Source organism: Rhizobium sp. BK316, assembly GCF_014193695.1.
Lineage (GTDB): Bacteria > Pseudomonadota > Alphaproteobacteria > Rhizobiales > Rhizobiaceae > Rhizobium.
The window spans coordinates 335751-391934 of the sequence record NZ_JACHZR010000004.1; the positions used below are offsets into that span (position 1 = coordinate 335751).

A 56184-nucleotide genomic window follows, 5' to 3' on the forward strand; every position below is an offset into this window, starting at 1 on the left:
GCTCATCGGCCTTGCAGGCTTTCAGATAGTCGGTGAAGCTGGTGGCGAGGTCGCGGGCCACCATTTCATCGGCGGAAGCGGTGATGTCAGTCGCTTTCGCCAGCGTCAGCCAGGCGCTCGACAGCTCGGCGCGGATGCCGGTGGCGGCAAGCGCGATGGTTTCCTCGCAGAAGGTTCGGAAATCCTTGCCGAGCAGCGGCAGGTCGAGCAGCCATTCGCCGGGATAATCGACGATATCGATCGACAGGCGACCGGGCGAGAACATGCGCGCCCAGGAACTGGCGCTCTGATAATCGAGCGTGATGCGCAGTTCGGAGATCGCGCGGGTGGAATCCGGCCAGCTGCGCTCCTTCACCAGCGCGCGGATATGATCCTCATATTGGAAGCGCGGCACGGCATCGTCCGGCTGCGGCTCAAGGCGCACGGCCGACACGCGGCCGGACTGCACCGCTTCGAACAGCGGCAGGCGGCCGCCATGCAGGAGATTATGGACGAGCGAGGAAATGAAGACGGTCTTGCCGGAGCGGGAAAGGCCGGTGACGCCGAGCCGGATGGTCGGATTGACCAGACCGCTGGCGCGGTCTGCAAGATTATCCAGCGCGATCAGCGCATCGTCGGCAAAGGATGTCAGGCGTGGCGGCAAATCGGAATCCCTGATGGCACTGCCTGCAATATAGGAAAGGGCCGCTGCCCGAAAAAGAAGCGGCGCGAAAAGCTCAGTCGGTGACGAAATCGACGAGACGCCATGCCGCAGTCGTCGTGACGTAGTCGATGACAGCGAGACCGCCTGTCGGGAAGCCCTTCGGCAAAGAGGCAGCCATCGCCTTGTGGCCGATCAGCGCCGATAGGGCCTGTTCCATGGTCGGGTTATGGCCGACGAGCATGACGCTCCCCACATCCTGTGTGTCGAGGATTTCGAGATAGGTATCGACCGAGGCATTATAGAGCGTGTCGACGAAACGCATGTCGAGCGTTTCGCCCATGGCGCGATGCACGGCCTCCGCGGTGTCGCGGCAGCGGAGCGCCGTCGAACTGATCAGGATATCCGGCCGGTAGCCCTTGTCGGCAGCACGGTCGGCGACGATCTCGGCATCCCCAAAACCTTTCTCGCTCAGCGGGCGGTCGAAATCGCGCTGTCCGGGCTCGGCCTGGGCAGCTTGGGCATGACGGAGGAGGTAGATCCGGTGCGGTGGAGGCAGGAGGGCGACCATGGGCAAATCCAGCTTCGAGCGGAGCCTTTTAAGTAGCGGCTGCGGTCCGACGACGTCAACTGTCGAAAGGCTTTCATGAGCGCAAAAGGACGGTCGCAACACGGCATTTTGAATGCGAGGTGAGAATCACCGCTCGGAATAATGGTGAGAAAATAGACTGTTAGCTCAAATTTATGACAGATTTAAAAATCTGTTTACGTGTCTTATTTGGCTTGAATCGCTGATAGCGCTTGGGATATACAGCCCGCCAGATGAGATGTTCTTCAGGAGAATCGCGTTGAGTGAGAAGATCGATCTTAGCAATTATGTACCCTCGGAAGACGAGGAGTTCATGAATACGAACCAGCGCGCTTATTTCAGAGCCAAGCTGGTTGCCTGGAAAAACGATATCCTTAGAGAAGCGCGCGAAACACTCGACCATCTGGCTGAGGAAAGCGCGAACCACCCTGATCTGGCAGATCGTGCATCCTCCGAAACCGATCGGGCGATCGAACTTCGCGCCCGTGACCGTCAGAGAAAGCTGATCTCCAAGATCGACGCAGCCCTGCAGCGCATCGAAGATGGCACTTACGGCTACTGCGAGGAAACCGGCGAACCGATCGGCCTCAAGCGTCTCGACGCCCGCCCGATCGCTACGCTGTCGATCGAAGCGCAGGAACGCCACGAGCGGCGCGAAAAGGTTTACCGGGACGAATAATCAGTTCCGGACCGACAATGAAAAAAGGCACCGCGAGACGATCGCGGTGCCTTTTTGTTTTGTGCCCCTTTGCCCTGGGGGCATATGGCCCCGGCTTTTATCTGGCGCTCCCGCTCACTTGTCGCGGTTGACGCTCATTTCGCCGAAGATGCGGGCGACTTCCTTCTGAAGTGCTGCATCCGCACCTGTGATCGGCGCCATTTCGGGGTCGCGGCGCGGCATTGATCCAGACTGAGGGGATCCAGGCTGAGGGGAGCCGGGCTGCGAGGCAGGGCGCGCCTGCTGCGCGTTGGGCGTGGGAACCACGCGGTCTGCGGCGACATTGCCAGTTATTTCCTCATCGAGGATGCGCTGGAAATCCCGGCGGATGGCAGCCGATTGCACGCCGCCATCTTCCGTCGCCACCGGTGCGCCGCGTGAAACGGTGGGGATGCTCTGGGCCGGCGGCGTGGAAACTTCCGGTTCGATGCGCTGCTGCGGCAACACCCGCTGGCGGGCTGCATCGAGGATATCGGCGGCGTTGGCCGTATCGGGCACCGGCTGCGGAGCCGGGCGTTCGGGCTGGCGCGGCTGAACCTGCAGCGGGCGCTGCAGGCCGTCACGCTCAGCTGTAAGCGGAGCCGACATCTGCGGAGCGGAACGTTCCGGCTGGCTCGGCATTTGCTGAGCAGACATTTGCTGAGCAGACATGGGTGGGGCCACGGCCGGAGCGACCGGGGGTTCGGGACGCTGGCGGATGGGATCGGCAGGCGGGGCGATGACGGGGGCGGGTGTCGGCGTCGGGATATAGGTTTCGAAATCAGGTTCGGAGCTTGCCGTTACGGACGGTGCAACGGGAGCGGCAGCCGGCCGCGGCTGCGGGGCCGGCGGCGGCTCGCGGCGCGGCTGGACGAGAGAAGGTTCCTGGACGACTGGGCGCTCCTCGACCGGCTGCGGGCGGAACTCAGCGGCCGTTTCGACTTCCGATTCCGGCAGGATGCGGCTTTCGATGACGATGTCTGTTGGTCCGCCGATCATGACGAGATGTTCGACATTGTCACGCCGCACGAGCACCAGGCGGCGGCGGGCATCGACCGCGGCAGCATCAAGCACCTGCAGGCGCGGCTGGCGGTTGCGGCCACCGCGGACGAAGGGCGAGGGCGCGCGGTTGCGCAGAAACCACATGATGGCGATGAGCAGAATGAGGGCAATGCCGACGCCGCCGGCGGCAAGCAGGAAGCGGTCGCCGTAAGCTCCTACAACATCATCGAACATAGGCACTCACTCCATTTCGCATTATGGCACAACAGACGACTTTTCCGCTCCTTAGGCAAGAGCCGGCAGGTCTGTCCAGTCACCGGCGAACGCGATTTCGTGTTGTGCAACTATTTGGCCCGGCGCTCGCTGTGGCACCGGCGGGATTATGGGCAAATTGGCGCGTTTGCCTGTGAATTCAAGCAGTCTGACGAAACCTGCTGTTTTTGCCGGCGCAGCAAGTTGATAAGAAGGAAAAGACTGCCTGATTCCTGCTTCGTAGCGGTGTTACGAGCGCGGCAGGAAGGGCTTATGCGAGGAATAGATGACGAAATCGCGTCAGGTCGACGACTATAGCGCGCCGCTTGTGGATCGTGGGGGGCGTTCTGGCACGGCAATACGCATCATCCTGCTGGCAATCGTGCTGATTGCGGCGGCGGCTGCCTTCGTCTTCTTCAAGGATTCGCTCGGCAACGAGCTGGTGCTTGGCTGTCTCGGCGTTCTCGCCATGGTCGGCATTTTCTTCCTGGTATCCTCGGTCATCGGCTTCATTGAGGTGATGCCGCAGCGCCAGTCCGACGGTCTGGCGCGCGCTTTCCTGAACAGCCATCCGGACGGAACGCTGATTACGGACGACAAGGGCCGCATCGTCTATGCCAATGCCGCCTATGGGGCGCTGACGGGCGCACGCAAGGCGACCGAGGTACAGACGCTGGAAACGCTGCTGTCGCGCCACCGCGAATCGAACGAGGCGCTCTACCGGCTGGTAAACGGCCTGCGCGAGGGCCGGGAAGGCCGCGAGGAATTCCGCCTGCTGCGCGCAGTCGGACCGGGGAGCAGCGCAGGCGCCCATTGGTACCGCCTGAAAGCCCGGCAGCTGAAGCCGGAAGAGGGCGGCGGCAAGCCGCTGCAGATCTGGCAGATCACCGATATCACCGCCGAGCGCGAGGACCAGGAGCGGTTTTTCAAGGAGCTGCAGAACGCGATCGACTATCTCGACCACGCTCCATCAGGCTTCTTCTCAGCCGGGCGCAAGGGCGAAATCTTCTATCTGAACGCGACGCTTGCCGAGTGGCTGGGTCTCGACCTCACCAAATTCATGCCGGGCTCGATGAATATCGGCGATCTGGTGGCGGGCGAGGGGCTGGCGCTGATCCAATCCGTGCAGGCCGAGCCGGGTCTGAAAAAGACCGTGACGCTCGACCTCGACCTGCGTAAATCCAACGGCCAGAGCCTGCCGGTGCAGATCATCCACCGCGTCACCTCCATGCGGGACGGGGCGCCGGGCGAAAGCCGGACGATCGTGCTGACACGCGACAAGGACGGCGAGAACGGCCAGTCGGCCTCGGCTGCCGCCATGCGCTTCACGCGCTTCTTCAACAATACGCCGATGGCGATCGCCTCCGTCGATGGCAACGGCAAGATCCTGCGCACCAATGCGCCTTTCCTGAAACTCTTCTCCAATATCGTCTCGCGTGACGATCTGGAGCGCGGCGCGCTTCTGGAAACGATCGTGCAGGACAGCGACCGGCCGCAGCTTGCCGCGGCACTTGCCGCCGCCAAGGACCGGCAAGGCGATATCGCGCCGATCGATTCCCGCACGCCGACGGACGATGCGCGTTTCTTCCGCTTCTATGTGAATGCCGTCATCGACCAGAGCGACGAGGCGCCCGAGGAGGCGGCCATCGTCTACGCGGTCGAAGTGACCGAGCAGAAGGCGCTGGAAGCGCAGATGGCGCAAACGCAGAAGATGAATGCGGTCGGCACGCTTGCCGGCGGCATCGCACACGATTTCAACAACGTGCTGACGGCAATCCTGCTCTCCTCCGACCACCTGCTGTTGCAGGCGCGGCCTGCCGATGCGAGCTTCGCCGATCTGATCGAGATCAAGCGCAACGCCAACCGCGCTGCGGTGCTCGTGCGCCAGCTTCTCGCCTTCTCGCGCAAGCAGACGATGCGGCCGACGGTGCTGAACCTCACTGATGTGGTCGGCGACCTGCGCATGCTGGTCGACCGGCTGATTTCAGGCACCAACGTCAAGCTCGACGTGGAATATGGCCGCGATCTCTGGCCGGTCAAAACCGATCTTTCGCAATTCGAGCAGGTGCTGATCAATCTCTGCGTCAATGCGCGCGACGCCATGCCGGATGGCGGCACGCTGACGTTGCGCACCCGCAATCTGCCGGCAGCGGAAGTTGCGGCCTTCAACTATTCCTACATGCCGCATGAAGACATGGTGCTGGTCGAGGTGACCGATACCGGCACCGGCATTGCGCCCGAGATCATGGACAAGATCTTCGAGCCCTTCTTCACGACCAAGGATGTGGGCAAGGGTACCGGTCTCGGCCTTGCCATGGTCTACGGCATCGTCAAGCAATCCGGCGGTTATATCCAGCCGGAATCGGAAGTCGGCAAGGGCACGACCTTCCGCATCTTCCTGCCGCGCCATATCGTCGAGCCCGCAGTTGCCGCTGAGGCCGAAGCCGCCGATCATGCCGTTGCGGCCGGCGGCGCGCAGGTTCTGGAACTGGTCCAGCCGCAGCAGCCGGAAGACCTGACCGGCTCGGCCGTCATCCTCTTGGTGGAGGACGAAGAGGCCGTGCGGCGCGGTGGCAAGCGCATGCTGGAGACGCGCGGCTATACGGTCCATGAGGCGGGGTCCGGCGTCGAAGCGCTCGAGATCATGGAAGAGCTGGAAGGCAAGGTGGACATCGTCGTCTCCGACGTGGTGATGCCGGAGATGGACGGACCTTCGCTGTTGCGCGAATTGCGCAAGAACTATCCGGACCTGAAGTTCATTTTCGTGTCAGGCTATGCCGAGGATGCATTCGCCCGCAACCTGCCGCCGGAAGCCAAGTTCGGCTTCCTGCCGAAGCCGTTTTCGCTGAAGCAGCTGGCCGTGGTGGTGAAAGAGACGCTGGATAGCTGAAGATCACCGTCTGGCGGTTACCGGAGAGGCCCTGCCGTGCGGTACCCCCTATCGGCAGGCATTGGCCAAACGCACAGCCCAAAAACAGGGCGGGACCAGCCCGCCCCATCAAAAATCACTCGCCAAGCGCCACGGCGATCTCCGCCGCCAACCGTGCATTATTCTCCACCAGCGCAATGTTCGTCTTCAGGCTCTGACCATCCGTCAGGTCGAAGATCGTGCTCAAGAGGTAAGGCGTTACCGCCTTGCCGGTGATTTCGTCGCGCTCGGCACTATCAAGCGCACGCTCGATGTAGATTTCCATCTCCTCTCGGGCGATTTCGTCGGCTTCTTGAACCGGATTGGCAATCAGCATGCCGCCTTCGATGCCGAGCTGTTCGCGGGTCGTCTGGAAGTTGGCGATCGCGGCCGGGCTGTTCAGGGTTAGCGGGCTGCGGATGCCGGACGAGCGCGACCAGAAGGCCGGGAATTCATCGCTTTCATAGGTGACGACGGGCACGCCGCGGGTTTCCAGCACTTCCAGCGTCTTGGGAATATCGAGGATCGCCTTGGCGCCGGCGCAAACGACGATGACGCCGGTGCGGGCGAGCTCTTCGAGGTCGGCGGAGATGTCGAAAGTCTCTTCAGCGCCGCGATGCACGCCGCCGATGCCGCCGGTGGCGAAGACCTTGATGCCGGCCCGTGCCGCTGCAATCATCGTCGCGGCAACGGTGGTCGCACCGGTGCGGCGTTCGGCGATTGCGAAGGCGATATCGGCGCGCGAGACCTTCATCACGTCCTTGGCCTGGGCGAGTTGCTCCAGTTCGGCAGCTTCGAGGCCGATATGCAGCGTGCCGTGGATGACGGCGATGGTCGCGGGAACGGCACCCTGATCGCGGATGATCGCTTCGACGCTGCGCGCCATTTCGATATTGCCGGGGTAGGGCATGCCATGGGTGATGATGGTCGATTCGAGCGCCACGATCGGCGCGCCGCGCTGTTTGGCGGCTGCCACTTCCTTCGAGTAGGAGATCGGCAGCAGGGGCGAGAAGGGTTTGGTCATGATCCGTATCCGTTTATCGATTTAGCGGCTTCAATGCAGAATTCTCGCCGCCGGGACAAGCGAGAGCATGTCGCGGAGCAGTTCCGGCGAAAGATTTTCGTTGACGGCATGCGATGACTGGACGGTCAACGCTGCCGCCGCCGCGCCATGACGGACCGCTTCTTCGAGCGGCAGGCCACGCATGAGCGCAGAGAGCGTGCCGGCTGCCAGCGAATCTCCCGCGCCGGTGACATCGGCGACAATGTCCGAAATGGGCGGCTGAAGGACAAACGCACGTCCATCCTTGAAGGCGACGAGTTCGCGCTGGCCGCGGGTGACGACCGCACCGCTAATGCCGATGTCACCGAGCAGGGACGGCCAGGCGGTCGCGTCTTCCGGACGGTCGCCGACAAGGGCCGCGGCCTCGGCCTCATTGAGGAAGAGATAGTCGATGCCATCGAGGCAGGGCAGGAGGCGCACGACCTTGGCCGGCGAAATGGCGATTGCCGCGACCGGCTTGCCGAGTGCCTTTGCCTTTGCGACGATCGCCACTGCCGTTTCCTCCGGCAGGTTGGCATCGAAGAGGATGAAATCGGTGGCAGCAAAGGCATCACGCACCCAGCGGATCGAGAGCCGCCGCGGCGCGAAGAAGCGGTAGAGCTCCATATCCGCCAGCGCGATGACGAGATTGCCGTCCTTCTCGATGATCGCCGTATAGCTCGGCGTCTTGCGGTCGAGAAAGACGAAGGGGCGGTCGTCTATCCCCGCGAAGTCGGCCGCCTCGCTCACCATCTCGCCGATCGGGTCACCGCCGCGTGGCGAAATCATCGTCACATCGAAGCCGAGCCGGGCGAGATTACGCGCTGCATTGAAACCGCCGCCGCCCGGTTCCTCGAACCATGTTCCGGGGTTGCTGGCACCGGGCGCCGTCTCTCCGGCAATGCGGCCGCGGCGATCGATATGGGCGCCACCGAGAACGAGAATCTTGCGGCTCATTTCTGCACTCCGGAAGCGAATCGAATGGTGGGCAAAGTGGCCACATTCGCGGGCCGACGCGCACTAAGCCGTTGCTTTGCATCGATAAAACAAAAATAGAACACAGGCCGTTTTACCTTTTTCTTTCAATTATTTGCAACCCCATTGCGAAATAAGAACAAATAGGGTACAAACTTCCCATCAGCGGCGACATTGCTTGAGCAGCGTCAATAACCTAAAGGTGGATCGAATGTCTCAGAATTCATTGCGGCTCGTAGAGGACAAATCGGTGGACAAAAGCAAGGCGCTCGAAGCGGCACTCTCACAGATCGAGCGGTCGTTCGGCAAGGGCTCGATCATGAAACTCGGCTCGAACGAGAACATCGTCGAGATCGAAACGGTTTCCACGGGTTCTCTCAGCCTCGATATCGCTCTCGGCATCGGCGGTCTGCCGAAGGGTCGTATCATCGAGATCTATGGTCCGGAAAGCTCGGGTAAGACGACGCTCGCCCTGCAGACCATTGCCGAAGCCCAGAAGAAGGGCGGTATCTGCGCCTTCGTTGACGCCGAACACGCTCTCGATCCGGTCTATGCCCGCAAGCTCGGCGTCGACCTGCAGAACCTTTTGATCTCCCAGCCCGACACCGGCGAACAGGCGCTTGAAATCACCGATACGCTGGTGCGCTCCGGCGCCATCGACGTCCTCGTCGTCGACTCGGTTGCAGCGCTGACGCCGCGCGCCGAAATCGAAGGTGAAATGGGCGACAACCTGCCGGGCATGCAGGCCCGTCTGATGAGCCAGGCGCTTCGCAAGCTGACGGCTTCGATCTCCAAGTCGAATACGATGGTGATCTTCATCAACCAGATCCGCATGAAGATCGGCGTCATGTTCGGTTCGCCGGAAACGACGACGGGCGGTAACGCGCTCAAGTTCTATGCTTCCGTCCGCCTCGACATCCGCCGCATCGGCCAGGTCAAGGAACGCGAAGAGGTGATCGGCAACCAGACGCGCGTCAAGGTCGTCAAGAACAAGATGGCACCTCCCTTCAAGCAGGTCGAATTCGACATTATGTATGGCGAAGGCGTCTCCAAGACCGGCGAACTCATCGACCTCGGCGTCAAGGCCGGTATCGTCGAGAAATCCGGCGCCTGGTTCTCCTATAACAGCCAGCGCCTGGGCCAGGGCCGCGAGAACGCCAAGATCTTCCTGCGCGACAATCCGGATCTCGCCCGCGAGATCGAAACCGCGCTGCGCCAGAATGCCGGTCTGATCGCCGATCGCTTCCTGCAGAACGGCGGCCCTGACGCCGGTGACGATGCGGGTGATGGCGATATGTAATTTTCGCCTCTACCGTTGAAGCAGATTTCCTGCCGGCCGCATTCCCCAACGAGAATGCGGCCGGTTTTGTTTGTTTGCTGGACAGTGGCTAGGTCGAACGATAAAAGCCGATGGATTTAATTTTACCTGCCTGCAGGCAGCATCGAAGGGCATGAAATGAGCGGTGTAAACGATATCCGGTCGACCTTCCTCGACTACTTCAAGAAGAACGGCCACGAGATCGTTCCATCGAGCCCGCTCGTGCCGCGCAATGATCCGACGCTGATGTTCACCAATGCCGGCATGGTGCAGTTCAAGAACGTCTTCACCGGCCTCGAAAAGCGTCCCTATTCGACCGCAACCACCTCGCAGAAATGCGTGCGCGCCGGCGGCAAGCACAACGACCTCGACAATGTCGGCTATACTGCGCGTCACCTGACCTTCTTCGAAATGCTCGGCAACTTCTCCTTCGGCGACTATTTCAAGGAGAATGCGATCGAGCTTGCCTGGAAACTCGTCACCGAAGGTTTCGACCTGCCGAAGAGCCGGCTGCTGGTCACGGTCTATTCCGAAGACGAGGAAGCAGCGTCGCTCTGGAAGAAGATCGCCGGTTTCTCGGACGACAAGATCATCCGCATCCCGACCTCTGACAATTTCTGGCAGATGGGCGATACCGGTCCTTGCGGCCCGTGCTCGGAAATCTTCATCGACCAGGGTGAGAATGTCTGGGGCGGCCCTCCCGGTTCGCCGGAAGAAGATGGCGACCGGTTCCTGGAATTCTGGAACCTCGTCTTCATGCAGTTCGAGCAGACCGAACCCGGCGTGCGCAACCCGCTGCCGCGCCCGTCGATCGATACCGGCATGGGTCTGGAGCGCATGGCCGCCGTTCTGCAGGGCGTCCAGAGCGTCTTCGACACGGACCTGTTCCGCACGCTGATCGGCGCCATCGAAGACACGATGGGCGTCAAGGCCGAGGGTTCCGCAAGCCACCGCGTCATCGCCGACCACCTTCGCTCGTCTGCCTTCCTGATCGCCGATGGCGTACTGCCGTCGAATGAAGGCCGCGGCTACGTGCTGCGCCGTATCATGCGCCGCGCCATGCGCCACGCCCAGCTTCTCGGCGCCAAGGAACCGCTGATGTACAAGCTGCTGCCGACGCTGGTGCAGCAGATGGGCCGCGCCTATCCGGAACTCGTGCGCGCCGAGGCGCTGATCTCCGAGACGCTGAAGCTCGAGGAAAACCGCTTCCGCAAGACGCTGGAGCGCGGCCTGTCGCTGCTGTCGGATGCGACGACGGACCTCGGCAAGGGCGACATGCTGGACGGCGAGACCGCCTTCAAGCTCTACGACACCTACGGCTTCCCACTCGATCTGACGCAGGATGCGCTGCGCGCCCGCGAGATCGGCGTCGATATTTCCGGCTTCACCGATGCGATGCAGCGCCAAAAGGCTGAAGCCCGCTCGCACTGGGCCGGCTCCGGCGAGAAGGCAACCGAAACCGTCTGGTTCGAGCTCAAGGAAAAGCACGGCGCGACCGAATTCCTGGGTTACGACACGGAAACGGCCGAAGGCGTGGTGCAGGCAATCGTCAAGGATGGCAAGGTTTCGACTGGGGCCAAGGCCGGCGACAAGGTGCAGGTCGTCGTCAACCAGACGCCGTTCTACGGTGAGTCCGGCGGCCAGATGGGCGATACCGGCGTGATCTCGTCCGACCACGGCAAGATCGAGATTTCGGATACGCAGAAGAGGGGCGAGGGCCTGTTCGTGCATCTGGGTACTGTCATCGAAGGCACGTTCAAGGACGGCGATGCGGTCGTGCTGACGGTCGATCATGCCCGCCGTTCGCGCCTGCGCGCCAACCACTCGGCAACCCATCTGCTGCATGAGGCGCTGCGCGAAGTGCTCGGCACGCATGTCGCCCAGAAGGGTTCTTTGGTCGCGCCCGAGCGCCTGCGCTTCGACGTGTCGCATCCGAAGCCGATGACGGCAGAAGAGCTCAAGGTCGTCGAAGAGATGGCAAACGAGATCGTGCTGCAGAACGCGCCGGTCACGACCCGCCTGATGAGCGTCGACGACGCGATCGAGGAAGGCGCAATGGCGCTCTTCGGCGAAAAGTACGGTGACGAAGTGCGCGTCGTCTCGATGGGCACGGGTCTGCACGGCGCGAAGGCCAACAGGCCCTATTCGGTCGAGCTCTGTGGCGGCACGCATGTGTCGGCGACCGGCCAGATCGGCCTTGTGCGTATCCTCGGCGAAAGCGCCGTCGGTGCCGGCGTTCGCCGTATCGAAGCGGTAACCGGTGAATCGGCACGCGAATATCTCGCCGAACAGGACGATCGCGTGAAGACGCTCGCTGCCTCGCTGAAGGTGCAGCCATCGGAAGTGCTTGGCCGTGTCGAGGCGCTGATGGACGAGCGCCGCAAACTCGAAAAGGAATTGGCGGATGCCAAGCGCAAGCTCGCCATGAGCGGCGGGCAGGGCGGTTCTGCCGATGCCGTGCGCGAGGTCGCCGGCGTCAAGTTCCTCGGCAAGGCCGTGACCGGCGTCGACCCGAAGGATCTCAAAGGTCTCGCCGATGACGGCAAGTCCAGCATCGGCTCCGGCATCGTGACGCTGATCGGCGTTTCCGAGGATGGCAAGGCAAGTGCTGTCGTTGCCGTCACGCCCGATCTCGTGGATCGTTTCAGCGCCGTCGATCTGGTGCGCGTTGCCTCCGCAGCGCTCGGCGGCAAGGGCGGCGGCGGTCGTCCTGACATGGCGCAGGCGGGCGGTCCTGACGGAGCCAAGGCCGACCAGGCGCTCGAGGCTGTTGCAGCGGCACTCGCAGGCTGAGCTTCCGGCATAGGTTGATTGCAAGGCGGGACCTGTTCCCGCCTTTTGTTTTTGGGCGAACGCCGCTTTTTGCTCGATGATGGCGAAAGAGCAGGCCTCTTGCGTTTCGTGGCAAGTCAGCAGGATTTGTCAAATCGGGCTATGCTTTGGTGGGCCGATCGATTTGCAAAGGGTTTGACATGGTGGGTGAAACGGCATGGGCGCTTTATGAAACCCGTCTGAGACGGGTTTCGGCCTATATCCACGATCATCTCGACGAGGATCTGGATATGGAGCGGCTTGCCGACATCGCCTGCCTGTCGAGTTACCACTGGCACCGGATCTATCGGGCGATTTACGGCGAGACGTTGGCGGCAACCGTCAAGCGGCTGCGGCTGCATCGCGCGGCGGGCGATATCGTCCGCACGGATCTTGATGTCGGCGAGATTGCGAAGCGATCAGGCTATCCCAATCTCCAATCCTTCAACCGCATCTTCAAATCGGTCTTTGGCATGCCGCCGGCACGCTACCGGAAAGAGGGAAGCCACACGCAGTTCGAACCCTCAACCTCCGGAAAGGCGACAGCCATGTTTGATGTCACCCTGAAAACCATCCCGCCGCTCGAATTGGTCGGCGTTCCCCATACCGGCTCCTATATGGAGATCGGCAAGGCCTTCGAGACGCTGTTCGGCACGCTCTATGCCCGCGGGCTCGCAAAACCCGAGATGCGGATGATCGGCGTCTATCTCGATGATCCCGATCTCGTGCAGCCCGAAAATCTGCGCTCTGTCGCCTGTGTCGCGGCCGGCGAAGAGACGACCGCCAACGCACCGCTGGAGCGGCGCATCGTGGAGGGCGGCGACTATGCCGTGCTGCACCACAAGGGGCCTTACGCCGATATGTACAAGGCCTATCAGTGGCTCTACGCCCAGTGGCTGCCTGCCTCCGGCCGGCAGATCCGGGATCGCGTCATGTTCGAGGAATATCTCAACAATCCGCGCGAAGTCGCGCCGACCGAATTGCGGACGGATATCTACATGCCGCTGGCATAAACGAAACGCTCAGGCAGCCTGCATGGCCTTTGCCGCCTCATCATCGAGCGCGGTTGCCCGCTTATAGGCATCGCGTTCGGCAAGGCGGCCGAAATAATCGACAAAGGCCTGGCGCTTTTCGATACTGCCGAAGGCGAGACCCCAGCCGACATGCGAGCCGACGTAGACGTCGGCAGCCGTGAAACGTTTGCCGGCGATATAGGGAGAGGCGGCCAAAATAGCCTTTTCCAGCGTGCCCATGACATCGCCGAAAGAGCCGCAGCCTGCCATGCGGAGTCGCTCCTGCGGGATTTCGAAGCCGAGCGCCTTCAGCGTGACGGACGCTTCCAGCGGCCCGGCGGCGAAAAACATCCAGCGGTAATAATCGGCGCGTTCATCGGGCTGCGGGCCGAGCCTTGCCTGCGGAAAAGTGTCCGCAAGATACGCACAGATCGCCGCGCATTCCGTCACGATCGTCTTCCCATGACGGATCGCCGGCACCTTGCCCATCGGGTTGACGGACAGATAGCCCGGCTCCTTCATCGTTCCGCCGAAGGTCAGGATTTCGGTATGATATGGGACGCCGGTTTCTTCCAGCATCCACCGTGCTATCCGGCCGCGCGACATCGGGTTGGTGTAGAAGGTGATTTCGTCGGTCATCGTGCTCTCCTCTCTCCCATGCTCTTTTCGTAGCACTGGCACGGGAGATTTCAACCTTTGGCGCCGGCGGCGCCTTCACGGCTGCGCGGGGAATGATTTCGGTCGAGGGGAGCGCGTCTGCAGTCGCGGCCGGACCGGCAGGCGAGCGAAAACGCTGATTATAGTGCTGGGTCTGGGTCTCGAGTAACGCGAGATCGAGATAGAAGACAATCATATCCTGACCCTCGCGACGCGCGAGCAGCCTTACAAGTTGCAGGAATTCGGGGACAAAACTCTTCTTGGCCATCAGAACCTCCATGCCTAGGCGAGTTTCTGAATAGGCCTTGCAACTTACGCGAGGCTTACTTTTTAAAGTAATTGCTAATTTAGGAGCGGAAGCCAATTTCGCCGGATAACAAAAAACCCGGCGCGAAGGCCGGGTTTTCCGATTGTCTATCCGAGCAGGGCTCAGGCCATTGCGGCCTGTAGGTTCTGGTCGATCTTGTCGAGGAAAGCCGTCGTGGAGAGCCACGGCTGATCCGGGCCGATGAGAAGCGCCAGGTCCTTGGTCATGAATCCGGATTCGACGGTATCGACGCAGACCTTTTCCAGTGTGGAAGCAAAGCGGGCGAGCTCGGCATTGTCGTCGAGCTTGGCGCGGTGCGCGAGGCCACGGGTCCAGGCGAAGATGGAAGCGATCGAGTTCGTCGAGGTTTCCTGGCCCTTCTGGTGCTGGCGATAGTGGCGGGTGACCGTGCCGTGAGCGGCTTCGGCTTCAACCGTCTTGCCATCGGGCGTCAGGAGAACCGAGGTCATCAGGCCGAGCGAGCCGAAGCCCTGGGCAACCGTGTCGGACTGGACGTCGCCGTCATAGTTCTTGCAGGCCCAGACATAGCCGCCGGACCACTTGAGAGCGGAGGCGACCATGTCGTCGATCAGGCGGTGTTCGTAGGTGATGCCGGCTTCCTTGAACTGATCCTTGAATTCGGTCTCGTAGACTTCTTCGAAGATGTCCTTGAAGCGGCCGTCATAAGCCTTGAGGATAGTGTTCTTGGTCGACAGGTAGACCGGCCACTTGCGCATCAGGCCGTACATCATCGAGGCGCGGGCGAATTCGCGGATCGACTCGTCGAGGTTGTACATGGCCATGGCAACGCCGGCGCCCGGTGCGTTGAAGACTTCCTTCTCAATGACGGTGCCGTCTTCGCCGACGAACTTGATCGTCAGCTTGCCCTTGCCGGGGAACTTGAAATCGGTTGCGCGATACTGGTCACCGAAAGCGTGACGGCCGACGACGATCGGCTGCGTCCAGCCGGGAACGAGGCGGGGAACGTTGCGGCAGATAATCGGCTCGCGGAAGATGACGCCGCCGAGGATGTTGCGAATCGTGCCGTTCGGGCTCTTCCACATTTCCTTGAGGTTGAATTCCTTCACACGGGCTTCGTCCGGCGTGATGGTCGCGCACTTGATGCCGACGCCGTACTTCTTGATGGCGTTGGCGGCATCGACGGTAACCTGGTCGTTGGTGGCGTCGCGGTTTTCGACCGAGAGGTCATAATAGTCGATATCGAGGTCGAGATACGGATGGATCAGCTTGTCCTTGATGAGCTGCCAAATGATGCGAGTCATTTCATCGCCGTCGAGATCGGCGACGGGATTGGCGACCTTGATCTTCTTCATGTATCTGCCTCGTAAGCTTAAGAAAGGGACAGCTGCCCCGGGTGGGTGATGTGGGTCCGGAGCGCTATAGCATTGTGAGCAGGGAACGCAAAGCCGAACGGGCGGGACCGTGACGTTTTTGCCGCCATTGCCAAGTGCTGGAAAACGGCTAGTCTCGCCGGCATAAGCCCCCGAGTCCCGGACATTTTGCCATGAAGAAGATCGCCGTTCTGTTTGCCGGCCTCATTGCCGCACTGTCTGTCGCCCCTGGCCTTTCGCTTGCGGCCGATGCCACTGCGCCGGTCAAGGAAATCATTGATGATACGAAGAAGAACTGGGCGAGCGACGCCAGCGACTGGATCGATATTTTCGAAGAGAGCAGGCTCGTCCGTCTCTACAGCAAGGACTTCGGCGACAAATACAGAGCAGCCGCCAAGAATCCGGCCGCCGACGAGGATGGCATTTCACCCTTCGACTATGATGTGATCGTCAACGGCCAGGATGCCTGCCCGCTGCAGGACCTCTCCATCGGAAGCGGCCAGCCGGTCAACGGCACGACAGAGGTGACGGCGAAATTCAAGGCGGCGACCTGCATGGAAGGCACCCCCAACAGCGATGCCTTCACGACCGTTCGTTTCGAAGTGATCGAGGAGAACGAAAAGGCCGTCATCGACGATATCATGGTCCAGGGCGAAGAGGGCCAGGGACCGATCTCGCTCAAGGAAGCCATGGTGCAGATCGCCAACGGCGAGTGATGCCAGGGGCCACCGACCGGTGACACCAGGGCGATTTGATTTTTACCGAGGCGGCGGTATCTCGCTCTCGGGTTTGCCGCATCCGGCGAGCATGAGGACTGGCAAGGGTGATTTCCGGCTTTGAGTTCCGAGACTGGCTGCTTGCCAATGATCCGGCGCTGTCGCGCCTGCGCATGGGCACGCGGGTTACGCTGTCGATCCTGCTCTCCTTCGCGATCCTGCTTTTGATCCACATGCTCATCGTGCCGCTACCGACCGCGTCCTATGGTCTCGGCATCGTGCTGTCGATCGAAGGCGGAGTCGCGGTGCGCGACAAGGGCTCGACGCGCCAGCTCATCACCAGGCTGCTCGGCTGTCTTGCAAGCCTTGTCGTCGTCGGTATTGCGGCGGCCTTGGAGTCGCAACGCGTTCTCTCGGATTTCGTCTTCCTCGTGGTGATCTTCCTCGCCTCATCCGCGCGCGTCTACGGCCCGCGCGGCTTTGCGATCGGCATGTTCGCTTTCACCTCCTATTTCCTGGGCGCCTACTTCCACCCGACGATCAGGGAATTGCCTGTCGTCCTGATCGGCCCTGTTGTCTCGGCGCTGGTCAGCCACTGGGTGAGGGCGGTGCTTCTGCCCGACAATTGGCGGCGCGACCTGCTGCGTTCACTGGAGAGCGTGCGGGGCCGCATCAACCAGATCCTCTTCAAGCTTGCTGCCCTTGCAGCGGATGGAAAGGTCGAGGAGGCCGACCGGCAGGAGCTGCGCCAGCTGGAAGACCGGTTGAAGGAAGTGGTGCTGATGGCCGAGAGCTTCATTCCGCGCCCGCCGGGCGGCGTTTTCGATGGCGCTTCAGCACCGGCTGCGGAACTGGCGATCCGGCTGTTCGACGCGCATCTGGCGACCGAAAGCGCCATCGTGCTGAGCTATCAAAGTGCGCCATCCTTTGTGCTCGTCCATGCCGTCATCGAGGATGACAAAGCCGTGCTATCTGCGCAGGAAAAGGCAGTCGCCGATATGGAAGGCCAGCCGCGGGGCGAGACGGCGCGGGCGCTGCTCTGGCTCGGAGCGGCACGCCGGCAGCTCGTCGAAACGATCGATACCGGGCGCAGGACGAATTTTGCCGAGATCGCCTCTATCGAGGAAGTCAGCACGCCCACGGCAGTCGACTTCTCACTGAAGAACCCGGTGATGCGTTCTGCCCTGCAGATCACGCTGGCGGCGGCGATTGCCATGACGCTCGGGCTGGCGCTGTCGCGCGAGCGCTGGTTCTGGGCGGTGCTGGCATCCTTCCTCGTCTTCAGCAATACCAATTCGCGCGGGGACACGGCCATCAAGGCGCTGCAGCGCTCGATCGGCACGCTGTTCGGCATCGCCTTCGGCCTGTTGCTGGCCTCATTGCTTTCCCACCAGATGGGTATTGCCATTGCCGTTTCGTTCGTCTGCGTCTTCCTCGCCTTCTACTTCCTGCAGATTTCCTATGCGACGATGACCTTCTTCATCTCGATCGTGCTCTGCCTGGTCTATGGCATGATGGGGGTCCTGACTTTCGATCTCCTGAAGCTGCGACTGGAGGAAACGCTGATCGGCGCGGTCGCTGGAACGCTGGTGGCCTTCCTCGTCCTGCCGGCACGCACGCGCGGGACACTCGATGCGGCGCTCGCCAAATGGTTCGAGACCCTGAAGGAGTTGCTATCGGCAGTATCGGACAAGAAGAGCCAGCCGGAACTGATCGTCATCTCGCAGAAGGTCGATGCCTGCTACCGCGACATTACGCTTGCCGCACGCCCGCTCGGCTCCACATGGTCCATTGTCACCCGGCCGGGACGGATCCGCCAGACACTGGCAATCTTCCTGTCGGTCACCTACTGGTCGCGTGTTCTGGCACGAAACCACCATGCCGATGCCGTCGATGACGATCTGAAACGCAGGATCGCTGCCGATATCGGCATGCTGGATACGGCGGCACCCCGCGGCTCGGACTGTTTCCTGATCACCCGAAAGCAGATTCGACCGACCGGCCAGCACCTGCCGCTCTGGCACGAGGGCGCCCGGCTGGCAGTGGAGATGATCGGCTCCACGCTGGCGCGGCTCTACCCGACGGAGACGCAGGACTTGCCGTTTGCGGCCGGCAAAGCTATTGCGCCCGTAAATCAGGAATAGGAAGCACATGGCGGGTACGAACAGCGAGCGTCAACTTCTGGCCGAAGGGCCTGTCATCATTCTGGTCGAGCCGCAGATGGGCGAGAATATCGGCATGGTGGCGCGCGCCATGGCGAATTTCGGCCTGGCCGATCTGCGCCTCGTCAATCCGCGTGACGGCTGGCCGAACGAGAAGGCGCAGGCCGCAGCCTCCAAGGCCGATCACGTGATCGAGGGCACGCAGGTCTTCGCCACGCTGGAAGAGGCGATTGCCGATCTCAATTTCGTCTATGCGACGACGGCGCGCAGCCGCGACAATTACAAACCGGTGCGCTCGCCGGTCTTTGCCGCACAAACGCTGCGCAGCCGATTTCGGGCAGGCGAGGCGACCGGCATCCTGTTCGGCCGCGAGCGCTGGGGGCTGACCAACGAGGAAGTGGCGCTTGCCGACGAGATCGTCACTTTCCCGGTCAATCCGGCTTTTGCCTCACTCAACATCGCCCAGGCCGTGCTGCTCATGTCCTATGAATGGATGAAATCGAGCATGGAGGATCTGCAAGCCGTGCCATTCCAGGCGCTCGAGCAGCGCCCGTCCACCAAGGAGCAGCTTTTCGGCCTGTTCGACCAGCTGGAAGAGGCGCTGGATTCGCGCAACTATTTCCACCCGCCCTCGAAAAAGCCGAAAATGGTCGACAATCTGCGTGCAGTCCTCTCCCGCCGGGCCTTCACGGAACAGGAAATCAGCGTGTTGCGCGGCGTCATCTCCTCCCTCGACCGCTTCTCGCGCAACAGTCCGCGCAAAGGCGGTTTCACCAGATCCGGCAAGGGTGCCCCGACTGATGACAGCGCCGACAAATGAGCTGAAACCCGTCCTCGTTTTCGATTCAGGCATCGGCGGGCTGACCGTGCTGCGCGAAGCGCGCGTGCTGATGCCGGAACGCGGCTTCATCTATATTGCCGACGATGCCGGCTTTCCCTATGGCGGCTGGGAAGAGCAGGCGCTGAAGGAGCGGATCATCGGCCTCTTCGCCAAGCTGCTCGAAGACTACGATCCGGAAGTCTGCATCATCGCCTGCAACACCGCCTTTACGCTTGTGGGTGCGGATCTGCGCGCCGCCTTTCCGCAGATGACCTTCGTCGGCACGGTGCCCGCCATCAAGCCTGCCGCCGAGCGCACGCGCTCCGGCCTCGTCTCGGTGCTTGCCACGCCCGGCACGGTCAAGCGCGCCTATACGCGCGATCTCATCCAGTCCTTCGCCCAGCAATGCCATGTGCGGCTGGTCGGCTCGGAAAACCTGGCGCGCATGGCGGAGGCCTATATTCGCGGCGACGCCGTTTCCGACGATGCAGTGCTCACCGAGATCGACCAATGCTTCGTCGAGAAGGATGGTCGCAAGACCGATATCGTCGTGCTGGCCTGCACGCATTATCCCTTCATGGCCAACCTATTCCGCAGGCTGGCGCCCTGGCCAGTGGACTGGCTGGATCCGGCGGAAGCCATTGCGCGGCGCGCACGGACGCTGGTGCCGCAGGTGGCAGACGCCGTTCATCCCGACAATTTCGACTTTGCCATCTTCACGTCGGGCAATCCGGATTTCGCTACCCGGCGGCTGATGCAGGGTTTCGGGCTAAACGCCTGACAGGGGGCGGCACAATCCCTGTGGGTTGCCTCAATCAGCCCCTGATATCGGCTGCATTCTTTGATAGACGGAAGCCCGCCATTTCTGGAAGGATGGCACGTCGCTGATTTGAGTCTCTCGAGAGGTTTCGCATTGCAGGTTGGCATCGATATGGGACTGGCGTCCGGCGCTCCGGCGACGCTCGATATCGAGGAGCTGCTGGCAACGCGTCTGCTCGTGCAGGGCAATTCCGGATCCGGCAAATCGCATCTCTTGCGCCGCCTGCTGGAGCAGTCCGCTCAATGGGTGCAGCAGGTCATCATCGATCCCGAAGGTGACTTCGTCACGCTGTCCGACCGGTTCGGGCATATCGTCGTGGACGGCGAACGGACGGAGGCCGAGCTTGCCGGCATTGCCAACCGCATTCGCCAGCACCGCGTTTCCTGCGTGCTGACTCTGGAAGGGCTCGATATCGAGCAGCAGATGAGGGCTGCCGCCGCCTTCCTCAACGGCATGTTCGATGCCGATCGCGAATATTGGTATCCGGTTCTGGTCGTGGTCGACGAAGCGCAGATGTTTGCGCCGTCGGTCGGCGGCGATGTTTCGGAAGATGCGCGCAAGGCCTCGCTCGGGGCCATGACCAACCTGATGTGCCGCGGACGAAAGCGCGGGCTCGCCGGTGTCATCGCCACGCAGCGCCTGGCAAAGCTTGCCAAGAATGTCGCGGCTGAGGCCTCCAACTTCCTGATGGGCCGTACCTTCCTCGATATCGACATGGCGCGCGCTGCCGACCTGCTCGGCATGGATCGCCGCCAGGCGGAAATGTTCCGCGACCTGAAGCGCGGCAATTTCGTCGCCCTCGGCCCGGCTCTGTCACGCCGACCGCTGCCGATCCAGATCGGCAATGTCGAGACCTCTGCGCGTTCCTCCAGCCCGAAGTTGATGCCGCTGCCGGATGCGCCTCAGGATGTGGAAGACCTGATCTTCACGCCCGATCCGGAAGAATTCCAGCGACCCATCGTGCGGCGTGCGCCGCCGGCCCCGCGCCCGACGACCGATATTCTCGCCGAGCTTTCACGCTCGACGCCGGCCGCGAGCCCGATGCAGGCTGCCGAGCCGCGGGTACCGCAGCCGGAACTGTCAGCCGAAGAGCGTGAGGAGCGGCTAGCCGGCGTGCTCGCCGAAATCCTCGACGATCCAGGCTCCGGCTTCCGCACGGATGCCGTTCTCTATCAGGATTTCCTGGTAAGATTGCGTATGCGCCGCGTTCCCGGACCGCCGATGTCCCTGCCGGACTTCCGGCGGCGCGTGGCGGTCTCCCGGTCGGGCGTCGATCCTGACATGGCCGCGAGCGAGGCATGGTCGACAGCGCTTTCGCTTTCCAACGGTGTCACCGATGATCTGCAGGGCGTTTTCCTGATGATGGCGAAAGCCGCAATCGGTGGCGAGGCCTGCCCCTCCGACGCGCGCATCGCCCGTGCTTACGGCACGCATTCGGCCCGACGCGCACGCCGTCTGCTCGGCTATTTCGAAGAGCAGGGTCTCATCGTCGTCCACACGGATTTCAGCGGCAAGCGCATTGTTGCCTTTCCGGATCTGCAGGCCGAAACCGCACCGGGTTCGGCCGATGCGCCCGACAGCGACGCCCTGAAGAGCGCTGCCGAATAGGCCTTTCAGACCCAGTTCTGGATGATTTCTGGGCTCGCGTGGATGCAGGTGAGCTCCAGCCGCGTCGTCCCCACATTCTTGAAGCAATGCGGCGTCTCGGCATTGACGATGACGATGTCGCCGGGATTGGGCTCCACCGTCTCCTTGCCGACGGTAAAGCGCGCCTTGCCGGAGCGCACGATCCACATTTCCGTATAGGGGTGAATATGTAGGTCCGGCCCCTGGCCAGGCTCGTTGTCGATCAGGAAGATCGAGACCGGCGCGCCGTAATCGCCGCCCTCAAAACGAATGGTTCGGTTGGCGAATTGCTGCTGGCTTTCGCGGGGTATGACATGGAACATGATTTCCTCCTTGGATCACGCTGCAGACTTTGCTATGAATTTATCTTCACGAGAAGATACTCCGATAGATTTATCTTCTCGTCAAGATAGTTTGGAGTCCCCATGGAAACGGAAGATCACGTCGACCGGCTGCGTGCGCTCTGGGCTCAGGAATTGCCTGATCTCGATACGACACCGATGAGTATTCTCGGGCGCATCTGCCGGCTCTCCAATCTGGTGCGCCCGTCCATCGAGGCGACATTCGCCGAATTCGATCTCGACCGCGGCGAATTCGATGTGATTGCGACGATCCGCAGGGCAGGGCCGCCCTACAGAATGACCCCGACTGAGCTCTACGGCCTTCTGCTGATCTCCTCGGGCGGCTTGACGCACCGGCTCGACAGACTGGAGAAATCAGGGCTCATACGGCGGGAACGCTCGGCACAGGATAAGCGCAGCTTCGAGGTGGCGCTGACGGACGAGGGCATCAAACGCGCCGAGGCGGCCTTCCGCGAAGACATGAAGCGGGAACTCGACCATCTCGATCATCTCGACGAGGGCGAGCGTCGCGCGCTTGCCGGCCTCCTGCGCAAACTTGCCGGTTCGCTGGAGCAGGCAGGCGAGAACGGCCCTGCGGCGGCAGATTCTATTTGACAATCCTGTGACTTATCCCTAAAGACCGCGCCAGCACCGGGCAGCAATGTCCGGTGTTTCATTTGACATGTCCCGTGGATCTTGTCCGTTCGCGAATGGAAAGATCCTGTCGGGTCCTGGAAACGGGATCAAAGGAGGGCGTGTTTCCTTCGCGCGGTTTGGCAACAAACCGTCATAACACTTTGAAAGGAAATACGATGAGCAAGCGCGAATCGTCCAAGTACAAGATCGACCGCCGTATGGGCGAAAACATCTGGGGCCGTCCGAAGTCCCCGGTGAACCGCCGCGAATACGGCCCGGGCCAGCACGGCCAGCGCCGCAAGGGCAAGCTTTCCGACTTCGGTGTGCAGCTGCGCGCTAAGCAGAAGCTGAAAGGTTACTACGGTGACCTGCGCGAGAAGCAGTTCCGCGCCATCTTCGCTGAAGCTGACCGCCGCAAGGGCGACACCTCGGAAAACCTGATTGGTCTCCTGGAATCCCGCCTCGACGCGATCGTCTACCGCGCCAAGTTCGTTCCGACGGTCTTTGCTGCCCGTCAGTTCGTCAACCATGGCCACGTTACGGTCAACGGTGTGCGCGTCAACATCGGTTCTTACCGTTGCAAGGCCGGCGACGTCATCGAAGTTCGCGAAAAGTCCAAGCAGCTCGTTACGGTTCTGGAATCGGTTTCGCTCGCAGAGCGCGACGTTCCTGACTACGTCGAAGTCGACCACCACAAGATGGTTGCCACTTTCGCACGCGTTCCTACGCTTGCCGACGTTCCGTACCCGGTCGTCATGGAACCGCATCTGGTCGTCGAATTCTATTCGCGTTAATCCGCGAGGCGTTTTCGCATACAGAAAAGCCGCCCTCCAAGGCGGCTTTTTTGTTCTCTGGAGAGAAGCCATCATGGATTTGCAGGCAGTCCTCGACAGCATTCACAAAGAGATCCAGCCGCGCATCGGCGAAGGCAAGGTGGCGGATTATATTCCCGAGCTTGCCAAGGTCGATCCGCAGCAGTTCGGCATGTCGATCATCACCGTCGACGGCAAGGTCTACAGCGTCGGCCATGCCGATGTCGCCTTCTCCATCCAGAGCATTTCCAAGGTCTTCATGCTGACGCTGGCGCTCGGCAAGGTGGGCGAGGGGCTGTGGAAGCGGGTCGGCCGCGAGCCCTCGGGCTCGGCTTTCAATTCCATCGTCCAGCTCGAGCATGAGCACGGCATCCCGCGCAATCCCTTCATCAATGCCGGCGCGATCGCCGTCAGCGATGTCGTCATGGCCGGCCATGCGCCGCGCGAGGCGATCGGCGAGTTGCTGCGCTTCGTGCGCTACCTCGCAGACGATGAATCCATCACCATCGACGACAAGGTGGCGCGTTCGGAGACGGCGACGGGCTATCGCAATTTCGCGCTTGCCAATTTCATGCGCTCCTACCGCAATCTCGATCATCCCGTCGATCATGTGCTTGGCGTCTATTTCCACCAGTGCGCGCTGTCCATGACCTGCGAGCAGTTGGCTCGCGCCGGCCTGTTCCTGGCCGCGCGGGGCAGCAATCCGCTGACCGGTCATTCGGTCGTATCGCCGAAGCGGGCGCGGCGCATCAATGCGCTGATGTTGACCTGTGGCCATTACGACGGTTCCGGCGATTTCGCCTATCATGTCGGCCTGCCGGGCAAGAGCGGCGTTGGTGGTGGTATCTTTGCGGTGGCGCCGGGCATTGCCTCGATCGCTGTCTGGTCGCCGGGACTGAACAAGGTCGGCAATTCGCAGCTCGGCGCGGTGGCGCTGGAGATGCTGGCGGCGCGCACCGGCTGGTCCGTTTTCGGCGATTGAGACTGGGTTGGGCGGTGGCTTTCTGCTAAGCAAGGCACGCACATCAGACTGGACGAGAAGATGAATATCGCAGCCAATATTGCCGACGACCTGGAAACGGCTGAAACCGGCATCGGCCATACGCTGTTCGCCGATGCGCCGCATTCGGTCTCCTTTAACAAGCTGCGCAAACGTCTCTTACGACAAGTGCGACAGGCCTTCGACGATTTCGATATGTTGAATGGCCAGAAGCGCTGGCTGATCGGCATTTCCGGCGGCAAGGATTCCTATGGCCTGCTGGCGCTGCTGCTCGACCTGCAATGGCGCGGCCTGCTGCCGGTGGAGCTGATTGCCTGCAATCTCGATCAGGGCCAGCCGAATTTCCCGAAGCATGTGCTGCCGGAATATCTCGCCAGGATCGGCGTCAAACATCGCATCGAATATCGCGATACTTATTCGATCGTGAAGGAAAAGGTGCCTGAAGGGGCGACGTACTGTTCGCTCTGCTCGCGTCTGCGCCGCGGCAATCTCTATCGGATCGCCCGCGAAGAAGGCTGCGATGCGCTGGTGCTCGGCCATCACCGCGAGGATATTCTTGAGACCTTCTTCATGAACTTCTTCCATGGCGGGCGGCTTGCCGCCATGCCGGCGAAGCTGCTGAACGATGAAAGCAACCTGATGGTGCTGCGGCCGCTCGCCTATTGCGCCGAGGACGACATGGCTAGGTTTGCGGCCGCCATGCAGTTTCCAATCATTCCGTGCGATCTCTGCGGCTCGCAGGACGGGCTGCAGCGCAATGCGATGAAGGACATGCTCGCCGATATCGAGCGCCGCATGCCTGGCCGCAAAGACACGATGCTGCGCGCGCTCGCGCATGTGAACCCGTCGCACCTGCTCGATCCGAAACTTTTCGACTTTTCTGCGCTGACCGTCACCCAAACGTCATAATGGACTTGCTATGAGCCTCTGCAGATCCATGCAACGAGTCCAAAATGAATTTCTCAGACAATGACATAGAGTTTCTCGGCGACTGCCTCCGGCACGTCGCCGAAGAAGAGATCATGCCGCGCTTCCGCAATGCGGCCGCGGCCAGTGTTTCCGAAAAGACATCTTCCGTCGATCTCGTCACGCAGGCCGACCTGCGCTCCGAGGCCTATCTGACGGCCGCCATCCGCGAGCGTTTTCCTGCAGCACTCGTCGTCGGCGAAGAGGCCTACGAGGCAGATCGTTCCGTCGTGCCGGCGCTTGCCGATGCCGACCTTGCCTTCATCATCGATCCCGTCGACGGCACCTTCAATTTCGCAGCCGGCCTGCCGGTCTTCGGCACGATCCTCGCCGTGACGATCAAGGGCGAGACGGTTGCCGGCCTCATTCACGATCCCGCACTCGGCGATACCGTCGTTTCCATCAAGGGCGCCGGCGCTTTCCAGCACAAGCGCAATTGCGAGCCTGTCCGTTTGAAGGTGGCAGAGCCAATCGAGCTTGGCCGCATGGTCGGCGCCATGTCCTTCAGTCATATGGACGAGCCTGACCGTTCGCGCATTGCCGGCAATATGGCCAAGACCCGCATGACTTTCGCTTTCAATTGCTCGGCCTACGAATATTGGATGGTTTCCTCGGGCAAGCTGCATTTCATCGGCCATGAAAAGCTGATGCCTTGGGATCATCTTGCCGGTGTTCTGACGCATCAGGAGGCCGGCGGCCATACTGCGAAATTCGACGGAACGCCTTACAGGCCGGGCGAGATTTCCGGCGGCATCATCTCTGCTCCCGACAAGGAAAGCTGGCAGATGATCCGCAACGAGATCGTCGGCTACCGATAAACCGAGGGGAGACCGCCATGACGACTGCCATAGATACGATGAAGCTTGCCAATCTCTTGCGGCAGGCAGCGAAAGCCGAGATCCTGCCGCGCTTTCGCCGGCTGGGCAGCAGTGATGTGCGCGCCAAGACGGAAGCGACCGACCTCGTGACCGAGGCGGACGAGCAGGCCGAAAGAATGATGAAGGCGGAGGCCGCGCGCTTCTGGCCGGAAGCGCTCTTCATCGGCGAAGAATCGGTCGCCTCCGATGCAGCCCTTCTCAACAAGATCGAAGGCGCGGATCTCGCCATCATCGTCGATCCCGTCGACGGCACCTTCAACTTTGCCGCCGGCATTCCGGCCTTCGGCGTCATGGCCTCGGTTGTTTCCAAAGGCGAGACGGTTGCCGGTATCATCTATGATCCGATGGGCGACGACTGGGTCATGGCGGAAAAGGGCGGTGGTGCCTGGCTGCGGCGGCCGGATGGCGAATCGCAGCGGCTGCGGGTGGCCGAGCCTGTGGCGCTCGACCAGATGGTCGGCATGGCCTCGACCGGCTACTTGCCGCAAGACAAACGCGCCGAAATTCTTGGCAATCTCGCGAAGGTGCGTTTCCTGACCAACTATCGCTGTGCGGCCCATGAATACCGCACCTTTGCCAGCGGGCATGTGCATTACCTGATGTACAACAAGCTGATGCCCTGGGATCATCTGGCCGGAACGCTGATCTGCCAGGAGGCAGGTGCCTATGCCGCCCGTTTCGACGGCTCGGCCTATCTGCCGCATCATGTTACCGGAGGACTGCTGATCACGCCGGACAAGGACAGTTGGGATATCCTGCGCCGTGAGGTCGTCACGGTCTGAGCCGTCAGGCGAGGATCTGCTTCAGCGCATCCAGAAGCTTGTCGCATTCGGCATCGGTGCCAATGGTGATGCGCAGGAAATTCTCGGTGCGCGCCCCGCGGAAATGCCGTACGAGGACCGCGCGCTTGCGCAGTTCCGCAGCGAGTTCCGCGCCGCCGCGGGTGCTGTGGCGGGCGAAGACGAAATTGGCGGAGGAGGGCAGGACTTCGAAGCCGAGCCCGCCAAGCGCGACGGTCAGGCGCTCGCGGCTTGCGACGATCAGGTCGCAATGTTTCCCGAACCACTCCCGATCTTCCCAGGCAGCCACGGCGCCTGCCTGGGTCAGTCTGTCCAGCGGATAGGAATTGAAGCTGTCCTTGACCCTTACCAGGGCATCGATCAGCGGCCGCTGACCAACGGCGAAGCCGACGCGCAGACCCGCAAGTCCGCGCGATTTCGAGAAGGTCTGGATGACGAGCAGGTTCGGATACTTCCGCACCAGCGGGATGGCGCTTTCGCCGCCGAAATCCACATAGGCTTCATCAATGACGACGACCTGATCGGGATGCTCCTGTAACAGCGCCTCGATCGCGGCCAGCGGCAGTGCCGTCCCCGTAGGCGCGTTCGGATTGGGCAGGATGATCGCGCCGCAGGGCCGGCGGTAATCCTCGATGCGAACCTGCATCTTTTCGTCCAATGGGACCTCGCGGAAATGGATCCCGTACAGGCCGCAATAGGTCGGGTAGAAGCTGTAGGTGATGTCGGGGTAGAGCAGGGGCAGTTCGTGCTTCAGCAGTGCCTGGAACGTGTGTGCCAGAACCTCATCCGAGCCATTGCCGACGAAAACTTCACCGGGATCGAGATCGTGGCTTGCGGCAATCACCTTGCGCAGCTTCAAGCCCGTCGGCTCGGGATAAAGCCGCAGCGTGTCGTTGACCGCTTCCGAAATCGCCGCCAGCGCACGGGGCGATGGGCCGTAGGGGTTCTCATTGGTGTTGAGCTTGACCAGGCCGTCGATGACGGGCTGTTCGCCCGCCACGTAGGGCGTCAAGGAATGGATAATGGGGCTCCAGAAACGGCTCATCGTGATTTTCCAGTTTATGCCTGCTGCAGCATTACATGTGAACGGCGCCGGGGTCGATCTGCGGGCTGTCGCCGGGATGGGTGAAAAGCTTGCCCTTTTCCGCCCAGAGCACCATGACGACGGTAACGGCGCCGAAGAGCGCAAAGCCGCCGAACAGCGGCTGGACAGTGCCGTTGAAGAGCTGGCCGACGCCGCCGCCGATGATAGCGCCGAAGGTCGTCGACACGAAGCCTGTGACGGCCGTTGCGGTGCCGGCGAGATTACCCATCGGTTCCAGGCTGATCGCCGTAAAGTTGGTAGCGATCACCGCAAACATCATCAAAAGGATCGAGAAGAGCGCATACGAGAAGGCGAAGGACGGCGTGCCGCCGAGTGCCGCCACGAAGCCAATCGCCGAGACGATGGTGAACAGCAGCATGGCTGCATGCGAGATGCGGCGCATGCCGAAAGTGCGCACCAGCATGCCGTTCAGGAAGTTGGCGACGGCGATGCCGCCCGCTGTTGCCGCAAAGGCAATCGGCAGCCAGTCACCGAGGCCGTAAACCTCGCCGAAGACCTGCTGGACGGAGATCACATAGGCGCTGATGACGCCGGTGAACATGGTCAACCCGATCATGTAGCCGCAGGTGATACGGTTGGTCAGAACCGTCTTGAAGCCATCGGCGACGGCGCCGAAGGACAGCGGGATGCGCTCCTCCGGCGGCAGGGATTCCTTCAGGCGCAGCAGCGCCCAGACGAAGAGGATCGTCGCAACGATGCCGAGCAGGATGAAGATCCAGTTCCAGTGGGCATAGGTGATGATGAGCTGGCCGACCGAGGGAGCGACGATCGGCACGATCATGAAGACGATCATGACATAGGACATGACGCGGGCCATCTCACGGCCGCCGAAGCAGTCACGCACGATTGCCATGGTGGTGATGCGCACGGCCGCACCGCCGATGCCCTGAACGAAACGCATGATCAGCAGCATTTCGAAGCTGCCGGTTGCGGCTGCCGCAAACATGCCGACCACGTAGCAGGCCAGACCGCCGAGCAGGATGTTGCGGCGGCCGAAGGCATCCGAGAGACTGCCGAAGACAATCTGGGAGGCGCCAAACCCCAAGAAGAAGACACCGATGACGAGCTGTGCGTCATTGTTGCTGGTGACACCCAGCGAATGGCCGATATTGGGTAGCGCTGGCAGCATGCTGTCGATCGCCATGGCGATGCTGGCGGTCATGATGGCGATCGTCACCACGAACTCGACAAAGCCCATGCCGATGCGGGCAGAACCCTGATTTTCCGTGTGCGGTTTGTGCGTCGGAGTCATTCGAATCCCCCTGAATGACGGAAGAACGGACGCAGAAGCGGCCGAATTGATGCGGGATGCAGCAGGCTCCTACCAAGTTGCTCCGCCGCCTGATGTGTCTGAAAGCCTCAGCCTGATATCAGTGGCCGATATCGGTGAAGCTGGAAAGCGATGCGTCCTTCGACAGCGGCGCATGCTGCGGTCTGAACAGCCGGCCCTTTTCGGCGATCAGCACGAAGACGATGCCGACAAGCGAGACCGCGAAGTAGCCCGCGATCATCGGCGTCGCCGTGCCATCAAAAGCCTGCCCGATCAGGGCTCCGATCGATGCGCCGCCGATCGTGCTCATGAAGCCGATCACCGAGGAGGCAGTGCCGGCAAGGTGACCGAGCGGCTCCATTGCGAGCGAATTGAAGTTGGAGCCGATCCAGCCGAACTGGAACATGACCAGCGCGAAGAACACGATGAAGATCGGGAAAGGCATCGGCTGCGGCCCCGATATCTGCACCATCAGCCAGATGAAGCTCAAGAAGCAGAAGCCGAGGATCGAGGCGTGCGACAGGCGGCGCATGCCGAAGCGGCCGACCAGCTGCGAATTGATGAAGGACGAAAAGGCCATGAACAGCGCCACTCCGGCAAAGGCGACGGGCATATAGACGCCAAGCCCGTAGATGCCGACATAGATCTGCTGAGCGGAGTTGATGAAGCCGAACAGTGCGCCGAAAAGGATCGTGCTGGCAATGGTGTAACAGAGGGCGATGCGATTGGAAAAGAAGATCGCAAAGCCCTGCGCCACCGAGCGGACCGTGAACGGACGGACATTGGCGGGATCAAGCGTTTCCGGCAGGCGCAGATACATCCACGTGCCGACAGCCGTCGCCATGGTGCCGATAAAGACGAAGATCATGTGCCAGGTGCTGACAAGCATGATGATCTGGCCGCTACCCGGCGCGATGACCGGCACGACCATGAAGACCATCATGATGAGCGACATGACCTCCGCCATCTGCCTTCCGCCGTAGACATCGCGGACGATGGAAATAGTAATGACGCGGGTGGCGGCCGAACCAAGTCCCTGGATGAAGCGCAACGCCAGCAGGCCCGCAAAAGTTGGGACCACAGCAATGCCGAAGGCGGAGACGACATAGATGACGAGGCCGATCAGCAGCGGAACACGGCGACCGAAGCGATCGGACAGCGGACCGTAGAAAAGCTGGGCGAGGCCGAAGCCGAAGAGATAGGCGGAAACGACATACTGGCGATGATTTTCGTTCTCGACGCCGAGGCTGGAGCCAATCTGCTGCAGCGCTGGCAGCATGATGTCGATTGCCAGCGAGTTGACGGCCATCAGGAAAGCCGCAAGCGCGATAAATTCAAGCTTGCCCATGGGCAGCCGACCCGCGGACATGGCTTGTGATGAATCTGTCACAATGAAATTCCCATAAACAGGTCAAGGCGCTGCTTGGCGCAGCGCCTCGAACTCAAGATACAGATTTGGAAACCGGACGGACGCCCGATGACCGATCAGGCGGCGCCCTTAACCGTGACGCCGTTTTCCTGGAGATGCTGCTGGAGCTCGCCGGCCTGGAACATTTCCCGGACGATGTCGCAGCCGCCGATGAACTCGCCCTTGACGTAGAGCTGGGGGATCGTCGGCCAGTTGGAGTAATCCTTGATGCCCTGGCGGATTTCCGAATCGGCGAGCACGTTGATGCCCTTATAGTCGACACCGATGTAATCGAGGATCTGGACGACCTGGCCGGAGAAACCGCACTGCGGAAACTGCGGCGTGCCCTTCATGAAGAGGACGACGTCGTTGCTCTTGATCTCGTTTTCGATGAATTCGTTGATACCGCTCATAGGCTCTAATCCTTTCAACAGGCAGGTTAAAGGCCCGCCGTTTCAATCGTTTTCCTTAGATAGCATGCGGAGGGCGGAATTCCACCTGCCAAAACCAAAAAAACACCAATCCGCGACGCTTAGCGGCGCACATTGTTGCCTCTGTGTTACGGCGTCTTGGCGAGGCTGGCCTGGATCTGTTCGATCTCGGTATCGGTGAAGCGACTGACGTCCCGTTGCGAGACGTCGGTCATACCCCCGAGATCGCGCCCGTCCCTGATTCCTCGAGCATACGCGACCGATCTTCCTTGCCATCCGGGCAAGGCGTGCCGGCCTTTGCAGCTTCCAGTGAAGAAGGCTCTAAGCGCGGCGCTGCCTGCTGCGGCCTGCCGCCGTGCGTCGCTTGCTCACCTGCTTGCGAGCGGGCTTGCGGCTCGTCGACGTTGCCTTGCGGGTGGTGCGGTTCGTCGTTGCAGACGCTGCCTTGCGGCGCTTGCGCTTGGTCGTGGTGCGGCCCGTCGTCTTCTTCAGGATTTCCTTCAGCACGCTGTTGACGACGCCCGACACCAGTTCATTCACGAGATTGGCCACAAAATCCCCCTCAATCCTATCGAAACGCACCTTGCGCTATTGAATTCCGGAAGAGTTCGCTTAGCAAGACGGCTCGAAGATTTTATCCGGTTTTTCGCCGTATTTTCAAGCGAACCCGTCATCCTGGCAACGGCGCCACCAACCCGACTGAAAGAAGAAAAAGACTATGAAACTGATCGACAGGCGGGTTGTCCTGCATTTCCCCGGATTCGAGCCGCTTGATGGCGCAGCGCACCGGGCGCGGTATGAGCGTACCGCAAGGCAGAGCGCATCCGTCTGGGGCTATAATGTCGCAACGGGTGCCGCAGGCGAAGGGCATTATATTTCCTTCGATGTCAGCACCGGCGCCGATGGCTGGCAGACGCAGACGCGCGTGCATGTCTTCGACCATAACGCGCTGGTGCAGCGGTTGCGCATGGGCAATACGGCAAGCCAGATCGCGGCAGGCTTTCTGAGTTTCTGGCAGGTGGTGCGGGAAGGCGGCATGGCCGGCTATTTCCGCCACGCCTGGCGCTTCGGCCTGTTCTTCATCTTTCCCTTCCTGCTGACGGCATTTGCAATCCTGATCACGCTGCAGATCCTGACGCTGCACTACTGGCTTGGGCTTCCCGGCTGGCATGTCGGCTGGAGCGCGCCGCTGGCGGCCATCTTCTTCATCTCCGGTTTCCTGCCGTTCTCGGAGCGCTTCCACACGCTGCATCTTTTTGCCGATTGGGAAATGGCCGTGGCGCTGGCACGCATGGACAGGCCTGATTTCAACGAGTGGCTGGAGCGATGCGCGACGTCGATGCGCGAAGCGCTCAACGAGGAGGCCGATGAATATGTCATCTCCTCACACAGCATGGGCTCCAGCGTCGCGGCCCATGTCGTCGGCATCCTGCTGGAGCGGGAGCCGGATGTCTTCACGGGCAAGCGCGTGGTCTTTGCAACACTCGGCGGCGCCATCCTGCAATGTGCGCTAATGTCATCTGCCACCCTGCTGCGCTCGCGCGTCGGCCTGATTGCACGTTGTCCGGATATTTTCTGGCTGGATGTGCAGTGCCTGACGGATTCGATCAACTTCTACAAGGTGCCAGTCGTCAGCGTTTCCGGCCATCCGGATGCGCCGCAGGCGAGCATGATCCATATCCGCGTGCGGCAGATGCTGACGCCGGAGCACTATAAGAAGATCCGCGGGGATCAGCTGCGTGTGCATCGCCAGTATGTGCTTGGGCCGGACATGAAATCTGCCTTCGATTTCACGCTGCTGACGGCCGGCCCGATGCCGGCCTCGGTCTTTGCGTATCCTGAGCAGGACAAGCTGCCGGCCTGAGAGCTCAGCAAAAAAAGGCGAGGAGGCGTCGAACAGTTTCGAGCCGATCGCTTCCGTTTCAAAACAAAACAACCCGGCAGAAAGCCTTCCAGCCGGGCCTGTTCATCTGAGATTTTCAGTCGGACGAAGCTCTAATTTCAATCCGGTGCCGAGGTCTGCAGGGCAAGGGCGTGCAGGATGCCGCCCATATTTCCCTTCAGCGCCTCATAGACCATCTGGTGCTGCTGCACGCGGCTCTTGCCGCGGAAGGCTTCCGCGACAACTTCGGCGGCGTAGTGGTCGCCGTCACCTGCCAGATCGCGGATCGTCACCTTGGCACCGGGAATCCCAGCCTTGATCATGTCTTCGATATCGCCGGGTTTCATGGCCATGATCGTTACTCCTTGCGCATCATTCCGCGGCAAGTTCGCCGCGGCCTTCCATATAATCAGGGAACCACGATTCATGGGCATCGCGCAATTGCTGAATTGGCAGCACAATCAGATCGTCGACGACGAGGCTGTCGCCCTGGACCGTGCCAAGGCGGCGGAAGGGCACGCCGGCGCCTTCGGCATTGGCGCAGACGAAATCCGCGACATCCTTTGGAACCGTCAGCACGTAACGCGCCTGATCCTCGCCGAAGAGCTGCGCATGCGCAGCACCCTTGCCTTCGCTGAGGCTGACCTTGAGACCCTTTCCTGACGCCATTGCCATTTCAGCAAGCGCCAGCACGAGACCGCCGGAGGAAATGTCGTGGCAGGCGGTCGCCTGACCGTTGCGGATGACGGAGCGGACGAAATCGCCATTGCGACGTTCGGCGGAGAGATCGACTTCCGGTGCCGGGCCTTCGGTGCTGCCGACAACATCGCGCAGATAGACGGACTGGCCGAGATGGCTGCCGTCGATACCGATAAGCAGAACCCTGTCGCCTTCGGCAGCGCTGCCGATGCGGGCCATCTTGCGCCAGTCGGGCATCAGGCCAACGCCGGCAATGGTGGGCGTCGGCAGGATCGCAACGCCATTGGTCTCGTTATAGAGCGAGACGTTGCCGGATACGATCGGGAAATCGAGCGCGCGGCAGGCTTCGCCGATGCCCTTCACGGCCTCGACGAACTGGCCCATGATCTCGGGCTTTTCCGGATTGCCGAAGTTCAGATTGTCGGTCGCCGCCAGCGGCTCGGCGCCGGTCGCGGTGATGTTGCGCCAGCATTCGGCAACGGCCTGCTTGCCGCCTTCGAAGGGATCGGCCTCGACATAGCGCGGGGTAACGTCGGAAGAGAAAGCAAGCGCCTTCAGCGGATGGCCTTCGACACGCACGACGCCGGCGTCGCCACCCGGAAGCTGCAGGGAGTTGCCTTGGATCAGCGTGTCATACTGTTCGTAGACCCAGCGGCGGCTGGACTGATTGGCGGAGCCGACGAGCTGCAGCAGCGCTTCGTTATAATTCTGCGGTGCTGCCACGAGATTGGCGGGCAGGGGCGCGCGCTTGCCGGATTCGCGCCAGGGGCGGTCATATTCCGGAGCCTGGTCGCCGAGATCCTTGATCGGCAGATTGGCGACTTCCTCGCCCTGATGCATGACGCGGAACCGAAGGTCATCCGTGGTCTTGCCGACAACAGCGAAATCGAGGCCCCACTTGACGAAGATCGCCTTGGCTTCCTCTTCCTTTTCCGGCTGCAGCACCATGAGCATGCGCTCCTGGCTTTCCGACAGCATCATCTCGTAGGCGGTCATGCGCTCTTCGCGCACCGGCACCTTGTCGAGTTCGAGCAGGATGCCGAGATCGCCCTTGGCGCCCATTTCGACAGCCGAGCAGGTGAGGCCGGCCGCACCCATGTCCTGGATGGCGATGACCGCACCGGTCTGCATCAATTCCAGGCAGGCTTCGAGCAGGCATTTTTCGGTGAAGGGGTCGCCGACCTGAACCGTCGGACGCTTCTCCTCGATCGATTCGTCGAATTCAGCCGATGCCATCGTCGCGCCGCCGACACCGTCGCGGCCGGTCTTGGCGCCGAGATAGACAACCGGAAGGCCGACGCCCTTTGCTTCCGACAGGAAGATGGCATTGGATTTCGCAATGCCGGCAGCAAAAGCGTTGACGAGGATATTGCCGTTATAGCGGGCATCGAACTCAACCTCGCCGCCGACCGTCGGCACGCCGAAGGAATTGCCGTAGCCGCCGACGCCGGAGACCACGCCGGAGACGAGGTGGCGAGTCTTCGGATGATCCGGTTCGCCGAAGCGCAGCGCGTTCATGGCCGCGATCGGGCGCGCGCCCATGGTGAAGACGTCGCGCAGGATGCCGCCGACACCGGTCGCGGCACCTTGATAGGGCTCGATATAGGAGGGATGGTTGTGGCTCTCCATCTTGAAGACTACGCAATCGCCGTCATCGATATCGACCACACCGGCATTTTCGCCCGGCCCCTGGATGACGCGCGGCCCCTTGGTCGGCAGCGTGCGCAGCCACTTTTTGGAGGATTTATAGGAGCAGTGCTCATTCCACATGGCCGAGAAGATGCCGAGCTCGGTAAAGCTCGGTTCGCGGCCGATCAGATCCAGAATGCGCTGGTACTCGTCCGGCTTGAGGCCGTGTGAAGCGATGAGTTCCGGCGTGATCTTGATAGTGTTGGGAATGGTCATGAGCTCTCGAAAATCCCTGCCTAGAGCAATCCAGCAAACGTGCGCAGCGGTTTTGCGTTCGGAATGCGTGAAAACAAAGAGATAGAGCATGTCCGTGATCAAGGGAAATACGGGCATGCCCTAGCGCGTTTGTGGTGTCTTTAGCTTATGTAGGAACCGTGCGCGACAGGAAAATGCCTGCCGTCAACAGAGGGTATGCCTGATAGGTTCCGTACCGGTAATCCGGGACCCTTAACTTGAAGGCGTCTACTGCCGGATATTGGCCGAGACCTTCCCAGCGTCTTCGAATGCGACCGGTCTCTGGGCTCGCTGGTATCCCAGCTTCTCGGAAATCTCGTTGGCTGCACCAAGCAAGCTCTCCAGGTACTTGCTCCGATTTCGTACGCCGTCCTCGCGCGGAGTTACAAGACACAGGGTGGCGATGCAGGCACCGTCGGCCTGATGAACCGGCACCGCGAAGCAATGCGTGAAATTCTCCACCTCACTGTTGAAGGTGAAGAATCCGTCGCGGGCCGCCTGACGCACCTGGGCGATGAATTCCGCCGGCTTCATCTGCCGACCGTTTGGAAGAACGAAGTCCTCCGGCGGAATCAGATCGACAATCTCCTGATCGCTCAGGTGCGAAACCAGCAACCGGCCGGACGCCGTCCAGGGGATGGAAACGAGCTCGCCGACATTCGAGGAGATGCGAAACGGCCGGATGCCCTCGCGCATCATGGCGACGGTGTATTTGCGTCCCTCGAGCAGACACATCTGTGCCGTCTCACGGGTTTCTTCGGCCAGCCGCACCAGCATGCGGTCGCATTCCCGCATCAGGTCGAATTGTTCGGCGTAGGCCGTTCCAAGGAAATACAGGCGGCGGCCAAGATTAACGCGGCCGTCTCCCCCGTGGTAATCAAGCATGCCGTGGCTGAGCAGGAGATTGACCAGCTCGTAGACCGAAGATCGAGGCGCGCCAATTTCGGCCGCGATCTCGTTCGGCCGCATCGGCTGTCGTTTCACCCGAAGGAATTCGAGGATCTCGAAGGCACGATCCAGTCCTCGGGTGCGCCGCGATACTGTGTCGATACCAGCCTCAGCCATGCTTTCTCCGATATTAGGCGCGATCCGCGCGGTAGGCCACGCAATCAACTTCGACCTTGCAGTCGACCATCATGCTGGATTGGACACAAGCGCGGGCCGGAGGGTTTCCTCCGAAATACTCAGCGTACACGCCGTTAAAGCTCCAAAAATCACGTGGATCGTCAAGCCACACGCCCACACGCACGACGTCTTCAAGGCTGTAGCCCGCCTCATTGAGAATGGCAATCAGGTTTTCGATAGCCTTTCGGCTCTGGACAACGATTCCGCCAGGAACGATCTCGCCGTTCTCCATGGGCACTTGGCCGGAAACATATAGCCAGCCGCCTGCTTCGGTGGCTCGGGCGAAGGGAAGTGGTTGTCCGCCTGCGCCCGTCTCGCCAGCCCCATAACGCTTGATAGTCATTCTTTCACTTTCCTTTAGTTGAAGCTGGAGGTCTTCAGGAATTCGGCCAGGCGCTCGGTCCTGGGATTCACGAACATTTCTCTTGGATTGCCTTCCTCGCAGATCACCCCCTGGTTCATGAAGATGACCCGCGAGGATACCTCGTAGGCAAAGCGCATCTCGTGGGTGACCAGCAGCATGGTCATTCCATCTGCCGCAAGCCCCTTGATGACCTGCAGCACTTCGCCCACCAGTTCGGGATCGAGAGCCGAGGTCACTTCATCAAACAGCATAAGACGCGGCGACATCGCGATCGCACGGGCGATCGCCACGCGCTGCTGCTGACCGCCGGAGAGCTGGCCCGGGTAATGATCGGCCCGCGCCGACAGCCCGACGCGGTCGAGCCAACGGTCCGCGATCGACCTCGCTTCGCTCTTCGGCATCTTCTTGACCTTGACGAGGCCAAGCATGACATTTTGGGCCGCTGTCATGTGCGGGAACAGGTTGAACTGCTGGAAGGCCATACCGGTGAGCGCGCGCTGGCGGGCGATTTCTTTCTCGCTCTTGCGCCGACGGGTCGCTCCCTCCACGTGGTACCCGATCTCTTCACCGTCCAGGCTGATCGTGCCGCCCTGGAATTCCTCCAGCATATTCACGCAGCGCAGCATCGTGGTCTTGCCCGAGCCGGAAGAGCCGATAATCGAAATAACCTCGCCTTCCTGTACGGAGCAGTCGACCCCTTTGAGCACTTCGTGTTGGCCGTAGCTTTTGCGCAGGCTCTTGATTTCAAGCATTGTTTTGGCCATCGATCGGCTCCTCAGGATGGAAGGGCAGTCTTGCGCTCGATGAATCTGCCGAAGCGCTCGATACCGAAGTTGACGACGAAATAGAGAGCCCCTGCCAGGAAATAGAACTGCAGGCTCATGAAGTTGCGGGAGATGATCTCCTGCGTTCGCAGCAACAGTTCCGCTACACCGATCACCGACAGCAGCGTCGACGCTTTCACCATTTCCGCCGCCGTGTTGACCCAGGCCGGCAGGCACTGGCGCAGCGCCTGAGGCCATAGGACGGAGGTGAACGTCTGCGCAAACGTCAGCCCGATCGCTTTTGCGGCTTCGGTTTGCCCCTTCGGGATGGCTTGAAGAGCACCGCGAACGATCTCACCAACGTGGGACGAACAAAATACCGCCAGCGCCAGAACACCCGCCGCAAATGCTCCCAATTCCAGGCCCACGGCACTGGAGACGTAATAGCTCGCGAGGACGAGTACCAAAACGGGCGTGCCTCGGATCACATCCGTATAGGCCCGCACGATCAGGCGCAGCACACTGTTTCCATAGACCAGCGCCAGACCTACGAAGAGGCCGAGCACGGAGCCTGTGAGAATAGCCAGAAGGGAGATCGATACGGTCATCGCCATGCCATTCAGGATGACATGACGGGCGATCCAAAGTTGATCAAGAAAGGTCTGAGACATCGGCTTACCTCGGCAATGCCAGACGTCGCTCGATGAAGCGCATCAGAGCGGCAATGAGGAAACAGGTGACGACATAGAGAGCCGATGTGACCATCCAGGTCTCGACGATACGGAAGCTCTCAACATTGATCTTGCGGGCTGCAAACGTCAGCTCGGGCACGGCGATCGTTGCGGCAAGCGATGTGTCCTTGAAGAGAGAGATGATTGTCGAGGACAGCGAGGGCAGAACGTTGCGGAACATCAGCGGCGCTATGATCGATGTGCGTATCTGCATCGACGTCAAGCCAATCGCCATTCCGGCCTCGGTCAACCCCTTGGGAATCGAGAGAAGTCCGGCGCGAAAAACTTCCGCGAGATATGCTCCTGAATAGAGTGAGAGAACCAAGACGAAGCTTTTGATCTTGTCCAGCCGGAAGCCCATCTGAGGCAGCGCGAAGAACGCGAACAGGACGAGCACGAGAATAGGAAGATTTCGAATGACGGTAACGTAGATTCTTGCCGGCGCGACCGCGGCACGGCTCTTGGAGAGCAGCGCGAATGCAACGAACAGACCGATGACAGCCCCGATCAAGATCGAAATGACCGCGAGACCGAGGCTCAACATCAAGCCGCTAAGAAGAAAATCGAAGTTGCGCCAGACAGCAGCAAAATTCAGCGTATAACCCATGGCAGACCGCCCCTTTCAGGAAGGGAGCGGGAAAGACCCGCTCCCTCGGGCCAGTTACTTGTATTCGACCGGGAAGCCGATTTGTGGAGGCGTCAGTTCCTTGCCGAACCACGTCTTGTACGACTTGGCGTAAGCATCGAATTCAACGCCTGTCATGGCCTCATGGAGAGCGGTGTTGACGAAATTCAGCCAATCCTGGTCGCCGCGTTTTACGCCGCAAGCGTAAGTCTGCGGGTTCCAGCCGTAGCCGGCATCCCGATATTTGCCTGGGTTCTGAGCCATATACCAGGCGAGCGACGACTGGTCGGTTGCGACCGCGTCCGCGCGACCGGATTCCAGTGCCTGGTAGATGAGATCGACGGAGTCGTACTGGTCGACCGTAGCTTCCGGGAGCGCCGCGTGAACCATCGCCTCCGCGTAGACGTTCTGCAGGACCGAAATTGTCACCGATGAGCCGGCAGCTTTAAGCGCTGCGTAGTCGGCATATTTGCCATCGGCCTTCAGCATGAGGCCGACGCCTTCCCGATAGTAGGGAATCGTGAAGGCGATCTGCTGGGCGCGCTCGCCGGTGACCGTCATGAACTGGCAGGTGATGTCGACCTTGTCCGTCGTGATGTTGGGAATACGAGCGTCGGACGACTGGTTGACGTATTCGATCTTATCAGGATCGCCAAAGAGAGCCTTGGCGATGATGTGGCCCATATCCACATCGAAACCCTGAAGTTTGTCGTCGGCGCTCTTGAAGTGCCAAGGCGCATTGGTGCTGCCGGTGCCCATAACGAGATGACCGCGAGCAAGAACCTCATCGAGCTTACTTCCGGCGGCGAAGACCGGGCTTGAAAGAACTGCAGTTGCGGCCAGCGCAATCAGGCCGGCGCGGAAGGATATGGTCATGACTGTTCCCCTGAGAACCGAGTGTTTCTGATTAATCCAATATAGCGGACACTTGTCCGTATTATCGGATTGACATATCAAGTCCCCTGGTTGATGAATTGTCAATAGCGATGGTTGATATTTGATGCGGCGCTAAAGAGCGGCACATTTGTCCGCACCGCAGGTTCGTTCCATACGAGGTTTGCCATGACTTTTTCGCCCGCGGATATCGCAGCCATTCAAACTCCTGCCGTTCTGATCGATCTCGACATCGCCACCGTCAATATCGGCCGTTTTCAACGTTACGCGGATGCTCACGGCTTGCGTGTTCGCCCGCACATCAAGACGCACAAGCTGCCGGTAATCGCCAATCTGCAGATTGCGGCCGGCGCGGTCGGTATCACCTGTCAAAAGGTATCCGAGGCCGAAGCAATGGTCGCCGCCAGTAGCGCAATCACCGATGTGCTGATTACCTACAACATCGTCGGCGCTGAGAAGCTTGAACGTCTGAAGGCGCTCGCAAAGAAGGTGAAATTGTCGGTCGTTGCCGATAGTGCGGCTGTCGTGAACAGCCTCTCGGAGGCCTTCCGAAACGAAGTTCAGCCGCTGACAGTCCTGGTGGAATGCGACACCGGCGCGAACCGCTGCGGCGTACTCACTCCCGAGGCGGCAGAGGCTCTCTCGGCCCTTATCCACTCGATGCCTGGCATCGTCTTCGGTGGCCTCATGACCTATCCTCCTGCGGGCGGGGAGGCTGCTGTCGAGGCTTTCATGATGGCGGCCAAGGCTCGCATCGAAGCGCTCGGTCTCGCAGTGCCGGTCATCACGTCAGGTGGGACGCCTTCGATGATGCACGCAGCAGACGCACCGGTTACGACTGAATATCGCCCCGGAACCTACGTCTACAACGACCGCTCTCTCGTATCGCGCGGCGCATGCGACTGGCAGGATTGCGCACTCAGCGTCCTAACAACTGTCGTCTCAGTGCCCGCCGCGAACCGAGCGATCGTTGATGCAGGTTCAAAAATCCTGACATCGGATCTTTTGGGCCTCACAGGTTACGGTCATGTGCGGGGGCGCGACGATATCGTCGTGGACCAACTATCGGAGGAACATGGCCGGCTGATCAGCAGCGGGTCAATCGGACTGTCGGTGGGAGATAAATTACAGATCGTGCCGAACCACGCGTGCGTCGTCACCAACATGGTCGACTCGGTTTTCATCACAGGAAAGAGCTTACCTTCAGTCGAGTCTTGGCCGGTCGTGGCGCGCGGAAAGATCATCTGACATGCCGGCTCATCCGTTTTCCATCGGCCAAGCCCATGATCGTATTGGGGTTGGACTGAACAAGGTTCCGATGCGAAAATTCTTGGTGCGACGCGTTTAATCCCGCCTTCTATGCTGTTCTTACATCCGCTGAACCGATCCCGTGACGTGACGACCGGCTCAGCAAAGATCGACTAGAATTTGTAGCCGACCATCAGTCCGGCGCGGGTCATGCCGTCGTTCGGACCGTCGCAAAGATTGGCATTCGAGGAATGGGCGAGTTGCGCCATGACATTCCAGTTGCTGTTGAAGCGATAGCCTGCGCCGAGATATTCGTGGAACAGCACACGACAGCCGAGGTCGGGGTCGTCGTCGTCATCGCGAAGCTCGCCAGTGTGGATGACGCCGCCGAAGCCGGCTTCGGCGAAAATCTTGTCGCTGAGATCGACCGTCCAGGTGAAACCGGCGAAGAACTGCGTGGCTGCGCCCGCCGTGCCGATGGAGGTGCCGAGATGGACGCGCGGATGCATGAGCTGCTGCTTCCAGTCAGTCGCGTGCTCAAAACCGAAGGGATCGAAAAGGGCCGTTATTTCCGGGAAAACGCCATCTTCATGCGAATGTCCGCCCTGGATGGAGGCCGAAGCCCCGAAGCGCAATTCGTCGAAAACCTTGTCTCCGGCTTGCGCCGCCGACGACATTCCCAAGCTGCTGGCAATTGCTGCGACCGACGCGATACTCGACAGGCGCAACAGGAGTGAACGGAAATCGGATTTCATCTGCTGTCCCTTGATTCCCACTTAAACGGCGGGATGAGATAGAGGTAACATGCAGATGACCTCGGTAAAGCGCCTGTGTTTCGATCGTGGCCTTTTCCACAATGCTGACGCCGATCTGCAACAGTTCAGATCTCACCGTCGTAGGCGGAGCCGCCATTTTCCAACAGGCGTTTCAATACCATAAGACCTGCGACCAGTTCGTTTCTATCCTTCGGTGAGGAGAAGCCGATGCGCACGCGGTGATAGGCTTTCTCGCCGCGTGCCGCCTTGAACTCATCCTCGTCATCGACAAGCACGCCATCGCGGAAGGCGGCATTCTTGAAGGTGCCGGACAGCCAGGGTTCCGGCAGCTTCAGCCACAGGAAGGGCGCATGCGGGTGAGATTCGAAATCGAATCCCTGCAACTGTTCACGAGCAAGGCCGACGCGGACCGACAGTTCAGCGACACTTGCGTTGCGGATTTCATGCGCCTTGCCGCTCTGGACCAGCCGTGCGCAGGTTTCCGCCAGGATGAAGGGCAGACCGCCGGTGACCATCCTGTGCGTGACCTTGATGCGCTGGGCGAAATGCGGCGGGCAGGCGACCCAGCCGCCGCGCACGCCGGCCGCAACCGACTTAGACAGGCCGTTGACGAGGAAGGTACGGTCGGGCGCGATCGCAGCAAGCAGCGGCGTATCGTCATTGGCCATGCCGCCATAGAGATCATCCTCGATGATCCAGACCCCATGCCGTCTGGCAATGTCGGCAATGGCGACGCGCCGCTCATAGGGCATGATGGCAAGTGTCGGATTGTGAAGCGTCGGCATCGTAAAGACGAGCTTCGGGTGCTGCTGCTGGCAGAGCCGCTCGAAATCCTCGGGGATGATGCCGTTTTCATCGGACTCGACGGTCAATGTGCGCCGGCCGAGCAGGCGGACGCTGCGGCTCACCTGCGTGTAGGTGAGGTTTTCGAAGACGATCTTGTCACCGGGCGCAGACACGGCGGCGATGACGGCGATAGCTGCCGCATGCGCCCCGAGCGTGGGCACGACGTTTTCGACCTCCGGCGACCAGCCATTGCGCGCCAGCCACAGACGGCCGGCCTCGAACCAGTTCGGAGGGAAGCTGCGCGAATAAGAGGAGATCTCCGCCAGATGCTGTTCGCCGATCTCGGCCATGATGCCGGCGATAATCTTGCCCTGACCAAGATCAGGGGCGGCGGTCGTATCGAAGCGAAGCTTGTTCGGCGGGGCATCTGCGACACGCGTGCCGCTCAGCGAAAGGGTGACAGGGTCCACCTGCTCGCTGGGGGGCGTATCGGCACGGTCGAGCACATAGGTGCCGCGGCCGACTTCGCCGGCGACAAGCCCGCGTTCATGCACCAGCGCATAGGCGCGGCCGATTGTTCCGATTGTCACCCCTATGTCATAGGCGAGATTTCGCTGCGGCGGCAGCTTGGCTCCTGCTGGCAAAGCGCCTGAAGCAATAGCGGATTCGATATTGTCCGCAAGCCGCATATAGACCGGGCCGGAGCCCTGCGAGAGATCGGGGAGCCAATTTGTCATGGTGACAATGAATAGATTGTCACCCTTATTCTGTCAAGACTATGAGACAATTCCATAGGCGGAAACGACAGGAGTCAGGAATGTCCGCTATACCTCACATTAAGGGCCAGATTGTATCGATTGTCTCTATCGATGGCCGGCATGAGATTATCATGCCCAGGCAGGCGCCAGCCGCGACGCGGCTCGGGCGGTTGTGGGCAATCTTCCTTCTGTGGCAGCAGAAGCGGGAAGGGCGCCTGGCGCTGCGCGGACTGACAGCGGATCAACTCAAGGATATCGGCCTGTCGCGTTCCGATGCCGCACGCGAAGTCAGCAAGTCGTTCTTCTGGGATTAAGCCAAAACTTAGCGGCAGGCGCGATTGCCACCCGACCAGCGGGTAACATCGGCGGCGATGCGGCCGGCGACCGGCTCGGACATCATCGGGCCGAAGGCCTGCATCTTGGCCGGATTGCCTTCGGCCTGCACGACGAGCAGCGGCCGGCCTTCCGGGGTACCCTTGTGCACCACGAGAATGCGCGGACGACCGGAGAAGGAATTGAGTTCCGGGGCCAGCTTGTAGGCGGCGAAAGCCGCATCGCCCGATTTGAACCAGCAGCTGTTGGCGCCGAGCGCCACACGTTCCATCGTCGACAGCGCGCTACGATCCGGTCCCTTTGCGGGCGTCGGGGACTGGCAGGCAGCAACGAGCGCGGCAAGGCCGGCAAAAGCAGCAGCGTTAGCGATGGCTGCGAAAAGGCGAGGGTGCATCTATCTTGCTCTTCGGCCGGAAATCACGCGGCGATGACGTCGAGCGCCGAAGCGAAGAGGCCGCGGCCATCCGAACCGCCATGAGCGGCCTCGATGAGATTTTCCGGATGCGGCATCATGCCGAGCACATTGCCCTTGGCGTTCATGATGCCGGCAATGTCGTTGATCGAGCCGTTCGGATTGGTGCCTTCGGCATAGCGGAAGACGACCTGGCTGTTGCCTTCGATGGCAGCGAGCGTCTCGGCATCGGCAAAATAGTTGCCGTCGTGGTGGGCGACCGGGCAGCGGATGATCTGGCCCTTTTCATAGGCACGGGAGAAGTCAGTCTCGGCGTTGACGACTTCGAGCTTGATCTCGCGGCAGACGAATTTCAGCGAGGCATTGCGCATCAGCGCGCCCGGCAGAAGTCCAGCCTCGACCAGGATCTGGAAGCCGTTGCAGACGCCCAGAACCTTCACGCCCTTGTTCGCCTTTTCGATGATCGCCTGCATGACCGGCATGCGGGCCGCAATCGCGCCGCAGCGCAGGTAATCGCCGTAGGAGAAACCGCCGGGAATGACGATGAGGTCGACGTCAGGGATTTCCGTTTCCGTCTGCCAGATCGTCAGCGGCTGATGACCGGAGATCTTGGTGAGCGCGGCGATCATGTCGCGATCGCGATTGAGGCCCGGAAGTTGAACGACGGCTGATTTCATGGGTGCGGTTCAAACCTTGCTTGTGCTTCTGCCAGTTCTCGAAGTTCGAGACGATTTTCAATACGATCGAGGCGTTGCTCATGACGTGCCAGGACAGCGTAGATATTTTGGATGTCTTGCTGCATCGAAATCATTGTGCCGCGCATTGCGTTGAGCTCGGATTTGATCTCGTTCTGACCGTCCTTAATGCCTGAAATATCCGGATGCATGCGCTTCAGCAGCGCATACATCAACTCCTGGGTTACTTCAGTCATCGACCTCCTCCACAACCTTTAGTCGAGAGAGATAGTATAGTTCTCAATCACCGTATTGGCGAGCAGCTTTTCGCACATGGCTTTGAGATCCGTCTCTGCCTTAGCCTTGTCCGTGCCTTCCAATTCCAGATCGAAGACCTTGCCCTGGCGGACATGGCCGACGCCGCCGAAGCCGAGGGCTCCGAGCGCGCCTTCGATGGCCTTGCCCTGAGGATCGAGAACGCCGTTTTTCAGCGTGACGGTGACGCGAGCCTTGATCACTTGTTCTTCCCTGCCTTTACTTGACCAAAACGGGGCCGGTGCCGCGCACGGGCTCGTTTTCATTGATGATGCCGAGACGGCGCGCAACTTCGGAATAGGCTTCCAGCAGCCCGCCCATATCGCGGCGGAACAGGTCCTTGTCCATCTTCTTGTGGGTCTCGATATCCCAGAGCCGGCAGCTGTCCGGCGAGATTTCATCGGCCAGAATGATGCGCATCATGTCGCCTTCGAAGAGGCGGCCGCACTCGATCTTGAAATCGACGAGCTGAATGCCGACACCGAGGAAAAGGCCGGTCATGAAGTCGTTGACGCGGATGGCGAGTGCCATGATGTCGTCGAGTTCAGCCGGATTGGCCCAGCCGAAGGCGGTAATGTGCTCTTCGGAGACCATCGGGTCCTCGAGCGCGTCGGACTTGTAATAGAATTCGATGATCGAGCGCGGCAGGACCACGCCTTCCTCGATGCCGAGGCGCTTGGCGAGCGAGCCGGCGGCGACGTTGCGCACGACGATCTCGAGCGGAATCATCTCCACTTCCCGGATCAGCTGCTCACGCATGTTGAGCCGACGGATGAAGTGGGTGGGAATGCCGATCTTGTTCAGATGGCTGAAGATATATTCAGAAATACGGTTGTTGAGGACGCCCTTGCCATCAATGACTTCGTGTTTCTTCTTGTTGAAAGCGGTAGCATCGTCCTTGAAGAACTGGATCAGTGTACCCGGTTCAGGCCCTTCGTACAGAATCTTTGCCTTGCCCTCGTAGATACGGCGGCGACGGTTCATTGTAGTTATTCTCTGCTGTTGGCGCTCTTGGGATAGCGCGCGTGGATCGATCTCGTGGCGTCCCCTTAAAGGAAAAGAGAGAGTTTCACAATCCGCCTGTCACTCCTTCCCCGGTTTCCGGCTGTAGCGGGAAAACCGCAAAGAGAATCGAATGTCTTAGCAAGAGGAGACTACCGCCTTTTTCTTTACGGTGAAATGAAGGCAAAATCTCGGAGGGGTTATACAGGTCTTTATCTGGAAGCCGTTTTGGAGATGGAACGGCGCAGATCCGCCTGCAGCGCGCGGGCCGCACCCTCCGGCTGCCGCCAGCTTTCGCTGCGGATGAAGGCGGGGATCTGCATGGCAGGCATCGGCCGGGCAAGCGCATAGCCCTGCAGCATGTCGCAGCCAAGCTCCTGCAGGATGCGGACGTGATCGGCGGTCTCCACACCTTCGGCAGTGACGAGAACGTTCAGCGAGCTGCCGATCTCGATGATCGAGCGCACCAGCTTGCGCTGCTCTGCCGATTGCGGCAGGTGGCTGATCAGCTCGCGGTCGATCTTCAGCGTCTTCGGGCTCAGCCGCAGCAAGCTGACGATCGAGGCGTGGCCGGTGCCGAAATCATCGACCTCGATGTCGATGCCGAGCTTCTTCAGCTTCTTGAGATTGGCGGTGACCGCCTCGTCGCAATCGTCGAGCGAGATCGATTCCAGCAGCTCGAAAGAGACTGTGCCGGGCTCGATCTTCAGCGACCGCAGCTTCTTGCCAAGCTGCGGATCGGACAGTCTTCGGCCGGAGACATTGACGGAAATGCGGGGAATGGCGAAGCCTTCGCGAACCCAGGCTTTCCGGTCGGCAATCGCCCGCTCCAGGATCAGGGCATCGATAGTCGAGACGACGTCGAGGTCTTCACCGATGTCGAGGAAGCGATCTGGGGAAAGCAGCCCGTGTTCCGGATGCTGCCAGCGGGCGAGCGTCTCGATGCCGGCGATATCGAGCGTGCGGGCATCGAATTGCGGCTGGTAGAAGGGCACGAACTCGTTGCGTTCCAGGCCGATCAGGATCTCATCGGCAAGGCGCTTGGCCGTCAGGATCGTGCGTCGTACGGCATTGGAGAAGAATTCGTGGCGGTTGCGGCCGGAGGCCTTGGCGCGGTAGAGCGCGATATCGGCATTGAGGAGAAGCTGCTTTTCGTCGAGATTCGGACCGCTGTCGATAGCGATGCCGATGCTGGCGCCGAAGCGGCAGTCGTGCCCCTCATATTTGATGGGCTTCCTCAGCTCGCGGATAATGCGCTCGGCGACGGTGGCGATCTTCTTCGAGGCGGTGTCGACGATGCAGAGGACGACGAATTCATCGCCGCCGATGCGCGCGACGAAATCAGTGCTGCGAATGGAGTCGCGCAACACTCGAGCGGCATGTTTCAGCATGTGGTCGCCGGCGCGGTGACCAAGCGTATCATTGATCTGCTTGAAGCGGTCGAGGTCGATATGAAGGATCGCGAGCGCCAGGCCTTCCTCACGGCAATGGGCGGAGCGCTCCTCCAGCGTCTTGTCGAGATAGCGGCGGTTCGGCAGGCCGGTCAGATAATCATGGAACGCCAGATGCTCGATGCTTTCCTTGGCGGCCTCGAGTTCGCGGTTACGGGCTTCGGCGAGATCCTTGGCGCGCTGCAGCTCGTTGCGCAGCGCCACGTCATTGGTCACGTCCCAGTTGGCTCCGATCAACCGCCGGCAGCCGTTACCATCGACGAAGAAAGCGGCGCGGGCGCGAATGATACGCTCGGCGCCGTCGCCCCGGATGATGCGAAATTCCTGGCTAAACCCCGTCTCCTCGCGGAGGTTGCGTTCGACAGTGCCGATTACGCGCTCGCGATCGTCAGGATGGATCGCATCCGGCCAGGCGGCGGCAGCCGTGCGGTGATCCAGGCCCTTCATACCGTATATGGCAATAAGGCGATCGTCCCATTCGACGGTCCCGTGGTCGATATCGGCTTCGAAAACGCCGATGTCGCTGATCTGCAAAGCAAGGTCGAGGCGGCGGGAGAGCTGCGCCAGCATCTCCTCGGCTTCCTTGCGCGCGGTGATGTCGGTATCCGTGCCGACGACGCGCTGGGCCGCGCCATTTTCATCCCATTCGACGGGCGCGCCGCGGCACTCGACCCATACCCAGTGGCCATCCTTGTGGCGCTCGCGATACTGGAAGACATGATAGTCAGGGTCGCCGGCATTCTGGCGTTCGATGGCGTTGACGACGAAATCGCGATCGTCGGGATGAACGAGCTGCAGCCAGGCCTCATAGTCGCCATCGGCTTCCTCATCGGGCGCCATGCCACGGATGGCCTTCCAAGTCTGCGAGTAGTATTTTTTGTTGAGGCGGTAATTGTGATCCCACACCCCAAGGCCGGAGCCGACGAGCGCGTAGTTCCAGCGGCTTTCGCGCTCGGCAATGTCGGAATCGTCGGTGTAGCTTGCAAAACCATCTGCCGCCGGTTCGTCGCGACTGATATCGGCGGCGGCTTTTGGCGGATAGCTTTGCTTCACGGGCGCGCTCTCGCTTTTCTGGCGTGAGCGCAGTCTGCGGCCTTTCCATTAAGAAATGCTTAGAAAGCGATTGCTTAATTCTCTGAATATGCCGGATCTTCCGGTTTCTCAGCCGGGCAGGCGGCTCAGGAACTGGGCAAAGACCATCGTGCCCTCGGGCCAGGGACCGTGGCCGGATTCGGCATTGATGTGGCCGGACTCGCCGGCATCCACCAGGAAGGAACCCCAGCTGTTGGCGATATCGTCTGCGTGCTCATAGGTGCCGAAGGGATCGTTGCGGCTTGCGACCGTAATCGACGGGAAGGGCAGCGGGTCGCGCGGGTAGGGGCCGAAGGTCATGAGATGCTTCGGGCGGATATCCGGATTGGCGACGTCAGGCGGCGCCACCAAGAAGGCACCGGCAACCCGCTTCTGAAACAGCGGGATCGCATGGATGACCGAGGGCACCCCGAGGGAATGGGCGACGAGGACGATGGGGCGCGTCGAGGCATTCACCTCTTCGGCGATGCGGGCGATCCAGTCCTCGCGCACGGGCTTGGACCATTCCGCCTGTTCGACGCGCCGCGCGGTGCTGAGCTTTGCTTCCCAGCGGCTCTGCCAATGGTCGGGGCCGGAATTGGTGTAGCCGGGAATGATGAGGATATCTGCGTCTGAAGCTTTCATAGTTTCGCCGATGTGAGAAAGCTTGACCGCGATGTCAAGGGAAAGAGCGACTTAGCTCAAGAAATTTGCTATGGTGGCTGCATGCCGGTTGCGTTCTCGTGTCGGCCCGCTTTGTTGCCGCCACATTCGCCTCCGGCTCATCTTGGCTGAGGAGGAGAAAGCCATGGCGACATTTCATGTCATGACGGGTGCCAGCGAGAACTTCGAGCGGCCCGCGGTTAACAGCATCAGCATAGCCGACGTCTTCGACGCGCTCAGGCTCGGTTTCGAGGATTTCCGCGAGAAGCCTTCGCATTACGTTTTTCTGTGTCTCATGTATCCGATCGCCGGCATCTTCCTGACGATGCTGACCTCGGGCGCCAATCTCGCGCCGATGGCCTTTCCGCTGATGTCGGGTTTCGTGCTGATCGGCCCGCTTGCCGCAATCGGCCTCTATGAAATCAGCCGCCGGCGGGAAGCCGGGCTCGACACCTCTTGGAAACATGCGCTCGACGTGCGCCGTTCGCCGGCTCTGCCGTCGATCATCGCCGTCGGCCTCCTGTTGTTTGGGATCTTCACTGTCTGGCTGGTCACAGCGCAGACCATTTATACAAGCCTTCTCGGCGAAGTTTTCCCGCGCTCCATGTCGCTCTTCCTGCAGCAGGTATTCGGCACGCCCGAAGGCATGCAGCTCATCCTGTGGGGCAATCTGGTCGGCCTCGGCTTTGCGTTCGTCGTTCTGGCGATCACAGTCGTGACCTTTCCGATGCTGCTCGACAGGGACTGCGGAGCGGTGGCCGCGATGGTCGCCTCGATCAGGGCAACCTTCGCCAATCCGGTACCGGTACTGCTCTGGGGCCTGATCGTTGCCGCGCTGCTGGTCGTCGGCACGATCCCGCTCTTTGCCGGCCTCGCACTCGTCATCCCGATCCTCGGCCATGCGACCTGGCATCTCTACCGGAAGCTGATTGCCCGCGAAGCCACGTGAAGGCAACATTCCAGGGGTGTCGCGAATTTGCACGATGCCCCGGAATTTCACCGTACTCGGGAACCTCGGAACCTTCCTTGGAGTTTGTCTTGCGCCGACTTCTGAGGAGGATTTCAAGGTGACTTTACGCCATTTGTTTGCGCGTTTCGCGACCAAGATATCGGAGTTGGCGGGCAAGCCGGTGACCTTCATACTGGCGCTTGTCGCCGTCATTATCTGGGCCGCTCTCGGTCCTGTATTCGACTACTCCGAAACCTGGCAGCTCGTGATCAATACCGGCACGACGATCATCACCTTCCTGATGGTTTTCCTGCTTCAGAACGCACAAACGCGCGATACACGGGCCATTCAAGCCAAGCTCAATGAGATCATCCTGACGAGCCATGCCGAAAACCGCTTCATCGGCATCGAAAATCTGGACGAAGAGGATCTCAAACATCTCGACCGGCTGGTAGCCAAGGCGGCTAAAGGGCGGGGAGAGACCGAGGCTTGCAGGATATCGGATGAGCAAGCCGATACATCACCTGCAAAAAGCGGGTCAAGAAAACGCAAGACGTCGGCGGCTGCCACGCCACGCAAGCGGAAATGAAAACGGCGCCTCGTGGGCGCCGTCCGATGACATATTTTGTGCCGATCAAGCTTCGCCGAAGACGCGGCGGAAGATCGTATCCACATGCTTCGTATGATAACCGAGATCGAACTTCTCGCGAAGATCCGCCTCGGAGAGCGCGGCGCGCACTTCGGCATCGGCCAGCAGTTCTTCGAGGAAGTCCTTGCCCTGTTCCCAGACCTTCATCGCATTGCGCTGGACGAGGCGATAGGCATCCTCGCGCGACGTGCCGGCCTGGGTAAGCGCCAGGAGAACGCGCTGCGAATGGACGAGTCCGCGGAACTTGTCGAGGTTCTTCATCATGTTCTCGGGATAGACCACGAGCTTTTCGATGACGCCGGCCAGGCGGTTCAGCGCGAAATCGAGGGTAATCGTCGTATCCGGGCCGATAGCGCGCTCGACGCTCGAATGACTGATGTCGCGCTCATGCCAGAGCGCCACATTTTCCATCGCGGGGACGACAGACATGCGCACGAGACGCGCAAGGCCGGTCAGGTTTTCGGTCAGAACCGGGTTGCGCTTGTGCGGCATGGCCGAGGAGCCCTTCTGGCCCGGCGAGAAGAATTCTTCCGCTTCCAGCACCTCGGTGCGCTGCATGTGGCGGATTTCGATCGCGACGTTTTCGATCGACGAGCCGATGACGCCGAGCGTGGCGAAGAACATGGCGTGACGGTCGCGCGGGATGACCTGCGTGGAGACGGGCTCCGGCACGAGGCCGAGGGCGGCGCAAACGTGTTCTTCGACAACGGGATCGATATTGGCGAAAGTGCCGACGGCGCCGGAAATGGCGCCTGTCGCAATTTCGGCGCGGGCGGCCACGAGGCGGGCGCGGTTGCGGCTCATCTCCGCATAGAAACGGGCGAAGGTTAGACCCATCGTCGTCGGCTCGGCATGGATGCCGTGGCTGCGGCCGATGCGGATCGTATCCTTGTGCTCGAAGGCGCGCGTCTTCAGCGCTGTCAGAACGCGGTCCATGTCGGCGAGCAGGATATCGGCAGCGCGCACGAGCTGGATGTTGAACGTGGTGTCGAGCACGTCGGAGGAGGTCATGCCCTGATGGACGAAGCGGGCATCGGGGCCGACAATTTCTGCGAGATGCGTCAGGAAGGCGATGACGTCATGCTTGGTGACGGCCTCGATCTCATCGATGCGAGCAACGTCGAAGGTCGCCTTGCCGCCCTTTTCCCAGATGGTGGCGGCGGCCGACTTCGGGATCACGCCGAGGTCTGCGAGCGCGTCACAGGCATGGGCCTCAATCTCGAACCAGATGCGGAACTTGGTTTCGGGAGACCAGATGGCGACCATATCGGGTCGGGAATAACGAGGGATCATGGGCGAGCGCCTTCATTTCGTGACAGTAGCTGCCGCCCCTGTAGCAAAGACGGCCGGCAATCTCAACGCATGCGTTTGGCAAGAGCCAGGCTGGTGGCGAGCAGACAGACGAGTCCGATGGGCAAAAACAGCCCCAGACCGATAACGAGAAACTGATAAACGGCGCTCGCGCCGGTAAAGACCAACTGGAACATCCAGATGACCGATCCGAACGGCGCGTGCCAGCGGGAATAGAAAATCCGATAATCCATGGCGAAGAGAAAGGCCGTCATCAGAACCGTGCCCGCCGTCAGCGCCAGGAAGAAGGCGGCGAAACGCGTCTCGACCCGATGGCCGAGCGCAAGGTATCGTCCGGCAAGCAGGTTGAAGGGCCAGGAAAGCATCCCGCCGCCGAAATAGAGGAGGGCGAGATCGAGCACATGGCTCGTCTCCATGCCATTGCGCAGATAGAGCCCGGCCATCGCCGAGATCAGCATCTGGACGCCCCATAGCGGGGCGCCGATGAAAAGTTCTGGTAAGGACGGCCATGCCGCCCGCAGACGGTTCATTCTCAGGGATGAACCGGAACGGCGATCCAGCGGCCGTTGCGACCGTCAGGAGAAGCGCTCAGCGCGAGGACGAGGGCGATATGGACAGGCTTGCCCGATTCCGGCTGATAGACGAGGGCGCCGCCCATGCGATATTCCACCGGGCAGCCGCGGTCATCAGAAATGGCCTTGTCCTCATGGACGAGCTGGCGGTTCGGTGCGCCGTCCTTTTCGATGAGCTGCAGGGTGAAGCCGATGACGCGCTTGACGTCCTTGCAGCTTTCCGGCTTGGCAACCTCGGCATCGCCGAGCAGCAGCGAATAGGCGCCGCGCGGCGGGCCGTCGCTTGCAATCGTCGTGTAGCGGATCGTCTTCATCGGCGAGCCGAGTTCGGTCGGCGGGTTGAAGGCGGCGATCAGGCCCGGATTGGTCAGAAGGTCATATTTGTCCATCTGCTGGCGGGCTGCCGTCAGGTTCTGGCGGCGCGCCTTGGACAGATTGGCGTCCTTGTCCGTCAGTTCCAGGTGAAAGGGCGTGCCCTCGAGATCGGCCCCGGTATCCGTATCGATGAAATAAGTATCCGAATAGGGAACCTTGCCATCCTTCAGGCCGAATTCCTGGAAGGCGAAGACCTTGCCGTCGGCAGAAAAGCCGACAGGCTGCATACTGGCGATATCGCCGGCATAGGCCGTGGCGGCCATGCCGGTCAGCAGGGCGGCGAAAAATCCGCCCATGAACATGCGCTTGGTCATCAGCGAGCTCCCTCAGCCGCGTTGCGAAGGGCTGATATCGCCTGGCGATAGGCCTCGACCGAGCCGCCCTTGAAAATTGCCGATCCGGCGACGAGCACATTGCCGCCGGCCTTCGCTACGACGGGCGCGGTATCGACCGTCACGCCGCCGTCCACCTCAAGCTCGATCGGGCGGTCACCGATAAGTGACTTCGCCGCGGCGATCTTGTCTGCCATTGCCGGAATGAATTTCTGGCCGCCGAAACCGGGATTGACGGACATAATGAGAATGAGATCGACATCGTCAAGCACGTTCTCGACCACCGAGAGTGGCGTTGCCGGATTGAGCGTGACGCCGACCTTCTTGCCGAGATGGCGGATCGTCTGCAGCGAGCGGTGCAGGTGGGGTCCTGCCTCCGCATGCACGGTGATGCGGTCGCAGCCGGCCTTGGCGAAGGCCTCCAGATAGGGATCGGCCGGCGAGATCATCAGATGGCAGTCGAAGGTGGCATCCGTATAGGAACGCAACGACTTAATGACATCGGGACCGAAGGAGATGTTCGGCACGAAATGCCCATCCATGACGTCGAGATGGATCCAGTCGGCGCCGGCCGCAGTGACGTTGCGCACTTCCTCGCCGAGCTTTGCAAAATCTGCCGCCAGGATCGATGGAGCGATGCGGATGGGCAGTGTCGTCATGGTCTCGGTCTCCTCTCAACCGGTAGCGGCGGGCCGCCTTACGGCATCGTCAACAGGTCAGTCCGTCCCATCGGCTGGCGGGACGAAAGCATCGCCGTGCCATTCGAGAAGACGATAGGGATTTTGCGAAAGCTCATGGGCCGGCGTGAAGGTAACCGGGCCGATCGGCGTATCGAATTGCGTTCCGACCAGCTTTTCTGCGACTGGCTTACCTTCGCTCAACGCCGCCTGCACGGCCTGACTCGCGATGAGTGCTGCAGCTGCCGCAGGCAGGACGTAGCCTTGAGGCTCAACTCCTGCTGCCCGCATCGCGTGGACGGTTGAATCTGCCTCCGACAGAAGAGCGTATTCCGGAATCGCGACGGCGCGTACACCGTCCGCAAGCGCAAGCGGCTGGTTGGCAGCCCGCATCGCATCGCCGCTCAGGATATCCAACGGAATGTTTTCAGCCTTGGCGTCACGCGCGATGACGGCGACATCGTTCCTATCGCCGCCGATAAAGACCTTGGTGGCGCCCGCCCGTTTCAGGCGGCGCACGAGGCCGATCTGCTGTTCCTGTCCCGGCCTGTATGTGTCGGTAAAGACCGCCTTCAGGCCGTTTTCCTCCAGAGCGTTGCGCACGGCTTCCGTCAGTTCACGGCCGTGGATCGTGCCATCCTCGACAAGGGCGATCGGAGACGCCGCCCATTGCTGTAAGATGACCTGGATGATCTTGGCGGCTTCGTCGCCGTCCTGAGGGCCGAGGCGGAAGAAAGGCCAGCCGTTCTTCAGCGAATCCTCCATCAGGATACGCGAGCGCACCGACACGGTAATGGCAGGGATATTGGCATCCTTGAGCTTCGGCAGCGCGCCTTCCAGCGTTTCGCTGCAGAGGAAACCGATGGCGATCTGAACCTTGGCGGCAATCAGCGCATCGGCGATCGCCTGGCCGCTATTGTCCTGACAGGTCTCACTGATCGGAACGATCGTATCGCCAGCCTGCCCAATCTGGAAAACCGCGCCAGCGCGGACCTGGGCGCCGAGCGAGGCAAAGGTGCCGTCCTGCGGCGCCACGACGCCGATCGTCACGCCGGCCGCGCGGCTTTCGGCCGTCAACGCCAGAAGCGACAGAAGGGCGGCTATGACACGCAGGGTCATCATGAAAGGTGCAGGTCTCTCGTCTTGTCCATGCCCTTTTATCCGCACGGCGGCAATCGTCAAAGAAAAACAAGCGTGCTCTGCAGCTTTTAGCGGGTGCCATTGTAGAAAAGGTAACCGATGCCCGCCATATTGGTGAAATAACAAGAACAAGACACGGATTGTGGAGAAGCAAGTGTTGAACAGGCAGCATATCGATCCCGGCCTCTATCGCGATGCCATGAGCCGTTATGCCGGCCATGTACAGCTCGTGACGACGGCCATGGGTGAGGCGCGGCGTGGCGTCACCATCACGGCCGCCTGCTCGGTATCCGACAATCCGGCTTCCGTTCTTGTCTGCCTCAACAACA

The 56184-nt window shown here is 60.8% G+C and carries 57 protein-coding genes (2 of these 57 running past the window's edge); 22 read left to right on the forward strand and 35 right to left on the reverse strand.

Annotation, left to right across the window (positions count from 1 at the left end; translation table 11 throughout):
* Together FHT87_RS20470 and FHT87_RS20475 are read right to left on the reverse strand one after the other, a co-directional pair.
* Positions 1-643, reverse strand: the start of a protein-coding gene (locus FHT87_RS20470) for a YcjX family protein (protein ID WP_183804623.1). Its footprint begins 833 nt before the window's first position; 643 of the gene's 1476 nt are visible here — the first part of the coding sequence; it begins with the start codon at positions 641-643; its stop codon lies beyond the left edge, outside the window.
* Positions 644-716: 73 nt separating this feature from the next.
* Positions 717-1211 carry a histidine phosphatase family protein gene (locus FHT87_RS20475; protein ID WP_183734913.1) on the reverse strand — a complete coding sequence of 165 codons (495 nt, stop codon included), beginning with the start codon at positions 1209-1211 and terminating at the stop codon, positions 717-719.
* A 277-nt stretch (positions 1212-1488) separates the two neighbouring features.
* Here FHT87_RS20475 and dksA point away from each other — a divergent pair, with 277 nt between their 5' ends.
* Positions 1489-1908, forward strand: coding sequence for an RNA polymerase-binding protein DksA (dksA, locus tag FHT87_RS20480; RefSeq protein WP_007826301.1), 420 nt, complete (start codon positions 1489-1491; stop codon positions 1906-1908).
* 114 nt (positions 1909-2022) lie between these two features.
* On the opposite strand, the gene FHT87_RS20485 is transcribed toward dksA, so the two are convergent.
* Positions 2023-3162 carry a flagellar biosynthetic protein FliO gene (locus tag FHT87_RS20485; protein WP_183804625.1) on the reverse strand — a complete coding sequence of 380 codons (1140 nt, stop codon included), beginning with the start codon at positions 3160-3162 and terminating at the stop codon, positions 2023-2025.
* Positions 3163-3466: 304 nt separating this feature from the next.
* On the opposite strand from FHT87_RS20485, the gene FHT87_RS20490 reads away from it, so the two are divergent.
* Positions 3467-6070, forward strand: a complete 2604-nt coding sequence (locus FHT87_RS20490; RefSeq protein WP_183804627.1) for a PAS domain-containing sensor histidine kinase — start codon at positions 3467-3469, stop codon at positions 6068-6070.
* A 115-nt stretch (positions 6071-6185) separates the two neighbouring features.
* Here FHT87_RS20490 and FHT87_RS20495 read toward each other — a convergent pair whose 3' ends face one another.
* Positions 6186-7112, reverse strand: a complete 927-nt coding sequence (locus FHT87_RS20495) for a pseudouridine-5'-phosphate glycosidase (protein ID WP_183804629.1) — start codon at positions 7110-7112, stop codon at positions 6186-6188.
* Between the two features lie 30 nt (positions 7113-7142).
* Positions 7143-8087: a carbohydrate kinase family protein gene (locus FHT87_RS20500; RefSeq protein WP_183734917.1), complete on the reverse strand. Its 945-nt coding sequence runs from the start codon at positions 8085-8087 to the stop codon at positions 7143-7145.
* A gap of 229 nt (positions 8088-8316) precedes the next feature.
* On the opposite strand from FHT87_RS20500, the gene recA reads away from it, so the two are divergent.
* The 3 genes from recA to FHT87_RS20515 all read left to right on the forward strand — a co-directional run bounded on the left by recA (position 8317) and on the right by FHT87_RS20515 (position 13247).
* Positions 8317-9405: a recombinase RecA gene (gene recA / locus FHT87_RS20505; protein ID WP_112547765.1), complete on the forward strand. Its 1089-nt coding sequence runs from the start codon at positions 8317-8319 to the stop codon at positions 9403-9405.
* 156 nt (positions 9406-9561) lie between these two features.
* Entirely contained in the window at positions 9562-12216 is a 2655-nt protein-coding gene (gene alaS / locus FHT87_RS20510) for an alanine--tRNA ligase (RefSeq protein ID WP_183734918.1), read from the forward strand.
* 179 nt (positions 12217-12395) lie between these two features.
* Positions 12396-13247 carry an AraC family transcriptional regulator gene (locus FHT87_RS20515; protein ID WP_183804631.1) on the forward strand — a complete coding sequence of 284 codons (852 nt, stop codon included), beginning with the start codon at positions 12396-12398 and terminating at the stop codon, positions 13245-13247.
* 9 nt (positions 13248-13256) lie between these two features.
* On the opposite strand, the gene FHT87_RS20520 is transcribed toward FHT87_RS20515, so the two are convergent.
* Together FHT87_RS20520 and FHT87_RS20525 are read right to left on the reverse strand one after the other, a co-directional pair.
* The gene (locus tag FHT87_RS20520) at positions 13257-13886 is read right to left on the reverse strand and encodes a glutathione S-transferase family protein (RefSeq protein ID WP_183734920.1); all 630 of its coding nucleotides are present in this window, start codon (positions 13884-13886) and stop codon (positions 13257-13259) included.
* 447 nt (positions 13887-14333) lie between these two features.
* Entirely contained in the window at positions 14334-15545 is a 1212-nt protein-coding gene (locus tag FHT87_RS20525) for an NADP-dependent isocitrate dehydrogenase (RefSeq protein ID WP_183734921.1), read from the reverse strand.
* 191 nt (positions 15546-15736) lie between these two features.
* Here FHT87_RS20525 and FHT87_RS20530 point away from each other — a divergent pair, with 191 nt between their 5' ends.
* The 5 genes from FHT87_RS20530 to FHT87_RS20550 all read left to right on the forward strand — a co-directional run bounded on the left by FHT87_RS20530 (position 15737) and on the right by FHT87_RS20550 (position 21689).
* Positions 15737-16279, forward strand: a complete 543-nt coding sequence (locus FHT87_RS20530) for a hypothetical protein (RefSeq protein ID WP_183804633.1) — start codon at positions 15737-15739, stop codon at positions 16277-16279.
* A 107-nt stretch (positions 16280-16386) separates the two neighbouring features.
* Positions 16387-18423, forward strand: coding sequence for an FUSC family protein (locus tag FHT87_RS20535; protein WP_183804635.1), 2037 nt, complete (start codon positions 16387-16389; stop codon positions 18421-18423).
* Positions 18424-18430: 7 nt separating this feature from the next.
* Positions 18431-19261: an RNA methyltransferase gene (locus tag FHT87_RS20540; protein ID WP_183804637.1), complete on the forward strand. Its 831-nt coding sequence runs from the start codon at positions 18431-18433 to the stop codon at positions 19259-19261.
* Positions 19242-20042 carry a glutamate racemase gene (gene murI / locus FHT87_RS20545; RefSeq protein ID WP_183804639.1) on the forward strand — a complete coding sequence of 267 codons (801 nt, stop codon included), beginning with the start codon at positions 19242-19244 and terminating at the stop codon, positions 20040-20042. Before FHT87_RS20540 ends, murI begins: the two co-directional genes overlap by 20 nt.
* A 132-nt stretch (positions 20043-20174) precedes the next feature.
* Positions 20175-21689 (forward strand): ATP-binding protein, encoded by a 1515-nt coding sequence (locus FHT87_RS20550; protein WP_183804641.1) that lies wholly within the window; start codon positions 20175-20177, stop codon positions 21687-21689.
* A gap of 5 nt (positions 21690-21694) precedes the next feature.
* On the opposite strand, the gene FHT87_RS20555 is transcribed toward FHT87_RS20550, so the two are convergent.
* Positions 21695-22030, reverse strand: coding sequence for a cupin domain-containing protein (locus tag FHT87_RS20555; RefSeq protein ID WP_183804643.1), 336 nt, complete (start codon positions 22028-22030; stop codon positions 21695-21697).
* Positions 22031-22132: 102 nt separating this feature from the next.
* On the opposite strand from FHT87_RS20555, the gene FHT87_RS20560 reads away from it, so the two are divergent.
* The 6 genes from FHT87_RS20560 (at position 22133) to FHT87_RS20585 (ending at position 27122) form a co-directional block, all read left to right on the forward strand.
* The gene (locus tag FHT87_RS20560; protein WP_183804645.1) at positions 22133-22663 is read left to right on the forward strand and encodes a MarR family transcriptional regulator; all 531 of its coding nucleotides are present in this window, start codon (positions 22133-22135) and stop codon (positions 22661-22663) included.
* 197 nt (positions 22664-22860) lie between these two features.
* Positions 22861-23478 (forward strand): 30S ribosomal protein S4, encoded by a 618-nt coding sequence (gene rpsD, locus FHT87_RS20565; protein WP_183804652.1) that lies wholly within the window; start codon positions 22861-22863, stop codon positions 23476-23478.
* Positions 23479-23548: 70 nt separating this feature from the next.
* Entirely contained in the window at positions 23549-24478 is a 930-nt protein-coding gene (locus tag FHT87_RS20570; RefSeq protein ID WP_183805072.1) for a glutaminase, read from the forward strand.
* Positions 24479-24538: 60 nt separating this feature from the next.
* Positions 24539-25405, forward strand: coding sequence for a tRNA 2-thiocytidine(32) synthetase TtcA (ttcA, locus tag FHT87_RS20575; RefSeq protein ID WP_183804654.1), 867 nt, complete (start codon positions 24539-24541; stop codon positions 25403-25405).
* A 44-nt stretch (positions 25406-25449) separates the two neighbouring features.
* The gene (locus FHT87_RS20580; protein ID WP_183804656.1) at positions 25450-26280 is read left to right on the forward strand and encodes an inositol monophosphatase; all 831 of its coding nucleotides are present in this window, start codon (positions 25450-25452) and stop codon (positions 26278-26280) included.
* 17 nt (positions 26281-26297) lie between these two features.
* Positions 26298-27122 carry an inositol monophosphatase family protein gene (locus tag FHT87_RS20585; RefSeq protein ID WP_183734932.1) on the forward strand — a complete coding sequence of 275 codons (825 nt, stop codon included), beginning with the start codon at positions 26298-26300 and terminating at the stop codon, positions 27120-27122.
* Positions 27123-27126: 4 nt separating this feature from the next.
* Here the strand turns inward: FHT87_RS20585 and hisC are convergent, their stop codons facing one another.
* The 5 genes from hisC to FHT87_RS20610 all read right to left on the reverse strand — a co-directional run bounded on the left by hisC (position 27127) and on the right by FHT87_RS20610 (position 31906).
* Entirely contained in the window at positions 27127-28185 is a 1059-nt protein-coding gene (gene hisC, locus FHT87_RS20590; RefSeq protein WP_183804658.1) for a histidinol-phosphate transaminase, read from the reverse strand.
* 31 nt (positions 28186-28216) lie between these two features.
* The gene (locus FHT87_RS20595; protein ID WP_183804660.1) at positions 28217-29497 is read right to left on the reverse strand and encodes a multidrug effflux MFS transporter; all 1281 of its coding nucleotides are present in this window, start codon (positions 29495-29497) and stop codon (positions 28217-28219) included.
* Between the two features lie 118 nt (positions 29498-29615).
* Complete coding sequence (locus FHT87_RS20600; protein WP_183804662.1) at positions 29616-30863, reverse strand: multidrug effflux MFS transporter; 1248 nt, start codon at positions 30861-30863, stop codon at positions 29616-29618.
* Positions 30864-31000: 137 nt separating this feature from the next.
* A complete protein-coding gene (gene grxD, locus FHT87_RS20605) occupies positions 31001-31336 on the reverse strand; it encodes a Grx4 family monothiol glutaredoxin (protein WP_183804664.1) in 336 nt (111 codons plus the stop codon).
* A gap of 339 nt (positions 31337-31675) precedes the next feature.
* Entirely contained in the window at positions 31676-31906 is a 231-nt protein-coding gene (locus tag FHT87_RS20610; RefSeq protein WP_183804666.1) for a hypothetical protein, read from the reverse strand.
* Positions 31907-32072: 166 nt separating this feature from the next.
* Between FHT87_RS20610 and FHT87_RS20615 the strand changes: the two genes are divergently transcribed.
* Complete coding sequence (locus FHT87_RS20615) at positions 32073-33218, forward strand: hypothetical protein (RefSeq protein WP_183804668.1); 1146 nt, start codon at positions 32073-32075, stop codon at positions 33216-33218.
* A 137-nt stretch (positions 33219-33355) separates the two neighbouring features.
* On the opposite strand, the gene FHT87_RS20620 is transcribed toward FHT87_RS20615, so the two are convergent.
* The 8 genes from FHT87_RS20620 to FHT87_RS20655 all read right to left on the reverse strand — a co-directional run bounded on the left by FHT87_RS20620 (position 33356) and on the right by FHT87_RS20655 (position 40343).
* The gene (locus FHT87_RS20620; RefSeq protein WP_007826248.1) at positions 33356-33589 is read right to left on the reverse strand and encodes a BolA family transcriptional regulator; all 234 of its coding nucleotides are present in this window, start codon (positions 33587-33589) and stop codon (positions 33356-33358) included.
* A 19-nt stretch (positions 33590-33608) separates the two neighbouring features.
* Positions 33609-35840 (reverse strand): phosphoribosylformylglycinamidine synthase subunit PurL, encoded by a 2232-nt coding sequence (purL, locus tag FHT87_RS20625; RefSeq protein ID WP_183804670.1) that lies wholly within the window; start codon positions 35838-35840, stop codon positions 33609-33611.
* Between the two features lie 246 nt (positions 35841-36086).
* Positions 36087-36923, reverse strand: a complete 837-nt coding sequence (locus tag FHT87_RS20630; RefSeq protein WP_183734940.1) for an IclR family transcriptional regulator — start codon at positions 36921-36923, stop codon at positions 36087-36089.
* Positions 36924-36936: 13 nt separating this feature from the next.
* Positions 36937-37326 carry a RidA family protein gene (locus FHT87_RS20635; RefSeq protein ID WP_183734941.1) on the reverse strand — a complete coding sequence of 130 codons (390 nt, stop codon included), beginning with the start codon at positions 37324-37326 and terminating at the stop codon, positions 36937-36939.
* 14 nt (positions 37327-37340) lie between these two features.
* Positions 37341-38111, reverse strand: coding sequence for an amino acid ABC transporter ATP-binding protein (locus FHT87_RS20640; RefSeq protein WP_281411226.1), 771 nt, complete (start codon positions 38109-38111; stop codon positions 37341-37343).
* A gap of 11 nt (positions 38112-38122) precedes the next feature.
* Positions 38123-38782, reverse strand: coding sequence for an amino acid ABC transporter permease (locus FHT87_RS20645; RefSeq protein ID WP_183804672.1), 660 nt, complete (start codon positions 38780-38782; stop codon positions 38123-38125).
* Positions 38783-38786: 4 nt separating this feature from the next.
* Positions 38787-39449 (reverse strand): amino acid ABC transporter permease, encoded by a 663-nt coding sequence (locus FHT87_RS20650; protein ID WP_183804674.1) that lies wholly within the window; start codon positions 39447-39449, stop codon positions 38787-38789.
* 54 nt (positions 39450-39503) lie between these two features.
* A complete protein-coding gene (locus FHT87_RS20655) occupies positions 39504-40343 on the reverse strand; it encodes a transporter substrate-binding domain-containing protein (protein WP_183804676.1) in 840 nt (279 codons plus the stop codon).
* A 186-nt stretch (positions 40344-40529) separates the two neighbouring features.
* Here FHT87_RS20655 and FHT87_RS20660 point away from each other — a divergent pair, with 186 nt between their 5' ends.
* Positions 40530-41609 carry a D-TA family PLP-dependent enzyme gene (locus tag FHT87_RS20660; RefSeq protein ID WP_183804678.1) on the forward strand — a complete coding sequence of 360 codons (1080 nt, stop codon included), beginning with the start codon at positions 40530-40532 and terminating at the stop codon, positions 41607-41609.
* Between the two features lie 173 nt (positions 41610-41782).
* Here the strand turns inward: FHT87_RS20660 and FHT87_RS20665 are convergent, their stop codons facing one another.
* The gene (locus tag FHT87_RS20665) at positions 41783-42364 is read right to left on the reverse strand and encodes an acyloxyacyl hydrolase (RefSeq protein WP_183804680.1); all 582 of its coding nucleotides are present in this window, start codon (positions 42362-42364) and stop codon (positions 41783-41785) included.
* Between the two features lie 125 nt (positions 42365-42489).
* Positions 42490-43908: a PLP-dependent aminotransferase family protein gene (locus tag FHT87_RS20670; RefSeq protein WP_183804682.1), complete on the reverse strand. Its 1419-nt coding sequence runs from the start codon at positions 43906-43908 to the stop codon at positions 42490-42492.
* An 80-nt stretch (positions 43909-43988) separates the two neighbouring features.
* On the opposite strand from FHT87_RS20670, the gene FHT87_RS20675 reads away from it, so the two are divergent.
* On the forward strand, positions 43989-44243 hold the full coding sequence (locus tag FHT87_RS20675) for a DUF1127 domain-containing protein (protein WP_183734948.1): 255 nt from the start codon (positions 43989-43991) through the stop codon (positions 44241-44243).
* Positions 44244-44251: 8 nt separating this feature from the next.
* Here the strand turns inward: FHT87_RS20675 and FHT87_RS20680 are convergent, their stop codons facing one another.
* The 7 genes from FHT87_RS20680 to FHT87_RS20710 all read right to left on the reverse strand — a co-directional run bounded on the left by FHT87_RS20680 (position 44252) and on the right by FHT87_RS20710 (position 49832).
* Complete coding sequence (locus FHT87_RS20680) at positions 44252-44656, reverse strand: hypothetical protein (RefSeq protein WP_183734949.1); 405 nt, start codon at positions 44654-44656, stop codon at positions 44252-44254.
* A gap of 23 nt (positions 44657-44679) precedes the next feature.
* A complete protein-coding gene (purQ, locus tag FHT87_RS20685) occupies positions 44680-45351 on the reverse strand; it encodes a phosphoribosylformylglycinamidine synthase subunit PurQ (protein ID WP_183734950.1) in 672 nt (223 codons plus the stop codon).
* Positions 45348-45605, reverse strand: coding sequence for a hypothetical protein (locus FHT87_RS20690; protein WP_183734951.1), 258 nt, complete (start codon positions 45603-45605; stop codon positions 45348-45350). Before FHT87_RS20690 ends, purQ begins: the two co-directional genes overlap by 4 nt.
* Positions 45606-45623: 18 nt before the next feature.
* Positions 45624-45866, reverse strand: coding sequence for a phosphoribosylformylglycinamidine synthase subunit PurS (purS, locus tag FHT87_RS20695; RefSeq protein WP_183734952.1), 243 nt, complete (start codon positions 45864-45866; stop codon positions 45624-45626).
* 16 nt (positions 45867-45882) lie between these two features.
* Complete coding sequence (gene purC / locus FHT87_RS20700; protein ID WP_183734953.1) at positions 45883-46647, reverse strand: phosphoribosylaminoimidazolesuccinocarboxamide synthase; 765 nt, start codon at positions 46645-46647, stop codon at positions 45883-45885.
* 230 nt (positions 46648-46877) lie between these two features.
* Positions 46878-49133, reverse strand: coding sequence for an EAL domain-containing protein (locus FHT87_RS20705; protein ID WP_348647654.1), 2256 nt, complete (start codon positions 49131-49133; stop codon positions 46878-46880).
* Between the two features lie 144 nt (positions 49134-49277).
* Positions 49278-49832, reverse strand: coding sequence for an alpha/beta hydrolase (locus FHT87_RS20710; RefSeq protein WP_183804686.1), 555 nt, complete (start codon positions 49830-49832; stop codon positions 49278-49280).
* A gap of 163 nt (positions 49833-49995) precedes the next feature.
* Here FHT87_RS20710 and FHT87_RS20715 point away from each other — a divergent pair, with 163 nt between their 5' ends.
* A complete protein-coding gene (locus FHT87_RS20715) occupies positions 49996-50799 on the forward strand; it encodes a DUF2189 domain-containing protein (RefSeq protein ID WP_183804688.1) in 804 nt (267 codons plus the stop codon).
* 118 nt (positions 50800-50917) lie between these two features.
* Positions 50918-51388, forward strand: a complete 471-nt coding sequence (locus FHT87_RS20720; protein WP_183734957.1) for a low affinity iron permease family protein — start codon at positions 50918-50920, stop codon at positions 51386-51388.
* 45 nt (positions 51389-51433) lie between these two features.
* Here FHT87_RS20720 and purB read toward each other — a convergent pair whose 3' ends face one another.
* From purB to FHT87_RS20745, 5 genes are all read right to left on the reverse strand, one after another.
* A complete protein-coding gene (gene purB, locus FHT87_RS20725; RefSeq protein ID WP_183804690.1) occupies positions 51434-52741 on the reverse strand; it encodes an adenylosuccinate lyase in 1308 nt (435 codons plus the stop codon).
* A 62-nt stretch (positions 52742-52803) separates the two neighbouring features.
* A complete protein-coding gene (locus tag FHT87_RS20730; RefSeq protein ID WP_183734959.1) occupies positions 52804-53289 on the reverse strand; it encodes a hypothetical protein in 486 nt (161 codons plus the stop codon).
* Between the two features lie 2 nt (positions 53290-53291).
* Positions 53292-54020: a DUF2259 domain-containing protein gene (locus FHT87_RS20735; RefSeq protein ID WP_183804692.1), complete on the reverse strand. Its 729-nt coding sequence runs from the start codon at positions 54018-54020 to the stop codon at positions 53292-53294.
* The gene (gene rpe / locus FHT87_RS20740) at positions 54020-54697 is read right to left on the reverse strand and encodes a ribulose-phosphate 3-epimerase (RefSeq protein WP_183734961.1); all 678 of its coding nucleotides are present in this window, start codon (positions 54695-54697) and stop codon (positions 54020-54022) included. The genes FHT87_RS20735 and rpe overlap by 1 nt, the downstream gene beginning before the upstream one ends.
* Before the next feature lie 57 nt (positions 54698-54754).
* Positions 54755-55837 (reverse strand): ABC transporter substrate-binding protein, encoded by a 1083-nt coding sequence (locus tag FHT87_RS20745; RefSeq protein WP_183804694.1) that lies wholly within the window; start codon positions 55835-55837, stop codon positions 54755-54757.
* 172 nt (positions 55838-56009) lie between these two features.
* Between FHT87_RS20745 and FHT87_RS20750 the strand changes: the two genes are divergently transcribed.
* On the forward strand, positions 56010-56184 hold the beginning of the coding sequence (locus FHT87_RS20750) for a flavin reductase (RefSeq protein ID WP_183734963.1). It continues 320 nt past the right edge of the window; the window shows 175 of its 495 coding nt (coding positions 1-175); it begins with the start codon at positions 56010-56012; the stop codon falls past the right edge of the window.

Excerpts from the sequence above, each read along its gene's own strand:
- FHT87_RS20555 (WP_183804643.1), bottom strand. The coding sequence starts at position 22,030 with ATGTTCCATGTCATACCCCGCGAAAGCCAGCAGCAATTCGCCAACCGA.
- FHT87_RS20730 (WP_183734959.1), bottom strand. The coding sequence starts at position 53,289 with ATGAACCGTCTGCGGGCGGCATGGCCGTCCTTACCAGAACTTTTCATC.
- alaS (WP_183734918.1), top strand. The coding sequence starts at position 9,562 with ATGAGCGGTGTAAACGATATCCGGTCGACCTTCCTCGACTACTTCAAG.
- grxD (WP_183804664.1), bottom strand. The coding sequence starts at position 31,336 with ATGAGCGGTATCAACGAATTCATCGAAAACGAGATCAAGAGCAACGAC.
- FHT87_RS20650 (WP_183804674.1), bottom strand. The coding sequence starts at position 39,449 with ATGGGTTATACGCTGAATTTTGCTGCTGTCTGGCGCAACTTCGATTTT.
- purB (WP_183804690.1), bottom strand. The coding sequence starts at position 52,741 with ATGATCCCTCGTTATTCCCGACCCGATATGGTCGCCATCTGGTCTCCC.
- FHT87_RS20580 (WP_183804656.1), top strand. The coding sequence starts at position 25,450 with ATGAATTTCTCAGACAATGACATAGAGTTTCTCGGCGACTGCCTCCGG.
- FHT87_RS20475 (WP_183734913.1), bottom strand. The coding sequence starts at position 1,211 with ATGGTCGCCCTCCTGCCTCCACCGCACCGGATCTACCTCCTCCGTCAT.
- FHT87_RS20620 (WP_007826248.1), bottom strand. The coding sequence starts at position 33,589 with ATGGCCATGAAACCCGGCGATATCGAAGACATGATCAAGGCTGGGATT.
- rpe (WP_183734961.1), bottom strand. The coding sequence starts at position 54,697 with ATGACGACACTGCCCATCCGCATCGCTCCATCGATCCTGGCGGCAGAT.
- FHT87_RS20585 (WP_183734932.1), top strand. The coding sequence starts at position 26,298 with ATGACGACTGCCATAGATACGATGAAGCTTGCCAATCTCTTGCGGCAG.
- FHT87_RS20630 (WP_183734940.1), bottom strand. The coding sequence starts at position 36,923 with ATGGCTGAGGCTGGTATCGACACAGTATCGCGGCGCACCCGAGGACTG.
- FHT87_RS20500 (WP_183734917.1), bottom strand. The coding sequence starts at position 8,087 with ATGAGCCGCAAGATTCTCGTTCTCGGTGGCGCCCATATCGATCGCCGC.
- FHT87_RS20665 (WP_183804680.1), bottom strand. The coding sequence starts at position 42,364 with ATGAAATCCGATTTCCGTTCACTCCTGTTGCGCCTGTCGAGTATCGCG.
- FHT87_RS20675 (WP_183734948.1), top strand. The coding sequence starts at position 43,989 with ATGTCCGCTATACCTCACATTAAGGGCCAGATTGTATCGATTGTCTCT.
- FHT87_RS20645 (WP_183804672.1), bottom strand. The coding sequence starts at position 38,782 with ATGTCTCAGACCTTTCTTGATCAACTTTGGATCGCCCGTCATGTCATC.
- purC (WP_183734953.1), bottom strand. The coding sequence starts at position 46,647 with ATGAACCGTCGCCGCCGTATCTACGAGGGCAAGGCAAAGATTCTGTAC.
- FHT87_RS20485 (WP_183804625.1), bottom strand. The coding sequence starts at position 3,162 with ATGTTCGATGATGTTGTAGGAGCTTACGGCGACCGCTTCCTGCTTGCC.
- FHT87_RS20540 (WP_183804637.1), top strand. The coding sequence starts at position 18,431 with ATGGCGGGTACGAACAGCGAGCGTCAACTTCTGGCCGAAGGGCCTGTC.
- FHT87_RS20595 (WP_183804660.1), bottom strand. The coding sequence starts at position 29,497 with ATGACTCCGACGCACAAACCGCACACGGAAAATCAGGGTTCTGCCCGC.
- FHT87_RS20515 (WP_183804631.1), top strand. The coding sequence starts at position 12,396 with ATGGTGGGTGAAACGGCATGGGCGCTTTATGAAACCCGTCTGAGACGG.
- ttcA (WP_183804654.1), top strand. The coding sequence starts at position 24,539 with ATGAATATCGCAGCCAATATTGCCGACGACCTGGAAACGGCTGAAACC.
- FHT87_RS20735 (WP_183804692.1), bottom strand. The coding sequence starts at position 54,020 with ATGACCAAGCGCATGTTCATGGGCGGATTTTTCGCCGCCCTGCTGACC.
- FHT87_RS20615 (WP_183804668.1), top strand. The coding sequence starts at position 32,073 with ATGAAACTGATCGACAGGCGGGTTGTCCTGCATTTCCCCGGATTCGAG.
- FHT87_RS20660 (WP_183804678.1), top strand. The coding sequence starts at position 40,530 with ATGACTTTTTCGCCCGCGGATATCGCAGCCATTCAAACTCCTGCCGTT.
- FHT87_RS20670 (WP_183804682.1), bottom strand. The coding sequence starts at position 43,908 with ATGACAAATTGGCTCCCCGATCTCTCGCAGGGCTCCGGCCCGGTCTAT.
- FHT87_RS20640 (WP_281411226.1), bottom strand. The coding sequence starts at position 38,111 with ATGGCCAAAACAATGCTTGAAATCAAGAGCCTGCGCAAAAGCTACGGC.
- rpsD (WP_183804652.1), top strand. The coding sequence starts at position 22,861 with ATGAGCAAGCGCGAATCGTCCAAGTACAAGATCGACCGCCGTATGGGC.
- purL (WP_183804670.1), bottom strand. The coding sequence starts at position 35,840 with ATGACCATTCCCAACACTATCAAGATCACGCCGGAACTCATCGCTTCA.
- FHT87_RS20525 (WP_183734921.1), bottom strand. The coding sequence starts at position 15,545 with ATGAAGAAGATCAAGGTCGCCAATCCCGTCGCCGATCTCGACGGCGAT.
- FHT87_RS20490 (WP_183804627.1), top strand. The coding sequence starts at position 3,467 with ATGACGAAATCGCGTCAGGTCGACGACTATAGCGCGCCGCTTGTGGAT.
- purQ (WP_183734950.1), bottom strand. The coding sequence starts at position 45,351 with ATGAAATCAGCCGTCGTTCAACTTCCGGGCCTCAATCGCGATCGCGAC.
- hisC (WP_183804658.1), bottom strand. The coding sequence starts at position 28,185 with ATGAGCCGTTTCTGGAGCCCCATTATCCATTCCTTGACGCCCTACGTG.
- murI (WP_183804639.1), top strand. The coding sequence starts at position 19,242 with ATGACAGCGCCGACAAATGAGCTGAAACCCGTCCTCGTTTTCGATTCA.
- FHT87_RS20520 (WP_183734920.1), bottom strand. The coding sequence starts at position 13,886 with ATGACCGACGAAATCACCTTCTACACCAACCCGATGTCGCGCGGCCGG.
- FHT87_RS20680 (WP_183734949.1), bottom strand. The coding sequence starts at position 44,656 with ATGCACCCTCGCCTTTTCGCAGCCATCGCTAACGCTGCTGCTTTTGCC.
- FHT87_RS20560 (WP_183804645.1), top strand. The coding sequence starts at position 22,133 with ATGGAAACGGAAGATCACGTCGACCGGCTGCGTGCGCTCTGGGCTCAG.
- FHT87_RS20710 (WP_183804686.1), bottom strand. The coding sequence starts at position 49,832 with ATGAAAGCTTCAGACGCAGATATCCTCATCATTCCCGGCTACACCAAT.
- FHT87_RS20530 (WP_183804633.1), top strand. The coding sequence starts at position 15,737 with ATGAAGAAGATCGCCGTTCTGTTTGCCGGCCTCATTGCCGCACTGTCT.
- FHT87_RS20495 (WP_183804629.1), bottom strand. The coding sequence starts at position 7,112 with ATGACCAAACCCTTCTCGCCCCTGCTGCCGATCTCCTACTCGAAGGAA.
- FHT87_RS20655 (WP_183804676.1), bottom strand. The coding sequence starts at position 40,343 with ATGACCATATCCTTCCGCGCCGGCCTGATTGCGCTGGCCGCAACTGCA.
- FHT87_RS20690 (WP_183734951.1), bottom strand. The coding sequence starts at position 45,605 with ATGACTGAAGTAACCCAGGAGTTGATGTATGCGCTGCTGAAGCGCATG.
- recA (WP_112547765.1), top strand. The coding sequence starts at position 8,317 with ATGTCTCAGAATTCATTGCGGCTCGTAGAGGACAAATCGGTGGACAAA.
- FHT87_RS20715 (WP_183804688.1), top strand. The coding sequence starts at position 49,996 with ATGGCGACATTTCATGTCATGACGGGTGCCAGCGAGAACTTCGAGCGG.
- FHT87_RS20600 (WP_183804662.1), bottom strand. The coding sequence starts at position 30,863 with ATGGGCAAGCTTGAATTTATCGCGCTTGCGGCTTTCCTGATGGCCGTC.
- FHT87_RS20745 (WP_183804694.1), bottom strand. The coding sequence starts at position 55,837 with ATGATGACCCTGCGTGTCATAGCCGCCCTTCTGTCGCTTCTGGCGTTG.
- FHT87_RS20635 (WP_183734941.1), bottom strand. The coding sequence starts at position 37,326 with ATGACTATCAAGCGTTATGGGGCTGGCGAGACGGGCGCAGGCGGACAA.